54 protein-coding genes, 1 tRNA gene, 1 other RNA gene and 3 pseudogenes (2 of these 59 cut by a window edge) are annotated in these 57671 nt (G+C 36.6%); 21 read left to right on the top strand and 38 right to left on the bottom strand.

Translation table 11 applies throughout. The features are described 5' to 3' along the window. The 3 genes and pseudogenes from dnaQ to nudC all read left to right on the top strand — a co-directional run. Positions 1-517, top strand: a pseudogene (gene dnaQ / locus ACK1JC_RS06490) (DNA polymerase III subunit epsilon) (its annotated part extends 221 nt beyond the left edge of the window); the annotation flags it as partial. A 127-nt stretch (positions 518-644) separates the two neighbouring features. Then, positions 645-2288: a chemotaxis protein gene (locus ACK1JC_RS06485; RefSeq protein ID WP_409511044.1), complete on the top strand. Its 1644-nt coding sequence runs from the start codon at positions 645-647 to the stop codon at positions 2286-2288. Then, positions 2289-3044, top strand: coding sequence for an NAD(+) diphosphatase (gene nudC / locus ACK1JC_RS06480; RefSeq protein WP_409511043.1), 756 nt, complete (start codon positions 2289-2291; stop codon positions 3042-3044). It abuts the gene before it with no gap. 124 nt (positions 3045-3168) lie between these two features. On the opposite strand, the gene ACK1JC_RS06475 is transcribed toward nudC, so the two are convergent. Genes ACK1JC_RS06475 through ACK1JC_RS06465 form a run of 3 tightly spaced genes read right to left on the bottom strand, consistent with a single transcriptional unit; the run spans position 3169 to position 5226 of the window. Beyond that, positions 3169-4053: an alpha/beta hydrolase gene (locus ACK1JC_RS06475; RefSeq protein ID WP_409511042.1), complete on the bottom strand. Its 885-nt coding sequence runs from the start codon at positions 4051-4053 to the stop codon at positions 3169-3171. Between the two features lie 3 nt (positions 4054-4056). Next, positions 4057-4752, bottom strand: coding sequence for a BON domain-containing protein (locus ACK1JC_RS06470; RefSeq protein ID WP_409511041.1), 696 nt, complete (start codon positions 4750-4752; stop codon positions 4057-4059). Positions 4753-4812: 60 nt separating this feature from the next. Continuing rightward, on the bottom strand, positions 4813-5226 hold the full coding sequence (locus tag ACK1JC_RS06465; RefSeq protein WP_409511083.1) for a YraN family protein: 414 nt from the start codon (positions 5224-5226) through the stop codon (positions 4813-4815). Positions 5227-5444: 218 nt separating this feature from the next. On the opposite strand from ACK1JC_RS06465, the gene rsmI reads away from it, so the two are divergent. Then, a complete protein-coding gene (gene rsmI, locus ACK1JC_RS06460) occupies positions 5445-6284 on the top strand; it encodes a 16S rRNA (cytidine(1402)-2'-O)-methyltransferase (protein ID WP_409511040.1) in 840 nt (279 codons plus the stop codon). Positions 6285-6369: 85 nt separating this feature from the next. Here rsmI and ACK1JC_RS06455 read toward each other — a convergent pair whose 3' ends face one another. From ACK1JC_RS06455 to ACK1JC_RS06445, 3 genes are all read right to left on the bottom strand, one after another. Continuing rightward, positions 6370-6624 (bottom strand): hypothetical protein, encoded by a 255-nt coding sequence (locus tag ACK1JC_RS06455; RefSeq protein ID WP_409511039.1) that lies wholly within the window; start codon positions 6622-6624, stop codon positions 6370-6372. Positions 6625-6805: 181 nt separating this feature from the next. After that, the gene (locus tag ACK1JC_RS06450) at positions 6806-8047 is read right to left on the bottom strand and encodes an FAD-dependent monooxygenase (protein WP_409511038.1); all 1242 of its coding nucleotides are present in this window, start codon (positions 8045-8047) and stop codon (positions 6806-6808) included. Beyond that, positions 8044-9252: an FAD-dependent oxidoreductase gene (locus tag ACK1JC_RS06445; protein WP_409511037.1), complete on the bottom strand. Its 1209-nt coding sequence runs from the start codon at positions 9250-9252 to the stop codon at positions 8044-8046. The genes ACK1JC_RS06450 and ACK1JC_RS06445 overlap by 4 nt, the downstream gene beginning before the upstream one ends. Before the next feature lie 172 nt (positions 9253-9424). On the opposite strand from ACK1JC_RS06445, the pseudogene ACK1JC_RS06440 reads away from it, so the two are divergent. Beyond that, positions 9425-9831 (top strand): annotated as a pseudogene (locus tag ACK1JC_RS06440) (ASCH domain-containing protein). A gap of 32 nt (positions 9832-9863) precedes the next feature. Here ACK1JC_RS06440 and ACK1JC_RS06435 read toward each other — a convergent pair. From ACK1JC_RS06435 to ACK1JC_RS06420, 4 genes are all read right to left on the bottom strand, one after another. Beyond that, a complete protein-coding gene (locus tag ACK1JC_RS06435) occupies positions 9864-10154 on the bottom strand; it encodes a DsbA family protein (protein ID WP_409511036.1) in 291 nt (96 codons plus the stop codon). 133 nt (positions 10155-10287) lie between these two features. Next, entirely contained in the window at positions 10288-10410 is a 123-nt protein-coding gene (locus ACK1JC_RS06430) for a hypothetical protein (protein WP_409511035.1), read from the bottom strand. Positions 10411-10535: 125 nt separating this feature from the next. Beyond that, complete coding sequence (pepP, locus tag ACK1JC_RS06425) at positions 10536-11855, bottom strand: Xaa-Pro aminopeptidase (RefSeq protein WP_409511034.1); 1320 nt, start codon at positions 11853-11855, stop codon at positions 10536-10538. A gap of 104 nt (positions 11856-11959) precedes the next feature. Then, positions 11960-12592: a UPF0149 family protein gene (locus tag ACK1JC_RS06420; protein ID WP_409511033.1), complete on the bottom strand. Its 633-nt coding sequence runs from the start codon at positions 12590-12592 to the stop codon at positions 11960-11962. Between the two features lie 65 nt (positions 12593-12657). Here ACK1JC_RS06420 and ACK1JC_RS06415 point away from each other — a divergent pair, with 65 nt between their 5' ends. From ACK1JC_RS06415 to ACK1JC_RS06390, 6 genes are all read left to right on the top strand, one after another. After that, a complete protein-coding gene (locus ACK1JC_RS06415) occupies positions 12658-13209 on the top strand; it encodes a hypothetical protein (protein ID WP_409511032.1) in 552 nt (183 codons plus the stop codon). Between the two features lie 2 nt (positions 13210-13211). Beyond that, positions 13212-13496, top strand: a complete 285-nt coding sequence (locus tag ACK1JC_RS06410) for a cell division protein ZapA (RefSeq protein ID WP_409511031.1) — start codon at positions 13212-13214, stop codon at positions 13494-13496. A gap of 100 nt (positions 13497-13596) precedes the next feature. Then, positions 13597-13779: non-coding RNA, 6S RNA (gene ssrS, locus ACK1JC_RS06405), on the top strand. 663 nt (positions 13780-14442) lie between these two features. Continuing rightward, the gene (locus ACK1JC_RS06400) at positions 14443-14868 is read left to right on the top strand and encodes an organic hydroperoxide resistance protein (protein ID WP_409511030.1); all 426 of its coding nucleotides are present in this window, start codon (positions 14443-14445) and stop codon (positions 14866-14868) included. A 10-nt stretch (positions 14869-14878) separates the two neighbouring features. Then, positions 14879-15310 (top strand): MarR family winged helix-turn-helix transcriptional regulator, encoded by a 432-nt coding sequence (locus tag ACK1JC_RS06395; RefSeq protein ID WP_409511029.1) that lies wholly within the window; start codon positions 14879-14881, stop codon positions 15308-15310. 115 nt (positions 15311-15425) lie between these two features. Then, a complete protein-coding gene (locus tag ACK1JC_RS06390; RefSeq protein WP_409511028.1) occupies positions 15426-16058 on the top strand; it encodes a glutathione S-transferase family protein in 633 nt (210 codons plus the stop codon). 46 nt (positions 16059-16104) lie between these two features. On the opposite strand, the gene ACK1JC_RS06385 is transcribed toward ACK1JC_RS06390, so the two are convergent. From ACK1JC_RS06385 to ACK1JC_RS06360, 6 genes and pseudogenes are all read right to left on the bottom strand, one after another. After that, positions 16105-16824, bottom strand: coding sequence for an SDR family NAD(P)-dependent oxidoreductase (locus ACK1JC_RS06385; protein ID WP_409511027.1), 720 nt, complete (start codon positions 16822-16824; stop codon positions 16105-16107). A gap of 247 nt (positions 16825-17071) precedes the next feature. Further along, a pseudogene (locus ACK1JC_RS06380) lies at positions 17072-19134 on the bottom strand (TonB-dependent receptor domain-containing protein). 1048 nt (positions 19135-20182) lie between these two features. Continuing rightward, the gene (locus tag ACK1JC_RS06375; protein WP_409511026.1) at positions 20183-20815 is read right to left on the bottom strand and encodes a hypothetical protein; all 633 of its coding nucleotides are present in this window, start codon (positions 20813-20815) and stop codon (positions 20183-20185) included. A 12-nt stretch (positions 20816-20827) separates the two neighbouring features. After that, the gene (locus ACK1JC_RS06370; protein WP_409511025.1) at positions 20828-21553 is read right to left on the bottom strand and encodes an N-acetylmuramidase family protein; all 726 of its coding nucleotides are present in this window, start codon (positions 21551-21553) and stop codon (positions 20828-20830) included. A gap of 342 nt (positions 21554-21895) precedes the next feature. Then, positions 21896-22330: a hypothetical protein gene (locus ACK1JC_RS06365; protein WP_409511024.1), complete on the bottom strand. Its 435-nt coding sequence runs from the start codon at positions 22328-22330 to the stop codon at positions 21896-21898. A gap of 161 nt (positions 22331-22491) precedes the next feature. Beyond that, positions 22492-22809, bottom strand: a complete 318-nt coding sequence (locus ACK1JC_RS06360) for a hypothetical protein (protein ID WP_409511023.1) — start codon at positions 22807-22809, stop codon at positions 22492-22494. Between the two features lie 154 nt (positions 22810-22963). Here ACK1JC_RS06360 and ACK1JC_RS06355 point away from each other — a divergent pair, with 154 nt between their 5' ends. Continuing rightward, on the top strand, positions 22964-24109 hold the full coding sequence (locus tag ACK1JC_RS06355) for a DUF1624 domain-containing protein (RefSeq protein ID WP_409511022.1): 1146 nt from the start codon (positions 22964-22966) through the stop codon (positions 24107-24109). 366 nt (positions 24110-24475) lie between these two features. On the opposite strand, the gene ACK1JC_RS06350 is transcribed toward ACK1JC_RS06355, so the two are convergent. The 9 genes from ACK1JC_RS06350 to efp form a co-directional block, all read right to left on the bottom strand. Further along, on the bottom strand, positions 24476-24832 hold the full coding sequence (locus tag ACK1JC_RS06350) for a hypothetical protein (RefSeq protein ID WP_409511021.1): 357 nt from the start codon (positions 24830-24832) through the stop codon (positions 24476-24478). 40 nt (positions 24833-24872) lie between these two features. Continuing rightward, a complete protein-coding gene (locus ACK1JC_RS06345; protein WP_409511020.1) occupies positions 24873-25223 on the bottom strand; it encodes a hypothetical protein in 351 nt (116 codons plus the stop codon). Positions 25224-25365: 142 nt separating this feature from the next. Next, positions 25366-25442: transfer RNA gene (locus ACK1JC_RS06340), tRNA-Val, on the bottom strand. Positions 25443-25467: 25 nt separating this feature from the next. Further along, on the bottom strand, positions 25468-27525 hold the full coding sequence (locus ACK1JC_RS06335; protein ID WP_409511082.1) for a transglutaminaseTgpA domain-containing protein: 2058 nt from the start codon (positions 27523-27525) through the stop codon (positions 25468-25470). Between the two features lie 91 nt (positions 27526-27616). Continuing rightward, the gene (locus tag ACK1JC_RS06330) at positions 27617-28522 is read right to left on the bottom strand and encodes a DUF58 domain-containing protein (RefSeq protein WP_409511081.1); all 906 of its coding nucleotides are present in this window, start codon (positions 28520-28522) and stop codon (positions 27617-27619) included. Positions 28523-28532: 10 nt separating this feature from the next. Next, a complete protein-coding gene (locus tag ACK1JC_RS06325) occupies positions 28533-29492 on the bottom strand; it encodes an AAA family ATPase (protein WP_409511019.1) in 960 nt (319 codons plus the stop codon). Positions 29493-29664: 172 nt separating this feature from the next. Beyond that, the gene (locus ACK1JC_RS06320; RefSeq protein ID WP_409511018.1) at positions 29665-29967 is read right to left on the bottom strand and encodes a YbdD/YjiX family protein; all 303 of its coding nucleotides are present in this window, start codon (positions 29965-29967) and stop codon (positions 29665-29667) included. An 18-nt stretch (positions 29968-29985) separates the two neighbouring features. Continuing rightward, positions 29986-32088 (bottom strand): carbon starvation CstA family protein, encoded by a 2103-nt coding sequence (locus tag ACK1JC_RS06315; protein WP_409511017.1) that lies wholly within the window; start codon positions 32086-32088, stop codon positions 29986-29988. A 271-nt stretch (positions 32089-32359) separates the two neighbouring features. Beyond that, on the bottom strand, positions 32360-32929 hold the full coding sequence (gene efp / locus ACK1JC_RS06310) for an elongation factor P (protein WP_409511016.1): 570 nt from the start codon (positions 32927-32929) through the stop codon (positions 32360-32362). Positions 32930-33214: 285 nt separating this feature from the next. Here efp and epmB point away from each other — a divergent pair, with 285 nt between their 5' ends. From epmB to ACK1JC_RS06295, 3 genes are read left to right on the top strand one after another with little or no spacing between them, the layout of a single operon-like run. Next, positions 33215-34231, top strand: coding sequence for an EF-P beta-lysylation protein EpmB (gene epmB, locus ACK1JC_RS06305; RefSeq protein ID WP_409511015.1), 1017 nt, complete (start codon positions 33215-33217; stop codon positions 34229-34231). A 19-nt stretch (positions 34232-34250) separates the two neighbouring features. After that, the gene (locus ACK1JC_RS06300) at positions 34251-36002 is read left to right on the top strand and encodes a GTPase (RefSeq protein WP_409511014.1); all 1752 of its coding nucleotides are present in this window, start codon (positions 34251-34253) and stop codon (positions 36000-36002) included. Next, positions 35984-38152 (top strand): EAL domain-containing protein, encoded by a 2169-nt coding sequence (locus tag ACK1JC_RS06295; protein ID WP_409511013.1) that lies wholly within the window; start codon positions 35984-35986, stop codon positions 38150-38152. Before ACK1JC_RS06300 ends, ACK1JC_RS06295 begins: the two co-directional genes overlap by 19 nt. A gap of 129 nt (positions 38153-38281) precedes the next feature. Here ACK1JC_RS06295 and rpmE read toward each other — a convergent pair whose 3' ends face one another. From rpmE to ACK1JC_RS06275, 4 genes are all read right to left on the bottom strand, one after another. Continuing rightward, positions 38282-38509, bottom strand: a complete 228-nt coding sequence (gene rpmE, locus ACK1JC_RS06290; RefSeq protein ID WP_409511012.1) for a 50S ribosomal protein L31 — start codon at positions 38507-38509, stop codon at positions 38282-38284. Between the two features lie 218 nt (positions 38510-38727). Beyond that, complete coding sequence (locus ACK1JC_RS06285) at positions 38728-39729, bottom strand: bile acid:sodium symporter family protein (RefSeq protein WP_409511011.1); 1002 nt, start codon at positions 39727-39729, stop codon at positions 38728-38730. Positions 39730-39903: 174 nt separating this feature from the next. Beyond that, positions 39904-40305, bottom strand: coding sequence for a lactoylglutathione lyase (gloA, locus tag ACK1JC_RS06280; RefSeq protein WP_409511010.1), 402 nt, complete (start codon positions 40303-40305; stop codon positions 39904-39906). Then, entirely contained in the window at positions 40305-42503 is a 2199-nt protein-coding gene (locus tag ACK1JC_RS06275; protein WP_409511009.1) for an AmpG family muropeptide MFS transporter, read from the bottom strand. Before ACK1JC_RS06275 ends, gloA begins: the two co-directional genes overlap by 1 nt. Before the next feature lie 181 nt (positions 42504-42684). Here ACK1JC_RS06275 and ACK1JC_RS06270 point away from each other — a divergent pair, with 181 nt between their 5' ends. Beyond that, positions 42685-45309, top strand: coding sequence for an AAA family ATPase (locus ACK1JC_RS06270; protein ID WP_409511008.1), 2625 nt, complete (start codon positions 42685-42687; stop codon positions 45307-45309). 185 nt (positions 45310-45494) lie between these two features. On the opposite strand, the gene grxD is transcribed toward ACK1JC_RS06270, so the two are convergent. Next, positions 45495-45836, bottom strand: coding sequence for a Grx4 family monothiol glutaredoxin (gene grxD / locus ACK1JC_RS06265; RefSeq protein ID WP_409511007.1), 342 nt, complete (start codon positions 45834-45836; stop codon positions 45495-45497). Between the two features lie 165 nt (positions 45837-46001). Between grxD and ACK1JC_RS06260 the strand changes: the two genes are divergently transcribed. Continuing rightward, positions 46002-47213, top strand: a complete 1212-nt coding sequence (locus tag ACK1JC_RS06260; RefSeq protein ID WP_409511006.1) for an aspartate aminotransferase family protein — start codon at positions 46002-46004, stop codon at positions 47211-47213. 71 nt (positions 47214-47284) lie between these two features. Here the strand turns inward: ACK1JC_RS06260 and ACK1JC_RS06255 are convergent, their stop codons facing one another. The 3 genes from ACK1JC_RS06255 to surE all read right to left on the bottom strand — a co-directional run bounded on the left by ACK1JC_RS06255 (position 47285) and on the right by surE (position 50206). Next, complete coding sequence (locus ACK1JC_RS06255) at positions 47285-48217, bottom strand: LysR family transcriptional regulator (protein ID WP_409511005.1); 933 nt, start codon at positions 48215-48217, stop codon at positions 47285-47287. A 94-nt stretch (positions 48218-48311) separates the two neighbouring features. Further along, on the bottom strand, positions 48312-49169 hold the full coding sequence (locus ACK1JC_RS06250; protein WP_409511004.1) for a peptidoglycan DD-metalloendopeptidase family protein: 858 nt from the start codon (positions 49167-49169) through the stop codon (positions 48312-48314). A 269-nt stretch (positions 49170-49438) separates the two neighbouring features. Next, positions 49439-50206 carry a 5'/3'-nucleotidase SurE gene (surE, locus tag ACK1JC_RS06245; RefSeq protein ID WP_409511003.1) on the bottom strand — a complete coding sequence of 256 codons (768 nt, stop codon included), beginning with the start codon at positions 50204-50206 and terminating at the stop codon, positions 49439-49441. Positions 50207-50332: 126 nt separating this feature from the next. On the opposite strand from surE, the gene ACK1JC_RS06240 reads away from it, so the two are divergent. The 4 genes from ACK1JC_RS06240 to ACK1JC_RS06225 all read left to right on the top strand — a co-directional run bounded on the left by ACK1JC_RS06240 (position 50333) and on the right by ACK1JC_RS06225 (position 53225). Further along, the gene (locus tag ACK1JC_RS06240; protein WP_409511002.1) at positions 50333-50698 is read left to right on the top strand and encodes an MCR_0457 family protein; all 366 of its coding nucleotides are present in this window, start codon (positions 50333-50335) and stop codon (positions 50696-50698) included. A 222-nt stretch (positions 50699-50920) separates the two neighbouring features. Further along, positions 50921-51295, top strand: coding sequence for an MCR_0457 family protein (locus ACK1JC_RS06235; protein ID WP_409511001.1), 375 nt, complete (start codon positions 50921-50923; stop codon positions 51293-51295). Between the two features lie 127 nt (positions 51296-51422). Next, the gene (gene dacC, locus ACK1JC_RS06230; protein ID WP_409511000.1) at positions 51423-52571 is read left to right on the top strand and encodes a D-alanyl-D-alanine carboxypeptidase PBP5/6; all 1149 of its coding nucleotides are present in this window, start codon (positions 51423-51425) and stop codon (positions 52569-52571) included. 123 nt (positions 52572-52694) lie between these two features. Beyond that, entirely contained in the window at positions 52695-53225 is a 531-nt protein-coding gene (locus tag ACK1JC_RS06225) for a gamma carbonic anhydrase family protein (protein WP_409510999.1), read from the top strand. Between the two features lie 112 nt (positions 53226-53337). Here the strand turns inward: ACK1JC_RS06225 and ACK1JC_RS06220 are convergent, their stop codons facing one another. The 5 genes from ACK1JC_RS06220 to glnA all read right to left on the bottom strand — a co-directional run. Next, positions 53338-54648, bottom strand: coding sequence for an alpha/beta hydrolase family protein (locus ACK1JC_RS06220; RefSeq protein WP_409510998.1), 1311 nt, complete (start codon positions 54646-54648; stop codon positions 53338-53340). 373 nt (positions 54649-55021) lie between these two features. Then, complete coding sequence (gene ubiA, locus ACK1JC_RS06215; protein ID WP_409510997.1) at positions 55022-55900, bottom strand: 4-hydroxybenzoate octaprenyltransferase; 879 nt, start codon at positions 55898-55900, stop codon at positions 55022-55024. Between the two features lie 18 nt (positions 55901-55918). Next, a complete protein-coding gene (locus tag ACK1JC_RS06210) occupies positions 55919-56401 on the bottom strand; it encodes a chorismate--pyruvate lyase family protein (RefSeq protein ID WP_409510996.1) in 483 nt (160 codons plus the stop codon). Between the two features lie 111 nt (positions 56402-56512). Next, the gene (locus tag ACK1JC_RS06205) at positions 56513-56788 is read right to left on the bottom strand and encodes a hypothetical protein (protein WP_409510995.1); all 276 of its coding nucleotides are present in this window, start codon (positions 56786-56788) and stop codon (positions 56513-56515) included. Between the two features lie 86 nt (positions 56789-56874). Beyond that, a protein-coding gene (gene glnA, locus ACK1JC_RS06200) for a type I glutamate--ammonia ligase (RefSeq protein WP_409510994.1) crosses the window boundary here: on the bottom strand, positions 56875-57671 show its 3' portion. The gene runs 619 nt beyond the window's last position; the window shows 797 of its 1416 coding nt (coding positions 620-1416); its start codon lies beyond the right edge, outside the window — the gene reads right to left on this strand; it ends in the stop codon at positions 56875-56877.

Below are 57671 nucleotides of genomic sequence, written 5' to 3'. Positions count from 1 at the left end.
GGATGAGTTTTTAACAGATAAACCAAAATATGATGAAATTGCACAAGGTTTATTTGACTATTTAAAAGGTGCAGAAATCATTGCGCATAACGCAACCTTCGATATGAACTTCCTTGACATGGAGTTTAAACGTAGTGGTTTTCAGGCGTTATCGGAGGTTTGTGAAGTCACAGACACTCTTGCGATGGCGAAAAGTAAACATCCGGGACAGAAAAACTCATTAGATGCTTTAGTGCGTCGTTATGAGATTCCACAACGTGATCGTACGTTCCATGGTGCATTACTCGATGCTGAAATTTTAGCTGACGTTTATCTTGCAATGACAGGTGGACAGGTTTTATTAGACATTGATGCCCTCTCATCAAATCAAAATAACATGGAGCTTCAAGGTGAACGTAGAAATATTGATGTTTCTCTTTCTGTCATTACACCATCAACTGAAGAGCTTGAAGCACATGAGAACTGGATCAAAGAATTCCAAGAAAAACAGCATGAACCTTGCCTTTTTGCCAAATAAAATTTATTTTAACTGTGTATTTCTTCTGTAAAAGCTACAGACTTCAGTTATATTAAAACATAGAACAAATCCGTCTCATTTTGAGACTACAACAGAACATTTAAAGACTTAGGAAAGGTGCAGATCGATGTCTTACCAAACCTCAATACATTTTGACCCGACAGCATTATTAATAATTAAAAAGGAAGTCGACAATTCAATCCAATTGGTTGAATCTGCGGTCAGCAGTTTGGTCGAAGATCAAGCGTTGCCTTTTGGGATTGATGATGCATTAGCTCAATTTGAACAATGCGCTCAAGTACTCGTGTTAATTGATATGCCAAGCCTTGCGCAAATTACAGCATACTGCGCAGAGCTCATGCGTAAAATCATGAAAGACCCTCGTGATATTCAAACACAGGATGTGATTGCACTGAGCGAAGGTACGACCATGCTGAAGCGTTATATCGAATTCAGTAGTTTACGCGAAGTTAAAGTTCCACAATTTTTAATTGATACGCTGAACCGCTTAGAAGTCTGTTTAGGCAAACCGCTGACCCAAGAAGGTCAAGCCATTGTTCCGCTACTTGATTGTATCAACCCTGGATTTGACTTACCTCAAGCACCTGAACTCGAAAAATCAGACTATGTGCATAAACTCTACAAAATCAGCCTCAAGAACTTACTTAAGCAAACTGAAACAAAGCTTGATTTACAAGGCATTAAATTGGTCGGTGCATATTTAGCCAACCTTTCTACTTCAACCCCATCAGCGCAATATTGGAATTTGGTTTACGTTGCATTTAATCAAATTGATGAATTGTTTATAAATGAAGCACGTTTAAGAACATTTATTTCTATTGAAACGCAAATGGCGAATTTCTTCAAAGATACAGCACATTACACACCAGCATTAAATGATGTTGCTAACGTTCTCAGTCTTTGTATTAGCCAAGATGATGAAACCTCACAAAGTATTCGTGAACAACTTCATGTCGGTGAAGACATATTGTCAGATGCTCAACTTCAAGTGTTTAGCCGCCATTTGTATGGTCCTGATCAAAATACCATTCACAGTGTAAGTAGTTTAGTCACTGAAGAAATGGCGCAAATCAGAAATGATATTGAATATAATTATCAGAATATGACTGAAGAAAAAGCACAAGAATTGAAAACTAAACTGCTTGATCTTGCTCATGTATTTAAAGTTTTAAATCTCAATGAAGCCTATATTGAATTAAAACAACAAGCTGATTTGCTGACTCAGTCCAATATGATCCAAAATGAGAACTATGCTCAGCAGTTGATGAATAGCATTTTGTCGGCAATGAATTCTATTGGTATTTTAGAGCGTAATTACAGTTCTAGCCGTTTACAGCTCCGTGTCAACAATATGAATATTTCACTTGATCGTCTTGATGAAGCACATGATATGCTTTTAACAGAGTCAAAAGTCCTAATCGATTTAAGTAGTCAAGCTTTGGTGACACAAATCAAAGATACTGAAAATGCCAACTTAGAAACAATTCCATCGCAACTCAAAGAAGTGAGTGGTGCATTATTATTTTTAGGTCAAAAAGAAGGTCATAAAGCTCTAATGCAAAGTGCTGAATTTTTACAGCAACAGCTTCAAAGCGAGCAAGTACCTAATACTGCACAAATCAATATCATTTTAGATGTTCTTGCGAGCGCAGATATGATGATTGATAATTTACAAAATAAACAACCTGTTCTTCAGTCTATGTTTGATGTCGCTTTACGTGGCAGTGAACAACTCAAATTGGTGGCGTAAATGTCAGAACTTTCACTTGCCTATATTTTTCATCGCCAACAATTATTAGTCGATGTGAACTTTCAACTGCCTCAAGTTGAAAAAATAGCAAGTGATTTGATTTTCAATGCGGGTGATCAAGTGATTGCCCGTGACTTACGTGCCGATGAAAGCATTCCTGAAGGCTTTCAATTGGTTTCTATTCGACAACTCATCAGTCAATGGACGAAAAGCCAATTTGAATCTGCAAGTCGTGCTGTACAACTTTTAGAATGGCGTCGTAACCATAAATTTTGTAGTCACTGCGGACATACGACAGAAATCCATCCAACTGAATATGCAATGGTTTGTCCTGCTTGTAATTATCATCAATACCCACGTGTTCAACCGTGTATTATCACAGTAATTACGCGTGGCGGTGATGAAGTCCTACTCGCAAAAAATGCAAAAAATACGAGCAATATGTATGGTCTCATTGCAGGTTTTGTTGAAGTCGGTGAAACGCTAGAAGAAGCTGTACAGCGTGAAACTTTAGAAGAAGTCGGCATCAAAGTTAAAAATGTGCAGTATTTGGCAAGTCAACCTTGGCCATTTCCAAGCAATCTAATGCTTGCATTTAAAGCAGAATATGAAAGCGGTGAAATTGTATTACAGGAAGAAGAAATCAGTGATGCAGAGTTTTTCAAATTTGACCAACTTCCTGAAATTCCATTTGCAGGCAGTATTGCACATTCAATGATTCAGCATGTCATTCACGGTAATCAAATGCCTGATTAAGTATATGAATCTATGCAAATCAATATTGTAATAAAAAAAGATGCTAAGACATCTTTTTTATTTTAAGGCTCTAAGTTTAAATCATGTTTTTTTAAAGGCTGATGTCTTTTAAAAAACACGCTACTCAATCATTCTTCATTGCTGAATCAAGTGCCTTGATCACAGCAGAGCGTGTTTGAAAGAAACGACTAAAGATGCTCGAAACACTACCCATAATCGACACATGCCCTGTTTTTGGAATAATCCGGACAACGCAATGATTACCCTGCTCTAGCAGTTTCTGTTGAAAATCATAGCTATTCTTTGGCTTCACCAATTGGTCATTTTCCGCCAAAAATAAATAGTGCTGAATATCATTTTTTTCCACAAAATAATATGGCATCACTTGTTGATAAGGCACTTGCTGATCAAATGCAGGTTCAGCCAATGGGTCACCTTTATAGTCAAAATGGTATGGCCCTGCGATACCAATCACGGTTTTAATTTTTTGACGAACATGACTTCCAAAATTCTGTGGATTATAAAGTAAGGACGTAATATTAAACGCCCCTGCAGAGTGCCCCATCAAGGCAATTTTCGTAGTTGAAACAGCCAATTTTTGTTGTTGCTGATCGAGAAACTCAAGTGCCAAAGCCAAGTCATCAACATAACGTGGAAACTTATGCTGTGGTGCGAGATGGTAATTAATTACGGCAACATCATAACCAAAACGAGCAAATGCCTCACCAACAAACCGATAATCTCGTTTATCACCATGACACCATGCACCACCATGTACAAAAACAATCAGCGGTCTATTTTGTCCTTGCTCAGAAAGATACAAATCTAAGCGCTGACGTGCTTTTAATCCATAGGCAATGTTATGCTGAACCCGATAGCCTTTACTTGGAGTAAAACGATTAATTGCGGTACTACCGAAATCATAAATACGAAATCCCTCATAAGCATCTCGTAAATACGTATACTTTTGACCAAACTGTTGCTGTAAATACTGTATTGGATTAAACATAACTTATTGGACATTCGCTTCAGGTTCAACAGCATCAGGATCAATGGCTACAGGGGTCTGAATCATAGGTTGTGCAAGTACACCCCCTGTTGGCGATACAAATGATGATGCTTGGTTAGCATTATTCTCATCTACATTATCAATGAGCGTTACGATTTTTGTCACATTGCCAATTTTTTGTAGTACATCATTTAAATCATTCGATTCAGCCGTATTTAAGCGACCTAACACATACAACACGCCATCTTCCGTATGAATCATGACCTTATTGTCAGAAACAATAGGCGCTTTCATAATTAAACCACGTGTATTTGCAGTAACAGTCGTGTCTTGCATAATGGTGTTGTAGCTAATTTGATCACCAACTGTAATATAGTTATGTACAGTTTTTACATCACTCATTGAGCGTACATTGTCCTCGGCAAGTTGTTTTAAATGTGCATCAGGCACCTGACCTGTCAGTAAAACATTACTGTGAAAACTATTGATATTTACACGTGACTGTTTAAAGCGACTGTCTAATTTATATAAATTAATTTTTGCCGTACGATCAATTGAAGAATCAATAAATACTTGTCCTAGAGATCTCACACCACTGTCCGTACCCACAGGTGCTGAACCTGTACCACCCGCAATAAAGCTGGCACAACCTGATAAACTCACAACACAAAGCATGGTCATTACTATTTTATTCAACACTCAGCAAGACTCCTTCAATTCTATATCTCTTTGTTTTTTAGACAACTGCTCAATCGTTAATCACAGATTAATAAACTCTGTGTCCATTGTAAATGCATTTTCTATCCATTGCAGATCATACGTGTATTTGGAAAAGTCATACTGTACGTTTTTTGCAAATACTTGATGAAAATCAAAACAAAAAATATCAAAACGTAAATAAAACTCGTGAAATTGAGGGTTTTTCTCTAAAAAATACAAAACAGTCTTGATCATTTTTTGCTGTTTTGTCCATGTTACAGCTTCAACAGCAGTACCTCTTTGTGTTTTAGCTCGTGCTTTTACTTCAACAAATAGTAGCTCTTGCTGTTTGATTGCAATAATATCAATTTCACCATAACGACTATAAAAATTTTGCTCAATAATATCAAAACCGGCTTGTTTTAATTCAAATGCGGTCTGTTGCTCGCCCCATTGTCCCAATTGGTGTGAAATTGAGGCGATCTTTACAACAACTTCATTTTGATTTATTTGTTGCTCTTTGATATTTTTTGTCTTCGTCACTCTTATCATTAAAATACCTCTATATCCAACACCATTGAGAACCCATCTCACCATGATAATCAGGTAAAATACTCGGTCTACCATCTAAATTCGTGATATGCGAGTTTGATCTAATTTTTATCTTTCACTATTTCCCACGGAGAAATCTCATGAGTGCTCAATTATTTGTCGTTGCGACCCCCATTGGGCACATGGATGATATGACTTACCGTGCAATTGAAGTTTTAAAATCTGTTACGATTATTGCCGCAGAAGACACACGCCAATCTGCACATTTAATGAAGCATTATAATATCGCAACGCCATTGACTGCATGTCATGATCATAATGAAAGTAACAAAATTGATATACTGATTGAAACACTCAAAAGTGGCAAAAATATTGCGCTGATTAGTGATGCAGGAACACCATTGATTAGCGATCCTGGCTTTAAATTGGTTCGTGCAGCGCAAGAACATGGCATTCGTGTAACTCCTGTTCCAGGTGCATGTGCCGCGATTGCAGCGCTTAGTGCCGTTGGTTTGCCAAGTGATCGTTTTAGTTTTGAAGGCTTTTTATCATCAAAACAATCTCAGCGTTTGATTCAATTAGAAAAACTTAAACATGAAACGCAAACCATGATTATTTATGAAGCACCACATCGTATTTTAGACAGTGTCAAAGATATGGCGAATGTCTTTGGTGCAGATCGTCCTGTTGGTTTCGCTCGTGAAATTACCAAGACTTTTGAGACCATCAAGAAAATGACCTTAGGTGAATTAGTGAGCTTTATTGAAAGTGATCATCATCAACAAAAAGGTGAAATTGTTTTGGTGATTGGTGGTTCACCTGAAGAAAAAGATATGGATCAGGAAAAACTCGATAAATTATTATTACGTTTACTTGAAGATTTATCGGTTAAAGCGGCATCACAATTGGCGGCAGATTTAACTGGGATTAAGAAAAAAGTGGCGTATCAGCGAGCTTTGGAATTGACTGATAAAATTTAAAGCCAATACCAATCAATCTAAAATTTAAAAATAAAAAGCACCGAAATTTCGGTGCTTTTTGCAATCACTTGCATGTCATTAGCGATTAGTCTTTTGCAGACTCATCAGGTGGCACTTCTGTAATGCGTCCACCACGGGCTAAAAATGCAGCGACTTCATCTTCCAATGCAGCACGTTGCTTGAGCTTTGCTGTTACTGTTAGCGTTTCTGCTTCTGCCAAATCAGAATCGCTTACCGTAGAGTCACTTGCAGCAGCACCTTTTTCAGCAGCTTGTGCTTCGTCATCATCGACAGCGCCACCTGTAGCGTCATCATCATAATCGTCATTTGCATCAGTCATATCTATTTTGACTCCCCAATAAATGATTTAAATCCATTCACCAAAATATGATGATTATTTATAGAGAAATGTAGCAAGCTCTACAGATTTCGACTAGAGGTTAATATAAAAAAAACGTATCTTTTTTGATCAAATTAGTAATTTTATTTCAATGACTGTTTAAAAAATATCACCAACAACATTAAATGGCATATTGTGTCTGTTTAAGACTCGATAATCCATTGGCTTGTGCCAAAAATAGCGCCTTCAATGTTGCCTGATTTTCCACCTGTTTTAGTCCAAAATTACGTGCCCAAACGAATGGGAACAATTCAGATGTTTCTATAAAACCGAGTGCTGACATACTATGCATCATGGCATCATTTTGACCTTTACGTTGATGTTCGTAACGCTTTAAAGTCTGTTCATGTGCCCAAACACCACGTTGTTTATCTTTGAGCAAGACATCGCAGAGTACCGCAGCATCAAGACAACCAATATTTACGCCCTGTCCTGCAAGTGGATGAATCACGTGTGCAGCATCACCAATCAAAGCCAAACCTGCTTTCACATAACGCTGCGCCGCACGTGCTTTGAGTGGGAATTTAGCACGCGGTGTCACCTCTAACACTTCACCAAGCATATGATGGCTTTCACGTGTCAATAATTGCATAAATTGTGCATCATTCAATGCTGAATATTCATCGGCATAATCATCAGGCAGTGTCCACACAATCGAAATCCAATGTTCCGCTTGCTCGGCATTTAAACTTGCCATTGGTAAAAATGCCAATGGCCCTGTCGGTAGAAAAATTTGTCGTGCTACATATTGATGCGGCATTGTTGTACGAATCGCGCAACTTAAACCTGCTTGTTGATAGTCAAGTACGTCCAATTCAATCATTGCCTGTTCACGAACAAATGAGTTTGCACCATCTGCACCAATCACTAGCTTAGTTTTAAGTGTCGTACCATCGGCAAGTTGAACAATCCAACAATGAACACCTTGTTCAACCCGTACCACTTTTACTTGTGTACGATAATCTTGAACCTGTTGTAGCATTTGCTGTTGAATCGCAAGATTCAAAATACTTGGCTCAACCATTGATCCTAAACTTTGTTCATCACTCGGCATTTTTTGCGAAGCTTGACCAAAATTAATTTCACCATAGCCATTTTTATTCCACACTTGCATGCCTGTATAGGGCATTTGACGAGCAAGTTTATCCCATACATTCACCGTCTTTAACAGATGAATAGTCGCCTGACTCAAGGCAAGTACACGTGGATTGGCTACTGATAAGACTTTTTCCGCATCCAAAATAGGGGCAGCATCCAAAACAGTCGCTTGTATACCACCTTTGGCAAGCAGTAATGCCGTTAAGCCACCAACTAAACCACCGCCAATAATCACCACATCGAGCATATCTACAGGCTTGTTCATGCTTTCAACCCCATCGCATAGCTTGCAACCAATGGTTTAAAGCCTGGAATAGTTTCAAAAGCAATGAGTCCTGAATTACGAATGAATTTCAGCACCGGATTTTGATTACTGAAGCCACGAACAACGGAATCGCAGAATTTGATCACACGTTTTTGATCGGTCAGGCGAGATTTTTCATAGTCTTGCAATACTTTTGCATCACCGACATCTGCATTTTTCTCAATTTGCTCTTTTAAATAGCGTACAAGCACATAAGCATCACGCATACACAGATTAAAACCTTGCCCTGCAACGGGATGAATGGTGTGTGCAGCATTACCCATAAGTACCACACGCCCAACTGCCTGCTTTTCTGCGAGCACTTGTGAAAGTGGGAAACTAAAACGCTTTCCAGTTTTTTGGAATTTTCCTGCACGATCACCGTAAGTCTGCTGCAAGGCATCAAGGAAATGTTGATCGTTTTCATCGCCCAACCATTCACCTTCAGTGCCTTTTTTTACAGGCCAGACCACTGAACGACGATATTCACCCGGTAATGGTAACAATGCCAACGGCCCAAGTGGACTAAAACGTTCAAAACCGACGTGCTCATGTGGTTTTGAGGTTTGTACAGTCGTAACAATCGCCACTTGATCATAGTCATGCACGGATGCACCAATACCTAAGGCTTGACGGCAAAATGAATCTCGTCCATCTGCCGCAATGACCAATTTTGATTGTAACTTATGCGTATAGTCGCCACGTTTGGCTTCAATATATGCAAAATCGGTATCTTGTATCAGTGAGGTAACTTGTACGCCATCAATCAATTCAATTAAAGGTTGTTGTTTGACCTCAGTGAGTAAAACACGTCCTAACCATGCATTTTCAATGACTTGCCCAAAGCTTTCGACTTTTTCTTGGCCTGCTTTGAGTCGTGCTTTACCAAAGCCACCTTGTTCCGTAATATTGACTTCTAAAATGGGCGTTGCATGTTCTTGCAAGGCATTCCAAAGCCCTAATTCTTGGTAAATTTGTACACTACGGCGTGACAAAGCGCTATTTCTTGCATCAAAACTTGAATGGTACGGTGCAAGATTTGCATCATCATAATTGGGATACTTAATTGCTTCGAGCAATTTGACCGCAATATTGGTTTTTGCCAACATCAAAGCGAGACTCAATCCCACCATCCCACCACCAACAATGATGACTTCTTGTTGCATGTGTTAATCCTTTCTATTTTAGTATTGCATCACAATTTTTTTTGCGCCAATACGTATAATCTTGATTTATTTTATATTACATCAAGGTGGCTGGTTTTTATATTGAAATCGTTTTTTGTCGCCATTTTCGCACTCAATTCATACAAATTAAAATGTAAGACTGATATTTTAAATGCTCAATTTTCAACACAAATTTAAGGATGGAATTATTTTGATTTACAGTGCTTTATCAATTGTTGCTCCAAGTGGTGTGAAAATTATGAATGGTCTTAAAACTTTAGAAATTCGCTCCTGGCACCCCCTACACTTCCATTAAAAGATTTAGTAATTGTTGAAAACAACAACTTTTTAAACAAAGATTTTTTTGAGGAAGAAGGCTTAGCCATAGCACTTGTCGACATTGAATCTATACATAAATGGCAAGAAGATGAGATAGAAATAGCATGTGCTTCATATTGGGAGACAGGATATTATGCTTGGGTCATCACAAATATTCGCCCACTGCACAAACCAATAAAGACCATTGCTAAAAGAAAAATATATACAATCAACTTATCACTTGAATATCATTCAGAATAAAAATTATATTTACAAAAAAGCCAACTTAAAAATCAACTTAAGCGAAAATAATTAGACTTCAATGCCTGAATATACGCCAATATTTCTGTTATTTCGGTGTAATCGCCGCTATATTTCATACCATTAATATTAAATATATGCGTGCCATTGAAACCACTTTTTAATGCACCTCTCATGTCTTTTTTTATTTTTGTAATATATTTCGGATTACGAAGTAATTCTTCAAATTTTTCAGTATCTAAGCCCAATCGGCGTACATAACTGAGAAGATAAAAATCCTCTAACTTTGGTTTAGTTTGGTTTTCATACAAAATATCGTGCATTTCCCAAAACTAGCCCAAATCACCGACAACCTCAGCAGAAATTGCGCATGTAAAGCATGTGGATGGAAACTTAGCGGAAAATTTCTAAATATAAATTTTAATTGGTTGCCTAATGCTTACTGAACTTGCTTCATTACAGGATACGCTTTGCCGCTATAAGGACATTCATAATCGCCATACATAACAAGTTCAACAAGTGAGTTGTATCGCCTTGAATATGGTCTTCAGCAGTGACGGGAATAAATAAAGTGGTCATTATTATTCCCTGCCCTATCTTTAGGAAATCTAAAATATCACAAAAAATTTAAGCCATTCACATCCATTCTTTCTTGCTATGTAATTTTATTCACACAATATTCCGTCACCACTTCAAAAGCATTTTTAAGATTGAGCCATCAATGCTTCAATATCATCAATTGATTTAACAACATTTTTAGTCAAAACGAGTGGGCCACTTGCTGTTGCAACCACATCATCTTCAATCCGAATGCCAATGCCACGCCATTTTTCATCGACCGACTCATCATCAGGCGCAATATACAAACCAGGTTCAACAGTTACAACCATACCTTCTTCGTAAGTACGATATTCGCCATCCAGTTTATACGATCCAACATCATGCACATCCATACCGAGCCAATGCCCTGTACCATGCATGTAGAATTGACGATAGCTGTCATCGGCGATAATACTTTCAAGAGTGCCCTGCATAATACCTAAATCAAGTAAACCTTGAACCAAAATTTGCACTGCAACACGATGTGGTTCTTTATAGTTATTGCCAATACGTATAGCATCAATTGCGGCGATTTGTGCATCCAAAACCACTTGATATAAGGCTTTTTGTTCAGGACTAAACTTGCCATTTACAGGGAATGTACGGGTAATGTCTGAGGCGTAAAGTTGATATTCACATGCTGCATCTATCAGCACCAAATCACCATCTTTCAACGGTTGATTATTTTCTACATAATGCAAAATACAGCCATTTCTACCACCACCGACAATGCTGTTATACGATGGTACGCAGCCATTTTTACCGAAGACATAATTTAGTTCGGATTCAAGGGCATATTCCATCATGTTCGGTTGAACAGCTTGCATAGCGCGCGTATGTGCTTCCGCTGAAATATCAGAGGCAATTTGCATGAGCTGAATTTCTTTGGTGGATTTATGCAAACGCATTTCATCAAGTATACGATCTAACTGCTGAATTTCTGAGGGTACATCACCGCCACCACGGCTTTGCTGTTCTGCTTTTTGAATCCAACCAGTAATACGCGCATCAAAATCTGTACGTTGCCCTAATCGAGCATAAAGCTTTTGCTTATTTTTAAGTTTTTCTAGAATTTCTTCATCGAGCAAATCGATTGCACACGCTTCGTCTGCTTCATAGTCATCGACTGCACCATCAATACCTGCTCGATAACCATTCCAAATTTCCATTTCACGGTCGCGTTCACGACAAAAGAGTGTATAGACATATTCTTCACCACTTTCATCTGTTTCAATGGTTGCAACAGCTTCAGGCTCTGCAAATCCTGTCAGATAGAAGAAGCTACTGTCTGCACGGAATTTATAATCGGCATCTCGATTACGCATTACTTCAGGACTTGTTGCAATAATTGCAATACTGTTGGGACCCATTTGTTCAGCCAGGCGGTCACGACGTTCCTGAAAATCGGCTTGCGTTAATTTCATGCACTATTCAGCTTATTTTTAATGATTAATAAAATTTAAGGAGAAAATGGATGCACTCGAAAGCACATCCATTTTAATAATACTAATTTGATATTTAGCTCAATTTAGCTTGGGCGATGAGGCGTAAACATTTCAACAACTGTTTGTGCTTCTGTTTCTGAAACAGTTTTAGCCGCTTTATTGTGAAAGTGTTGTAACAATGAACTTTCTAAAACAGGAATTTTTTTACGTCCCATTGACAATGAAACAGGAATCAAGCGAACAAATTCATACAATTCTTGATAGCTTTCTTCGCCTTCTTCATCATTGTCATCTTCATCAAATTCAACTGAAGCAACATCTTGTAAACTTTCGATCAACTCTTCTTCTTCCGCACGAATACGACCTGAAGCTAAACCAAAACCTAACACCACGCCCGCACACCAATCGGCTAGTGCTTGCACACGCTCTGAAAGTGTATGACTATCATCAGGAAGCATCGGCAAATAATCGAGTTCATCTTCAGATAATGAATGTGCAATGTCTTCTGCTTCTTCTGCAAGCATATTCACCGCATTTTCATCTAATGTAGGTACATCAAGCGTCGATAATATTTGTAACCATTCTTCACGGTTCGGCGATTCTGTCACACAAACTATACCTGTAAGTAAGCCATGTAACTCACTCGGGCTTGAAATTTCTTCAATCTCATCAAAATTTTGGTTCCAATCCGACCAACCTGAAATATCGTCTTGCATTCGCTTATCCAATCTCTATACTTCTCTATATATTACCTTTGATTGCAGATCTGTGCGACCTCGTTATGTTAGAACAATTACAGCGTCTACAGACGCAAATTGGCGTTTTAAGAACACGCCTTGAAAAATCTGAAAGTGACAATGCCGCATTATTGAAAGATAAAACACATAATGCTGAGCAAACTCATACCCAAATTAATCATAAAAACAATCTGATAACACAAAAGCAGGATGAAATTGACAATCTGACTGAACAATTGAATAGCTTAAAAGGCACACACTCTCAGCTCAATACCGATGCAACTGCACTGGCTGAGCGTTATAGCCGTCTTGAAAAAAGTTGTACTGATCTTAAAAATCGTTTCCAAGAAATTTTGGCTGAACGTAATGAATTGCGTCTTTTGAAAGAAAAATTGCAAGCTGAACAGCAGCGGACTCAACAAGACATTAAAAATTTGCAGTCTGAACGTGAAAATCTCATTCAAAAAAATGAACATGCAAAAGGCAAAGTTGAAGCGATTATTCAACGACTGTCTATTTTAGGTACAGAGCAAGATCAGCATGCGCAAGAAATCCAACAGCTTGCTCACCCATCTGATTCAAGTGAGGAAGTTTAATCATGTCTGAAAATGTCACTGTCGAATTACGCCTGATTGAACAAACATTCCGTCTTTCAACCACCAATAATCAAAAAGCCGATTTGGAACGTGCGGGTCAATTACTGAATGAAAAATTTCAAGAGTTCCGCCGTAAAGCACCGAATATGGAACACAATAAGTTAATGATCATGGTGGCTTTAGAATTAATGCAAGAAGTTCTCAGCATGAATAAATCGTTACAAGAATATGCACAGTGTGAACGATTACTTAACACTATTATCGAAGATGTTGAAAAAGCAGTATAAAACTGCTTTTTCTTTGTGCGGTTGTTAAGACAAAGTCGTTGTTTTATGCTTTTTTAAGCACTGATGATTTGCCTGATTTGCAAGATTTGGTATACTAAGTACAACTCTGAGATGTTTGCCAGTGAGTCTATATCCCTGCCGATACTTATATCTCCGGATGCGTTCTGCATATTTAGAGTGTATGCCCACCTTCGAGTGGGAAACCCAGCAAGTATGCGTCGTGTCCACCTTGAACTCATCGGGTTCAGGGTAATGACTGTGCAGCGGCATCTTCGGAGTATTTTATTTTTAACAACAACAATTTATACAAACTCTTAATTACTTTTTCGTATATTTTTCCATTAAAACTGTATAGAAGTAGGTATATGGTAGACAGTAGAAATATTGTGCTATATTTCCATATATCGCTTCATATCACCTAACATAAAATGACTCAAAGATTTAAGCTCACAAAACCATTTATCGATAGTCTGCCCTTAGTGTAATCAGATAAAAAATATCATGATTCTTTAGCTATTGTTTTGGACTAATCGTAAATCAGACAAAAATATACTTTATTAAAACCAGAATGCCCAATAGTTAGAATAAAAGAGAACTAATGGTAAATATGGTGTTTATACATTAAAGTGCCTTTGTTGAACAAACCTACTATAAAAAGCATTTTCAACAATATAATTTCAAAAGGCTTTATCAATTAATTAAAATGCCAGATAGCCTTTAAAAAATGGGCTTTATATTTGATTTCTGCATGTATCAAAAACAAGACATTTAGTAAGTGGTCCATTAGGAGTAGAGACTGCGTTTGGCTTAACGCGAAAAATCATTAATATAGTATATTGATCTTAAAGGAAATTTTTCAGACATAATTTTTAAAATTTGACATATCTACAATACTAAGCAATTATATTGCTATCAATTTAATTGCCATCCAAATAAAGGCGCAATAATGAGCACTCTATATTCAACACAAGTTAAAGCAGTTGGCGGTCGTAACGGAAATATTCATAGCGAAGATGACTTATTAAATCTTAGTCTTGCTTTACCAAAAGCATTAGGTGGTAAAGGTGATGCAACAAACCCTGAACAATTATTTGCGGCAGGTTATGCATCTTGTTTTGGTAATGCTGTTATTCATGTATCACGAAATAAAAACAATAAAGTTCGAGATAATGATATTGAAGTAATTGGCACAGTTGGATTGAAATCAAATGATCATGGTGGTTTTGCTCTAACAGTAGCATTAGAAGTAACGATTACAGATCTAGATCAAGAAACTGCTGAATTAATTGTCAGTGAAGCAGATAAGGTTTGTCCTTATTCCAATGCGATTCGAGGTAATATAGACGTATCGCTCACTGTAAAAACTCGATAAAGATTTCTATATGTCTAATGATCATCTGAAACTAGATAAGCAGTTATGTTTTCCTCTATATGCTGCATCAAACTTGCTAGTAAAAGTATACAGACCTTTACTGGAACCTTTAGGTCTTACGTATTCTCAATATTTAGTAATGCTTGTGTTATGGGAACGTGATTATGTGAGTGTAGGTGATCTTGGACATTGTTTGTATTTAGATAGTGGAACTTTGACACCATTACTTAAACGGATGGAAAACTCAGGTTTTATTAACCGTCGTAGAGACTCTAATGATGAACGAAGAGTTCTAGTCTCGCTTACGACTAAGGGATCAGAGATAAAAGAATTGGCTGTAAATATTCCAAAAAAACTTTCCGATCAGTTAAACATATCTAATATTGGAGAATTGCGAAGTGAAATACAGTCTTTAGTTCAAGCCTTATCCAAAGCTATTTAAATATTCAATTTATTTAACAACCCAATGATTTAAAATACTTTTATAAATAAGGGATCAACTTATAAAAGTAATCTAGCTCATTAACCTGTTTCAGTTTTAAAAGGTAGAAATTGTTTTGATTACATTACACCATTTAGACCAATCACGCTCTTTTCGTATACTTTGGTTATTGGAAGAAATTAAACAGCCGTATGAATTAAAAAAATATTATCGAGACCCAACCACACATTTAGCCCCAGAAGCATTGAAAACGATTCACCCATTGGGTAAATCTCCAGTGATTGAATGGAATGGAAAAGCAATTATTGAATCTGGTGCAATAATTGAATTATTAATTCAAAAATTAGCGCCTCAATTAGCACCCGATCTTAATGACTCAGATTATGCTGATTATTTACAGTGGATTCATTTTTCCGAAAGTTCGGCAATGGTGCCCTACTTATTAAAAATATTTAATTCTATTGAGAGTCAGCATGGCACTAGATTAGTATTTTTAGAAAATTATGCCCAAGTAGAATTTGACAAAGTGTTTAGTTTTTTAAATGACTATTTAGAAAATAAAAAGTACTTTGTTGCAAATCGTTTAACGGGTGCCGATTTTATGATGGGCTTCGCATTAAATAGTCTAATTTATAAATTAAATCAGGCAGAAAATTACCCACATATTAAAAGTTATGTCGATGGTTTAACAATGCTGGCGAGTTGGAGAAATGCTATTGAAATTGAAAATTCTTTAAACTTAAAGTAAAAATATGGAAAAAGCCCAGCATCATGTTGGGCTTTTATTATTCTAGTTAAACATTTATGTCTTTCATTGCTGGCATTAAAATTTCTTTAACACAAGTTCCCTTAGAAGTAGACATAATAAATTTAATAGCGTGTATTACATCTGCTAATGGAATTAAAGAGTAATCTGTTTCTTTTAATACCTTATCTATAGCGGTATCTATTTCATATTCTGTAGCTAAGTACCCTAAGTTTAAAATACTTACACCGATCAAATCATTACGTAATATCTCTTTTAGGGATTCAGCAACCCCTCTTAAAGCAAATTTAGTTGCAGAGAAAATTAATTCTTTTCCATTATGATTTTCTACCCCCCAAGTTGACCCAATTAAAATGACTTTCGCATTATTAGAGGCTCTTAAATTTTTAAGTAATGCTTGGAGAGATTGAATACAAGTCGTGATATTGGTACTTATCATTTGATTAATTTCAAGTGGTGATATTTTTTCAAAATCATATTCATCTGTAAAAGCATTCGTTTCCCAAATACCCACGTTGTAAATTAAAACATCTATTTTATTATCATTTATGATTTCTTTTATTTGATAAACTGAAGTCTCACTAGATGATAGGTCAGCTTCAATCCAATTTAGATTAGCCATGCTAATAGGAATGGAACGAGAAATCCCATAAATAACATCATGTGACTCAGGTATTGATTGAATAATTGCCTTACCTAGCCCTTTACTAACACCATAGATTAAAAAGTTCTTACTCAAATTACTCATAAATTATCATCAATGTTTATAATGCTTTAACTATAAAACCTAATCTTAACTTGAGGTCAAGTTTCTATTTAACCTAACTACCATAGATAGCAAATTTAAAAAAATAGTGAAAATGGGAGCCTAAGCCCCCATTTTTGAGTTTACATTTTGCTTAAAACTTCCTCTATGTGAAGTAGCTTTTTAATTACCTTATCCACGATAAGTAGAAATGAAGTATTCACATAGAATTTCAAACTATTTTAGTGACTTAGAATTTATAAGTTGCACCTACAAATACTTTTTGACGTTCAACTAAATAACTATCTGATCCATTTGATAGTTTTTTGTCAAATAAGTTAATGAAACCGCCACGGACTATCAACTTATCGTTTACCTTATAGTTACTTGCCAAATTCACAATCGTATGGGGTTTTTGCATAGATGAAGTTGTTGTCGTTTCTGTTAAATATTGCTTACCTAAATATTGAGCAGACAAATCAATATTTAGTGGATCTGTAGGTTGCCAATTTAGTGAAGAGTTTATGATTAACTTTGAAGTTGTTAATAGAGTATTTCCTGTATCTTCATTTTTTGCTTTTAAAAAATAAGTTGCATTATTGTTCAATTTTAGATTTTCTAAAATTGGAAGGTTTACAACCATTTCAAAACCACGAGTTACAGCGCTTTGAATATTTTCATTACGTGTAAACCAAACACCGTTTCTAACACCTAAAGGAGAATAGTCAATTTTGTTTTTAAAATCTGTATTAAAAAATGTCAAACCGATATCTGTCCCTAAACCTGTATAATTAATACCAATTTCATAATTCGTACTTTCTTCAGGTTGAAGATTAGGGTTACCTGTCATATAGCAACCACCGCTTACGTAAGTCAGGTCTTTACCAGTTTCCATATCTTTCCAAACTTGACCTTTTAAACCATTACATCCTCGTCCGCCAGATTGAGTTGCCGCACCTGCTGTAGACTCTTTTACGGTGGGTGCACGGAACCCTTTTGAAACTCCACCTTTAACAACTAGATCATCTGTAGCGCTAAAAACTAAGTAACCACGTGGACTATGATGTGTTCCATATTTTTCATCATGATCTAAACGATCACCTACAGTTAATTTCAAATTATCTAGAAGATTAATATTGTTTTCGAGGAAAAATGCCCAACTTTTATTATCTACTTTAGGATTTGTATAACTTTGACCATCCCAACTACCACCAGGAAGAGTTCCTATTGTGTCGGAGTTGGTTAATTCTTGTTTCTTCCACTGACCACCAACCGTTAATTCTTGTTCAAACATTGCCTGAAATGGCATGCTTAAACTACCTTCTATGATTAATTCATTGGACTTTGTTTTTGAGTCTGAAATACTTGAGTCATAATCATTGTAATATGCACTTAATTTAGATTTCCCAATACTCCATTCACCATCATGTGAAATGCTCATTGAATTGTGCTCTAATTTACTTGCTCCCCAACTTGTTGTGTATTGATCACCTGTTTCTAGATCAATAGATGAACCTTCTTCATTTTTTTGAATACTATGACCAACTTCAAAACTTAAAGCGTGTTTATCTGTTGGCTTATAATGCAACATTGCATTGTAATTTTGGTCTTGAGAACCCGTTGTACCACTACCATCAATATATTTTTTATCTGCTTCACGCTCAGTTAATCCAGCAGTTAGTCGTATACCAAGTGTATCTGTTAGTGGGCCTGCAACGACTACACCTGTTTGTAAAGAATTACCTAAATTTGAAGATGTTGTAGGTTGGGTATAATTCAAAGTGACATTCCCCCCCCCCAATTATTTGGGATTTTTTTAGTAATAATATTAATAACCCCTCCCATTGCATCTGAGCCATAAAGAGATGACATAGGTCCACGAACAACTTCAATTCTTTCAATCATATCGGGTGTGATCCAATTTAAATCCTGACGACCTAAATCTGGACGATAGTTAGTATCTCTAGAAGATCCAATACGTTTACCATCAACTAAAATAAGCGTGTAATTGTCTGGTAAACCCCGTAACTTAATTTTTGATCCGTCACCTGATGGACTAATACCACCAGTAACACCAGGAACTTTACTTAAGAGTTCTGCGAGACTTCCTACTGGTTGTTTTTCAATATCTTCGCTTGTGATAACACTAATACTTGCAGGTGCTTCTTTAATATCTACTGCTTGACTACTTGCTGAAATTACAATTGTCGGTAACTTCTCCATTTCATCATTTGTATTGTTGGCATAAGTTGAGACAGACATTACTGAGAGTACTGAAAAAGAAAGTACTTTTAGCACTAATTGTTTATTCATGTTAAATACGCCTAATATGTTGTGAATTATGAAAAAAATTTCCATACTATATCTTAATAAGAAATTAATTGCTAATGATAATCATTAACAATTACATGATTCACAGATAAAAGTTCTCTTTGATAAAACCAATAAAAATTTTAATTTGATAATCTAAACAATTTGATCAGGTAAACCTAGCCAAAATATTGGAGGAAAATTCCCCTTAAAAGCAGTAAAAATGGGAGCCTAAGGCTCCCATTTTTTATTTCACATGAAGTGTTTAAGTTAATTTAATTCTGACATTTTTATCTTTACAGCATCTAATACCTTTTCAGCATATATCATAATAATTTATACCATTAGAAATATTTTGAGTTAAAACATAATTAGAAACATGCAGAACAAGACTATTTCCTGTTTCACAGGGCTGAATATATAAATCAAATGATGTTGTAATACTTGGATCAATAGTTAAATGTTGAGCAAAAATATATTTTAGGTTCTCAATATAGTAATCAATAAATTCTTCTGGGTTCTTGAAATACGCCATCGGTTTTAAGTTTCGCTGAAATTATTGCAAATTGCTCATATCTGGTGGGATATTAAAGCAGAATACATCTACTCCCCATTCTTTAATTTCATAAATATATTTTTCAATAACATTTTTTTTCATATGATTGAAAAATGGTTTTATTGGGATGGAGTACAGCAATGTTTAAATACCATCAAACACAGAAAATATAACAACATTATTAATCACTATCTTTAGAAGAATACCCTCTAAAATTCATTTTTTCAATTTCATTATGAATGATATCTATTTGATTTTGATTCAACTGAATAGCATCTTCTTTAATACTTATAAAACATTGAAAAATACGATCAAAGAATATTGTTTCACCTGACCCAGCAACAGCACCTCACACCATAATTTAATTTTTTGCTCGTTATCTGTCGCAAGTCGCATATTTCCTGTTTCAATATCGCAATGCATAGAACGTTTGTCGTATAAAATCTTCTAAATGGGCAGAGATGATCATGGTGGATCACCAAACTTTTAGCGATTTTATAAATCTATAGAATTACTAGGAATCCATTTTTTCACAGAGTCGTTGTAGTTAATATATAGCCATAAGCTTTTATTTTTGAAAAAATAATCTATTACCTTAATTTTATCACTCTTTATTAAATAGGATTTTTGAATTTTAAAGTTATTTCCAACTTTATCATATAAGAATATTTTTTTGTTAATGGATATTAAGCCATCATCGGTACTACATATTTTTTCTAAATTATTTTTATCAACAATATAATTAACCAAATCTCTATTGTTAGTTTTTTTTAATTGGATACACGATGACAGTAAATAAGATAATTGAGTATCATCATATGACTTGTTACCTTCATCTTTAATGATCCTAATATATCTTTGGTTTTCTTGAGGTGATGTTGCTAATAATAGTTCAGATATTAAATAAAACTCTTTTGACTTTTGAGTTTCATAAGTTGTTATGATTTTACTACAAGGAAAATAAAAGTATGTTTTTTCATTAGCACCTGCTAATAAAATTTTTTGATTATTTTTCTGAAGGAAACATTGTCTTTCATTTTCATTGTATACATATTTTGTGTTAGCAAAACTATATTTCACAGGATACAAACTAGATAAAACAATGATACATACATATAATTTTTTCATTTAATGGGAATCCTAAGGCATTTTATTTGAGTTTGCTTTAAATACATCATATGCTTTTTGCATTTTCGTATCATAAGCATTTTCTTTATATCCTGTCCCATTGTATCCTTCTGCAAATCTAGCCCATTTCTTAGCTCTAATTGCATTTAATAAATTAGGGTCATATTTAATAAAATTAACAAATTGGATTAACTGAATTTTTTCATTTTTAACCAATTCTTTAATCATTTCTTTTACATTAGAATACCCACAGTTTTTATAATTTGCCCCCATAATCTGAAACTTTCCCCATGAACAACTTTTTAAGGCAGCCTCTTCATCTAAAGACATTGCTTCTAATAACTTTTTGTATTGTGCTGAATATAATCCATAGTTTCCTCGCGGGCCAGATAGAATAGGATGACTCTTATTATATTTACCACCAGTTAATCTTTTAAAATAATGGCGTTCATATAAAATAGATGGCATTTTTTTTCCAAGAAAATCTTGAAAAGCTTCTCTAGGGCTCTCGGTTTGAGCAACAGCTTTAATTGCAGCTACTTCACAATTTAGCTGAGAGGCGGCAATTATATAGTCATCTGCTGTAATTTTCTCTCCAGTATACAATGGAATACAAGAGGTCAAAAAATCATTTACCCCAGATGGAGCTTGCTGTCTGATATTTGGTTTATCTGTATTAGTTGTTCCGCTAGTTAAGTTTACGGGAACTCGTATTTCAAAGCCGGAGGATGGCTTCATTTGAGATGCTACATATATTTTTGTTTGTAATGGAGTGTTGTCAGGTTTATATATAGTAAATTCAATCGGATATCCAATGAAAGTAGCTATATTTAATGATCCATTTGTTATAGTTTTTATTCCTGAACTACCATTATATGTAATTTTAATTTTTGCCTTTAGATAGATATGGCTCCCATCAATGTCAACTATTTTTGCTGTTGTTTTTGATAAAAATTGGCTTATTTTAAACTTATGCTGAACACTGATAATATCAGTTTCATTTGAACAAAAAGATTCAATAGGAATAAAGTTATCACTTAAATCTATAGATTTAATTTCAATTATTTTATCTGGTGATGCTTAAAACTCTAAAAAACCTTTATCATCAGTTGTTCTGTTAGAAAATCGTGAAGAATCTTTATATCCTGTTCTTACTGGAAAATTCATTAAAACAGAACCATCTGAATCTATTAATTTTATTTTTAAATTTCGTAAATTACTATTATTCTTTTTCGAATAGGCACTAATAGGTCTTTTTATTTTTATAGGTTGTACTTGAGTGCTTGCTGAAGTGGAGTTTAATGTTTTATTAAACTCCATTTCCCCATTTGGATCTTCAACATAGATCTCAATTTTTTTATTACTGGAAGCAGAAACTATTCTATGACCAAAATTATTAGTTTTTTCATCTTTTAAAGATGTTCCATTAGTATACTTGGTTCTAACATTAATATTTTTTATAGCTATGCCATTAGAATCTAAGATTAAAAGATCTATTTCTATTAAATTTGACATGTTATACCTTATTCTTTGTCTGCTTCACTAATGTGAGATTCATCATCAAAACCGTATTGTTCATTATTATTTTCTAAGTCTTGACTAAAAAATAAATATGGTACCTCACTTATAAATAGCATTGCGCTGATGTCTTCAGATTTTTGTGTATAAAACCTCCCTTAGTTTGAAAGTTGCTTATCTTGATTATTCTGATTTAAGATAAATTTTTGAACTAAACTATGATCTTTTTTAGAAACTATAAACAACTCTTTGCCTAGAGATAAATTGGTATCTTCACTACCTACTTGATTTGGTAAGTTAGATGTATATTTAAATTTTAGACTATAGTCTGTTGGAGCATCAGGTAATTTATATATTTCGGATACAACTTGTTGGCCTCCTTCAAATTTATGTTGCCCTGCTTGGTATACAATCTTTCCCTCAGTAGAAATTGTAATTCCTTGATCATTTATTAAAATTCTAGAATCACCAGCCATTATTATTACTCCTAGAATTATTCTTTAGATAAAACCATCATAATTGATCAAAAAAATTCAATACTTCTAATTAAATAAGAATAATTCCTATTATAGCTTCACCTTATTTATGTAATGGTATAACATTACATTTTTGTTTTAATGATTTATTCTTATGACTCGTACATTTGATCGTTTACAAGCAATAGATGCATTAAGAGGCCTCGTGATTCTGATTATGATGCTAGATCATGTTAGAGAGACATTCTACTTACATCATCAAGTTACAGATCCAATGGTTATAGCTGACACAGAAGGATTCTTATTTTTCAGTAGGACATTAGCTCATTTATGCGCACCTGTTTTTGTCATACTTACTGGGTTATCAGCCTATTTATATCAAGCAAAATACAATAGCTTAACAAAGACACGAGAGTTTTTACTTAAACGTGGTTTCTTCCTCATTTTTCTAGAATTAGTCGTTATTAATTTTGCTTGGACAGGTCAATTTCCACCAGATGTCATTTACTTACAAGTCATTTGGGCTATTGGTCTAAGTATGGTGGCTTTATCATTATTGATTGGTTTTTCCAAAAAATGGCTTTGGATAATCAGTCTATTCATTATCTTTGGTCACAACTTGTTAGAAAAAATTTCATTTGTAGATATGCCACTTCTTCAGAATTTTTGGTTTATTTTCTATGAACGAGGGTGGATAGAGCTAGGCGGAATTCGCCTAAGAACATCTTATCCAGTCTTGCCTTGGATTGGTATTATTACTTTAGGTTACTGTATAGGTAGCCGCTTATTTGATTCTAAACAAGAGAGTCATAATCGTAATATTGCATTACTTGGCATTGGTGTCATAAGCATTAGTTTATTTTTTATTTTACGATTTATTAATCTTTACGGTGATCAAGCATGGTCAACGATGCCTAGCTTACTCGAAACAATTATGAGTTTTTTTAACTTAACAAAATATCCACCATCATTGTTATTTACGCTTTTTAATGTAGGTGTTGGCTTTATTCTCTTAGCACTGTTAGATAAAGTTCAAAATAAAAACTGGGTAAAACCTTTGATAGTTTTTGGCTCAGTACCAATGTTTTTCTACATCGTTCATTTATTTGTACTTAAAGCACTCTATGCCATTTCAGTCGCGATATGGGGAACAACTCATGGGCAATATTTCGGAGTCAATCATGTAATAACATTATGGTTAATCACTATTATTTTAAGTGTATTACTATATCCATTAATACTAAAATTTTCTGAATTTAAACATAAAAATAAGCAAATTCCTTTTCTTAAATATTTATAGTTAAATCGAAATTTAGTACGCTAATGCTTATGTATGGTAACTTGAGCATAGAATATTGTGCGCTTAGGCTCACAATATTTTAAGAATTTTGCCAATATGTGGTTAAAAAAAAGCTTTCTATACTATGAAACATCAGGAACATGATGTTCTGACAAAGATAATAAGATAAAGTACACGGAGTGTCAGGTATTAGTACGGAAAAGCCCAACAGGATGTTGGGCTTTTTTTATTTCCAAAAATTTCTACATATAAATAATTTGACTACACACCTCGTGATAAAAGTTCATAATTTTTGAATTTTATGCCCTCAATCCTTAACCTTTCATTGATCTGTTTCAGTGGATTTTAGTAATACACAATTTCATTCTAATAAAAAACTTTAGCTACTTTTTCGACATTACTAAAACCACCTGCATTTTGTGGTACCACGCCAATCAATTGTGGTGGTATGCGATGCCCTGCAAGTTGATCATCACGACTGGCAATTTTTATATTGTAAAATTCATCTTTAGCTGCAACTTCTGCCAGTGGAATAACTTTAACACCATCTTTCATCCCACCAGCTGTGTAAATTAATAGATTCTTAAAGTTCTCTGTCCCTTTTGAATTTTCAAGAGAGTCTTCTAAATTCTGAACATCTTCCTGAGTTTGTAGTGCATCAGTCATATGTAAAATAAAACCTGCATGTGCCCCATTTTTATAATCACTACGACGGAACAGCATTGTAACTTCGTTTAGTAAAATGGTATTAATACTTAGATAATTAGGTACACCATAAACTTCTTAACAAACTTGAAAAGTCGTGAACCGAGCACTCAACTAAATCGCCATAATAACGATCAAGCCATTTAATATGGTTTTTAATATAAGTTTTGGATTTGGTATATTGCCCGACTTTTTCGTAATATAAATTAAAAAGTTCACGCAGACTACATTTGGGCTTATCTAAGTCTTTTAATTCTTTTTCATATTTAAGTTGCAGTTCCATGAGGCGTTTATAAGCCCATTGAGTGCATTCTTTTATCGTGTCACGAGTTGCAGATGAGCGTTTCCCATTAATCATAATCTCAATGTAATAAGCTTCACCGCGTTTTCTAGGTTTTGGTATTTTCATGACGTAAATTAGTTTCGATAATTACTCAATTTCGCATGTTTCCGAAACTACCGAAACTATAGCACATATTATTATAGGCATAAAAAAGGGCTCTAAGCCATTGTTTTTGCTTAGAACCCTTGCTATTTCTAGCTTTGAATTTTGGTAGGTATAAGCAGACTCGAACTGCTGACCTCTACGATGTCAACGTAGCGCTCTAACCAACTGAGCTATACACCTGAAGTGCTGAGAATAGTATTCATTTTCATAGCACATGACAAGCCTTTTTATTATTTTTTAATTCAGATGCACATTGTTTAAGCAAAACATCCAACTGTTTTAAAAGCATTTTATCTTCCTGCTTCATATATACAATTTTTTGATAAATCTGATTTGCCTCTAAGAATGATGTTTGAATATCAGCATACTCAGATAAGCGAAACATCCATTGCTCAAATGTTTCAGATGTTTGTTTATAAAATGGCTCATCTAAATGCTTCGAAAAACGATACAGAATTCGATCTACTGCTGAAATGGCTAAATATTGTCGAATTTGAACAACTATAAAATAGAGTCCTCCTAGCCCCAACAAACCAAGCATTAACACTAAAGCAAATGAATAACTTGATATTAAACCTAGTTTTGCCATCCAACTAGTCTGCTTTTCAGCGTCATAACCAACTACTTTACTTTGCCACTGATAACTAGCGTAATCACTCCATACACGTAGCGTTTTTAAAGCATTAAATTGCTGATATTTCCATATACTCGTTGAATTGTCACCAAATACAGATTGATCATTTTGCATAAAATCTTGCATACCCTGATCAATTCGGTTCGGTGCAATGATAAAAGTCGGATCTATTCTTTGCCATTTTCCATCCAACTGAACTTCCGTCCATGCATGTGCATCCATTTGTCGAATTTCCCAACTCTGACCATCAGGGGCAAATTGCCCCCCTTGATAACCCACTACTACACGTGCAGGAATACCAACATAGCGCATCAACATGGTAAAACTCGAAGCATAATGCTCACAAAAACCCTGACGACTTTGAAATAAAAACCCATCCACTCTGTTCTGCGCCAATGTTCCAGGCGTGAGCGTATAAGAGAAATGATTCTGTTTATACCAAGCCAAAACATGCTGAACATACTGCTTTGGTTGATGTTGTGCCGTATTCCAAAGATGCATAGCAAGCTGCTGTGACTTTGGATCATAGTGTTGTTGAAAGCGTGTACTTCTTTGATTTAAAAATGTATTTGAGGATACATCACTCTCGACAGGAAGTTGCTTGCCAACCCACTGTAGTTGAATCGGTTGTGTACGTTGCACAGCACGTGTTGGAATAATTGCACCATCTAGATTGACCTGAAAACCACGTTGACTGGGAATAGACGCCTCAAGCCCCATCACCCAATGCGTTTGGTTATCTGCCGCAAGATATTGATAATTAAAAGTCTGTTTAATGGTAGATGTCGTTTCAGGCGTAATATTGAATACACTTTGATTACTTGGATGACTTGTCCAAGTCTGACCATCATATTGATCAAGCACCATTGCCCGCCAATATAAATCTTGTCGGGGCGGTAATTTCTTTAAATCACCCATCACTCGAAACGCAAGCGCAGAAGATTGCGAAAGCTCCGCAATATCGCCCGGTGACATACGATCACTGATTCCTGTTACACCTTGCTGACTACTCACAGGAATTTGCCATAATGGCGGCAAGCGTGGAAAAAACATGAAAAGTAGAACAAAAAAAGGAACCGCAAGTCCTATCACTTTTAGTACATGCACTGTATCTGTTTTTAAGGAGGCCTGCGTTTGACCGCTCTGAACATAATGCCCCGTTTGCAGTTGATATAAACCAACCAAACTTCCTAATAAACTACACAGTACCATCATCGCCATCAACACCGATTGGCTGTGCAAGAAAAGACTAGCACTAACAAATAATGCAAAATTAAACAACACGATATAGTCCCGTGATTGTTTTGTTTCGAGCGCTTTGCCATATAAAAATGTTGCGAGTGCTGCTGTGCCTGCTTCAACACCAACAAAAGTACCATAATTCAGCCAAATCACCATTAAAGCGAATAGCGTCAAAATGACTTTAATCCCCTGCTGGATTCTATTTTTAGTTTGATTTGATAATCTTTTTTGAATGTGAAATGGCTGAATTGAATTTTTATAGTTCCATAGCAAATTGATCCACATACATGCAAAAATCACACTCAATGCTATGGAGAAATACGCTAATTCAGCAATCCAAATAATCGCAAGTGTTAACAATACACTTAGACGTGTAAGTCTTGTAATTGTTGTACTTGCAGGCTTTTGCTGCACATAATTTTGTTGTTTCTGATCTTGTTGACTAGGCTGTACTGAGCGCCATTTAAAAATATTCATATCACGCCTTTGCCAACATTAATTGTGCATTGAAAAATTGTATTTCCCCATGCCCAACAACTAACTGTTGTGTTGGTAATTTCATGCTATACAACATATTTTCAGCTTCACAACGATCCACCATACCCATCATTAAACTTAAACGCTCTTCGTGTGATGTCGATGGCATCTGTGCATAATCAATTTCTACTATTTTTGCATCAAATTGATCTTCAAATTGTTTAATATATAAGCCCTGCCCTCGTGCAGCCTGCTTCCAAGACACCGCTTGTAAAGAATCACCTTCTCTGAATGCTCTTAATTCCCGAAATTCATCAAGATCAGGTTCACCACTACTCGAAGCTTGTGAATTTTCCTTCTGAGAATCCATAGCTTTTGGTGCAATCCAAATCTCTCCTTGAAAATAACAATACGTCCACGCACGAACTAACCCCAAAGGATAAGTCGAAAATATTTGGATTTCAGGAACAACAAACCACCCTCGTTCAGTTGGCTGAAAAATTAGTTCTACTTGTTGATTAAGTTGTTGTAATAAAACAGGCTCCACCTGATGTGCATAGCGAATTTGTAAATATTTAGGGCTCAACGTTGCCTGCTTAAAAGATAGTCGTAGCGTTAAAGCGTCACCTGATCGTCCAATTTTAGGTGCAATCACCTCAATACTTAAAGCATGCAGTTGTTTAAATGTCACGTAAAAACTGATACATAAAATTGCACTCATCAAAAAGCAAAAACCTAAAATCAAGTTATTTGCATAGTTAATTCCTGCAATGAATGTAATGAGAATCAAGACTAAATAAAGGAAACCTTGTTTATAAATAAATACTAAAACATCATTTTGGCGTAAAGTTTTTACGCCATGGTATTGAAAACGCTGACTGAGCCATTGTCGAAACTTCATCCGCATTGACATGACACTATCCTTTCGCTTCAACCTGCTGCATCAATAAACGTGTTTCCGCTTCGCCTAGTCCAATCCGATGGGATGCCACCGCAACAAAAACAGCTTGGACATCATCAAGAGTCACAAAACTACGTTTACTAATCAGAGCATGTGCTTGAGCTGCCAATTTCAGTGCTAGCACACCACGCGTAGACAAACCATGTCGTCCTTTCCGTGTTTCTTCTGTTAAATCAAGTAAATACTCAAGTACAGCATCACTTAAATAAATCTGACGCACCCATTGTTGTAATTGTAAAATATCTTCACTCTTAAACACTGCTTGCAACGTATTGATCATTTTTTGACGAGCATCTTGTTGTAAGAGTTGTTTTTCTGCCGAGCGAGATGGATAACCTAAAGACAAGCGCATCAAAAAGCGATCAAGTTGCGATTCAGGCAAGGCATATGTACCACTTTGAAACAGTGGATTTTGTGTCGCAATCACCCAAAATGGTTTGGGTAATTCATAACGTGTACCATCGACGGTGACATTGCCTTCTTCCATCGCTTCAAGCAAAGCACTTTGGGTTTTTGGACTACTGCGGTTGATTTCATCAGCCAATAAAATTTGAGTAAAAATAGGACCTTGTTTAAAATCAAATTGATGTTCTTTTTGATTAAACATATTGATTCCAATCACATCACTTGCAAGCATGTCATTGGTAAATTGAATCCGCTGAAACTGCAAGCCTGCGAGGTGTGACAAACTGCTTGCCAACGTGGTTTTCCCTAAACCAGGTAAATCTTCAAAAAGTAAATGTCCACCTGCGAGCAAGCTACATAAAGCAAGTTGCGTCTGCTCAGGCTTATCTAAAATGATTTGATTGATCTGGCTTAAGAAGGCATCAATTTGAGGATAAAATGGTGTCAGTCCATCATCAGCAAGTAATGTGACTTCTTCATTTTGTTGTTGTTTTTTCAATCCCCAAATCATAATCTATTTTTCCTAATCTAATTGATGATGCTCGGTTCAACATACACGGTTTTAACAAATACTCAAAGATTAATCATTCGTCTAATTTTATGCCTAACTAATGCATCAAATTCAGAATATAAAAAAACGGCACCGAAGAGCCGTTTTTACTTTTTAATATCTTATCTACACATCAACACGGACACTTCTTCAAAGTTCCACCTGCTGTTGGATAACGAGCATCGACACAATAACGATGAAAGGTTTTTTCGTCCATTGGCTCTAAGTCAGGATGATTTTTTTGCATATGTTCCACATAAGTTTGATAATCAGGAACCCCAACCATCAATCTGAAACTTTGCTGTAAACGTGTCCATAAAGTCGCAATTCGTGACCAATTTTTTGGAGAAAAGATTAAATCCTTCTGCGCCATCACGGTCATTTTAATGATTTTATAAATCACTGTTTTACCATTTTTTGCAAATTTTAGATTCATACCACTCACCTTCTCATCTTAATGTTTCGCTGACGTCACGATGGTTTCTGAAGGATCAACATATATCGCTTCGCTTTCATTTACGCTTGGTTCAGGATTTGCCAATGCACGGCGAATCACTCCAATTGCAGCAATAATCATAATAATCGCAACGATCATAAAAAATGCACACAGCGCAGCGTTGATCTGATTTGAGAATACAATCGTTTGCATTTCTTCAAGCGTTTTGGCAGGTTTTAAAATTTCACCCTTCGCAATTGCAGCCTTGAACTTATCTGCTTGTGCCAAGAAACCAATTTTAGGATTGGAATGGAAAATCTTTTGCCAACCTGCTGTCATACAGGTAATGATTAAGAATACTGTTGGGACAATGGTAACCCAAACATATTTTTCTTTCTTCATCTTAAACAAAATTACTGTACCGAGTGTCAATGCCATTGCTGCCAACATTTGGTTACCAATACCAAATAACGGCCATAAGCTGTTAATACCACCGAGTGGATCGACCACACCTTGATAAACGAAGAAGCCCCAACCTGCAACTGCGACACCTGTACCAATTAAATTCCCCACAAAGTTATGTGAGTTTTTTAGAGCAGGAACTACTATACCCACTGTGTCTTGAACCATAAAACGACAAGCACGTGTGCCAGCATCAACAGCAGTTAAAATAAACAGTGCTTCAAACAGAATAGCAAAGTGATACCAAAATGCCATCATTGAACGGTTGTTGAAAATCTCGGTAATGATATGTGCCATACCAATTGCAAATGTAGGTGCACCACCTGTACGAGATAAAATGGTATTTTCACCCACTTCCTTTGCTAACAAACTCAGTGCTTCAGGTGTAACGACAAAACCTAAAGTACGTACCGCTTCAGCAGCTGACTCAACGGTTGTACCTAAAACTGCCGCAGGTGAGTTAATCGCGAAATAAATACCCGGCTCAAGAACTGTTGCGCAAATCATTGCCATAATTGCAACGAATGATTCCATCAACATACCACCATAACCAATCACACGAATATTAACTTCGTTATCGATCAGTTTTGGTGTTGTACCTGATGAAACAAGTGCGTGGAATCCTGAAATTGCACCACAAGCAATCGTAATAAATAGGAATGGAAACATAGAACCTGCAAACACAGGACCCGTACCATCAATAAAATGTGTTGTAGCAGGCATTTTCAACATCGGCATTGCTACCAAAATGCCAATTGCTAGACCAACAATCACACCAATTTTTAAGAATGTTGATAAATAATCACGCGGTGCAAGCAATAACCATACAGGTAAAACTGAAGCAACAAAGCCATAAATGATCAGTGCCCAAGTCAGTTGCGTACCTGTTAGAGTAAAGAATGGTCCCCAATAGGCATGTTGAGCAACATCACCACCATATATAATGGCAGCCATCATCAAGACAAAACCAATAATGGAAACTTCAGCAATTTTACCGGGACGGATATAACGCATATATACGCCCATGAACAGTGCAATTGGAATAGTCGCCGCAATTGTGAACACACCCCATGGACTATTGGTCAATGCTTTTACGACCACTAACGCAAGTACGGCAAGGATAATAATCATTACCCCTAATGCACCGAGCATTACGATCACACCTGCAAATGAACCCAATTCTTGTTTTGCCATTTCACCGAGCGAACGTCCATCACGGCGAGTCGAAATAAACAGAACCAAGAAATCTTGAACAGCACCTGCTAATACCACACCGACGAGAAGCCAAATCGTACCGGGCAAATAACCCATTTGTGCAGCTAGAATAGGACCCACCAATGGACCCGCTCCTGCAATGGCTGCAAAATGATGTCCAAAAAGAACATGCTTATTGGTGGGCACATAATCCAAACCGTCAGCAAGTCGATGCGCAGGCGTTAAACGTCGTGCATCAAGTTCAAAAACTTTTGTCGCAATAAATAAGCTGTAAAAACGGTAGGCTATGCTATACACACACACAGCAGCAAGCACGAGCCAAACAGCATTGACATGCTCACCACGACTGACAGCTAGTATCCCAAAAGATACGGCTCCGATAATAGCAACAATCACCCAAATCAATTTTGATAAGGGTGATGATTTTTTTTCTGTATTTTCCATGCAGACCTCACATCCTGATTACAAAAGCAGTTCCATTGTTTTTATAAAGCGCAATGCATTTTCGTGTGACACTTTTCTGTTGACTCTACTCCTCATCTTTTTATTTTCATCTACGACTTTGGCATAACATTATTTTAAACTTATATGACGAATATGACATAAATTTAGCATTAGTCATACTCATCATTTTTTGATTCTTATACTTTTCTATCATTCAATAAAAAAGGGATGATTTTCATCATCCCTTCAATCATAGATCATTTATACGTAATTATGCACGTTCTAAATAATCACCTGTACGTGTATCCACACGCACACTTTCTTCTTGCTGTACAAACAATGGAACACGTACAACTGCACCTGTTTCAAGTTTAGCTGGCTTACCGCCACCGCCTGAAGTATCCCCGCGTACGCCTGGATCAGTTTCAACAATCTTCAATACCACGAAGTTTGGCGGGCTCACTGACAATGGAACACCATTGAACAGCATAATTGTACATTTTTCATTTGAATCGTCTTTTAACCATTTTGCAGCATCGCCCATTGCAACTTTGTCTGCAGTGATTTGTTCAAATGTTACAGGATCCATAAAGTTCCACAATTCACCATCGTTATAAAGATATTCCATCTCTACATCTACGATGTCTGCGCTTTCTAGTGTTTCATTTGATTTAAACGTTTTTTCTAAAACTTTACCTGACTTTAGGTTACGTAATTTTACACGGTTAAAGGCTTGACCTTTCCCTGGCTTAACGTATTCATTTTCCATGATTGAACATGGGTTACCATCAAGCATTACTTTAAGACCTTGCTTAAAGTCATTCGTAGAATAATTGGCCATTCAGGCACACTCCAAACTTACTATATTAATCAACACATGCAAAATAGGTATTGGCAAAGTATTCAGACAACGAACATTTGCAATGTCACCTAAACATGCATTTTACATATTTTGGATGTATTCTAAATGAGCAACCTATGTCAGGGCAACGAAAAAATATTCCTGTCCAAGCAGTTTGGGGGTAAAATCTTCAATTCCCTTTCATTTCAATTGGTGTTGCACATCTATAGTGCAAAGTTGAAACAACTCCAAACCGATTAATTAATTATTTTATTCAAACGTGGCATGACAAACTTTATATACCAAGAGCAAAATTGGCAATCGCAAATGAGCGATTTAATCACCTCTCCGACTGAACTGCTCGAACTCTTAAATCTTTCTGAACAAGATTTACTTTCGGGAGCATTGCTCGCTTCTGAACAATTCAAATTACGTGTCCCTCGTGCTTTTGTCAGTAAAATGCAAATTGGTAATCCTCTCGATCCCTTATTATTGCAAGTTTTACCACACCATCTCGAATTAGAAGAACATATCGAATTTATCACAGACCCTCTAGGTGAGGAACAAGCTAATCAACTTCCTGGCGTACTACACAAATATCAATCTCGCTTTTTACTCACCTTAACAGGTGCCTGTGCCATTCATTGCCGATACTGTTTCCGTCGTCACTTTCCTTATCAAGAAAATCTTCCTAAAAATGATGATTGGCTTAATATTCGTGATTACCTTCTAAGCAAACCACATATTAATGAAGTGATATTGAGTGGTGGTGATCCACTGACATTATCCAACCGAAAGCTCGCTTTATGGCTTGAACGCCTAGAATCTCTCAATCAAATTCAAATTTTGCGTATTCATTCACGAGTTCCTGTGACTATCTCAGAACGTCTCGATGAAGCGCTTGTTTCCTTATTGAAAAACAGTAGGCTACGGATTATTCTAGTGGTACACTCAAATCATCCTGCTGAATTGGATGATTTGACTTGTCGCAGATTAGCTAATCTTGTTCAACAGGATATTTTGGTTTTAAATCAATCTGTTTTGCTCAAAGGCGTCAATGACTCTGCCGAGATCTTAGCTGAATTGAGCCATAGATTATTTCAAGCGAGAGTCATGCCGTACTATTTACATGTTTTAGACAAAGTAAAAGGTGCTCACCATTTTGATTTGGAAGCAAATAAAATTGATCAAATTTACACTGAGGTTTTAGCGACTTTACCAGGCTATTTGGTTCCTAAGCTTGTCCGAGAAATTGCGGGAGAACAAAATAAAACCCCGTTGTATGGAGTAACAATCTTTTAAATTTAAGAGTTAAAACATAATGATAAATAAAGAAACTTCTGAAATTTTCCAATCTAATACGGTTCTCAGTCGTGATCAGTTGAGCTTTGCTGAGCCAACTGTACAAGCACTGAGTCAATGGGTTTCAAAACTCTCAATTATGCAGTTGGGCGATACCTCAGAAGCCATTATGACTGCGGTTCATGAAATATCTACATTACGCTGTGATGAAACCCTGCGCTTTGATCTCATTCAGGTCTTACACCCATTTATTGAAAATGTTTTGCTTAGCTTAGAAAAACATTTTAATAATCAAGGACTTTTTCACTCAGATCGCAATGAACATATTATTGAATTGACCATTCGCTTGCGCATTTACTTCACCAATATCTATGTTGATATTGTACATCGTAGCCATCATCAGCTCTTAAACCAAAAATTTTCGCTGTTCAAGTTTAATGAGCGAAAAAATCTAAAAACAGCACGTACGCTTGCCACCTATTATGCTCTTGAGCAAATTTGTTTACTGCTCGTTCAGCAACAAATGTTATATAGCTCTGCATTATCAAATCAATGGTATACAACACACAACCTGTATGAAATGGCGATTAAAAATGAAGAATACCTAATTAATATTAATCAATTACAAGGTACGCATCATGTTGTTCAAAATATACAACAAGCCTATGCGCAAGTCTTATTACTCGATATTTTTAATACCCATCAAATTCGTCCAAGTGAAATTCAAGCGTTATATGAATGTAGTTTTGATTGGTCAAAAATGATCCAAGTACTCCCAAGAGAATCATCTATCTCTCGTTATATTGTCGATACCACTAAAGACCATCCACCAGTATATAACCGCAGACAACACGAAAGTTTTCAACCTAATTTATATATTTCGACACAAAGCCTACTCGAACATATCAACATCACTATTCAAAGAGACAATGAATATTTGTCCAAAAATGAGCAGATGTATTTATCGACTGCACTCAAATTTCATGTACAAAATGTTTTAGGCAGTACGCCTGAGCGTCAACATGAACGTTATGAGTATTCTGCTCAGTTACGTGTATGTTTTGGTTTACAAACGGCGCATTTTTATTTATCTAAAGCGAAAAATTTTGCTGAAACATTACAACTTAAAAATAATTACGCATTTCAATCAGAGTCCAATGTGCAATCAAGCATTGCCAATAATAATGATTCTAGTGCACCTAAATTGATTAAAACCCTAGACCGTGAAGCCAAGCAGATCCATCAAATTCCTGTCTTAGACATCAGTATTCATGGCTATCGTATTCGTTGGGCAAATGAAGCACCAAAAAGCTTACGTACAGGTGAGTTTTTATTAGTCAATGAAAATTCACAAAATAAATGGAAGGGCGCAACTGTCCGTTGGATCAAACAATCCATCAATAAAACATATGAAGTTGGTATTGAAATATTGGCACAGGATATTTTCCCATGTGCTGTCAAAGTCTCTACTGACCACTCAAATGTCAATTATCACCCTGCATTGTTGATTCAGACACAAGAACTCGATCAGGTAGTCAATTCTATACTTCTACCCAATCTTCCCTTCTTTAAAGAACAGCAAGCCATTCATCTTCGTTTAAATGATCAGGAAATTAAACTTTATCTAATCAAAACTTTACTGATTACTCAAAGTGTTGTTCAATTTGATTTTGAACTTTTGAATGATGAACAAAAAATCCTAATTGATGAATATATTCACCAGCAATCCAATGACCTAAATAATCAAGATGTATGGGAAGCCTTGAAATGAGAAATTTATTATTATCTAAGAAACTCAAACTGTCTGAAACTAGACTGTTAATCATTGATGATAACCAAATCAGATATAATGAAATTCTTAATATATTTCAAAATAAAAATCATCCCGTCCATGCCATTTTGCTTGATGACCTCAGTAGCTTTGAAAAACAATTGCATACCCGTTGGGATTTGGTCATTTTTGGTCAGGCTTATGATTTAAAACTTGAACAAGCGATTACCCTCATTCATGCATCGTCACAAATTGATATTCCAGTACTATTACTCAAACCACAAGACTATAAGCCTGAGCATTATCAAACCCTAATTCATAAAGGTGTTTACGACATTGTCAATATTGCTCACCCTGAACGCGTTTATATCAGTACTATACGTGCACTATCATATAGCCGAACATTACAAGCACAAAAAAACTTACTTTGCGATTTAGATACAGCAAAGACGCAAGCACAAGCATTGGTTCAAGAGCAAAAGAAAGCTGTAGCTACTCTTGAAGAAGGTATGCATTCACAAGCCAATGAGGAATATTTAAAATTATTTGGTATCGGCTCCGAAGATGACATTCTCGGCTTACCGATTCTTGATGTATTAAAACCCAAAAATCTCAATGATTTCAAAACTCGATTCAAAAAATTTACGCAAGGGCAAACAGAACTTAGTCGTTTTGAAATTACTACACAAAATGAACAAGCACTGTCTGAAAATCCACTCAAAATAGAGTTTTTACCAGGTGAAGATGGTACGGTACAACTTGCAATAGAAACTGCAAATACTGCACCAATCGCTCAACCAAGTGTAGCATCAGCGCCAACAAATAATGCAGACGATACCTTCCATTTGATTCAACGTCATTTGATTCAACAACCTGCTACAGCCAATGCACTAATTATTTTTAGTTTTTCTAAATGTGATGACGAAATATTACATTTAAATTGGGCTGATACCAAAGCATATTTGTCTCAACTCAAAGCATTTATTAAAGAGCAAACTGGACAACGTGTTTTTAAAATTAATACCGTTCTTCACGCAATTATCATGCAAGCAGAATCTGCCACAGCACTTGAGTCTAAAGTTTCCGCACTCAACTCTTTAGAAAAACAGCAATTACTCAATATTAATAATCGTACATTCCCCTTACAACTCAAACTTGGTTTTAGCCCTATTCAACTAGAAACATTTAGCGAAGCAAATTTTGAAGGCTTATTGGCGAAGGCTTATGATACGTCTTTACCAAAACGTGAATCTGCATCAGACTTACAACTGGAAGCGACACTACAAGAAACCACAATTGAGCTGATTTCAAACGAAGAACTATCAGTACCTAATGTACAACCGCTCAATACACCAATCATTCAACCTACGCTCAATATTGAACCTGTACAACGTGAGTCACCAATCTTAAAAGAAATTCAACAGAAGTTAGAAAAAGGTGAAATTCATCTGAAGTATCAGCAACTGTATGATAAACAAGATACAAACTTATATACTTATGAAGTCACTAGTGGTTTCATTTATGAAAACAATTGGAAAAAAACCTGTAGTTTAGTCGAATTAGATGATGATGTTGAATTATCAATTAAACTTGATCGTTGGATTATGGTCGAAGCATGTAAACAATTACATAATTTTATTACGCAATATCCTGATGCTAAACTCATCATCAACTTGAATCGACATATTTTATTTCAAGATAAGCAATTTCCTGAATTAGTAGCAAAACTCATCACCATTGTGGGTAGTAAATTATCACATCCTCTCATTCTACAGTTTGATGAAGAAGATATTGCCAAAAGTCCGATTGAAGCACAAAAGCAATTTAATATATTACGTGAACATGGTGCAGAAATTGCTATACGTAACTTCGGCTCAACAATTTCAACTGAAGCTATTGTAAAACAAACAGATTTAGCACTACTGTCATTAGATGAAAAATATACGGACATGTTGGCTGATGAAAAATCATTAGCAGAACTACAAAATATGATTCAACATTACACAATGATAAAACCATTGGTATTTTTACTCAAAAATCTGAATGATATGAATGCTTTTGCTAATGCTTGGAATGTCGATGTACGCTTTATTCAAGGTGATTATTTCCAAAAGAGAATGGATCATTTAACCGATGTACAAGATCAGTAATTAAAGTATTTTCCACATTAAAAAACCAAGTTTCGACTTGGTTTTTTACACATGATAATCGTAAATTGTTTCTGCACTTATTTTAGGCATAAAAAAACGGGCAGATGCCCGTTTTTTTGCTTTCGCAGATTAGTCGCGTTTGATAGAACGTGACATACCAGCAAAACGTTGTTTGAACTTGTCGATACGACCGCCAGTGTCAACATTCTTCTGTTTACCAGTATAGAATGGGTGACAAGCTGAACATACGTCAAGATAAAGCGTTTCTTTACCAAGAGCAGAACGAGTTTCGATTACGTTACCACATGAACAAGTCGCAACTAAAGTTTCGTATTTTGGGTGAATATCGGCGCGCATGGACGATTCTCCTAAGTTAAGAAAGGTTTCGCTGTCATCGCAATTGATCACTCTCAAAATGAGGAAATAAGCAGTTTATTTTAAAATAAATTTTTTCAATAAACCCGCAGATCAACACCACAACAGACCATTTCTTTTGAGCCCACCGAGACTATAAGTGTCAGAGCTAAGCACAACAAGTGGGCAATATTATACTGCAAAATAATACAATAAGCGAATTATTCGGCTTTCAATTCTTCCACAACGTCAACCGACTTTTGATTCGCCCAATAATTGGCGATGATCCCGCAGACCATCAGTTGAATTTGGTGAAAAATCATAATCGGCAAAACAATCATGCCAAGAGGTTGCCCTGCAAATAAAATCTGCGCCATCGGTACGCCACTCGCTAAAGTCTTTTTAGAACCGCAAAAAAATACCGCTTTTTGATCAGGTACACTAAAGCCTAACCAACGTGGAATATACCAAGCCAAAAGCATAACAATAGTTAAGAACACTGAACAAACGACTGTAAGAATAAACAAAGTCATCCCACTCACTTGATTCCACAAGCCTGCTACGACAGCACCACTAAATGCTCCATAAACCACCATCAAAATGGTGCCTTGATCAAAGGCTTTCACAATGCTGGGAACTTTTTGCATATATGGAAAAACATAAGGACGTAACACCTGCCCTGCAACAAAAGGCAAAAGCAAGAGTAATGCAATTTGTACGATCGATGAGGTCGCATCATAGTTATGCTGCGTTTGTCCAAAAATAAATAGACTCACCATAATGGGAGTAATAAACATACCGACCAAATTAGAAAATGATGCACTGATCACCGCCGCAGCAACATTACCTTTTGCAACTGAAGTAAAGGCAATGGAGGATTGTACTGTTGATGGCAAGAAGCACATAAACAGAAAGCCCCAATACAACTGTTGTCCAAGTAAAGGTAGCAAAAATGGTTTTGCAAGTAGACCTAAGATTGGAAAAATTAAAAAAGTAAAAGCAAAGACAACGCCATGTAAACGCCAATGCATAATGCCTTGCACAATCGCTTCACGTGAAAGTTTAGCACCATGCAAAAAGAATAAAATCGCAATCGCAATGGTGGTGATCTGACCAAATATGCTTGCACTTTGCCCTTGCACAGGAAAAAATGAAGCTAAAGCAACCATGACGATAAGTAGTATCGTAAAACGATCCAATGCTAATATTTTTAATATATTCATATTCAACATCCTGTCAGTGATAAAAAATCTATGCTGAACTTTTCAAATACATATAAAAAAGCTCAGTAAAATGATTTTTACCTAAAGATAAATAACCATCTTACCGAGCTTACTTGATTAAGTCATATTATGAGGAAAATGTTCATTATTTATTTTAAACATTCCACGTTTAACTTAATTGTTTCTCGCATCTTGATCTTGCTGAATCAACTCGATTTTATAACCATCTGGGTCTTCAACAAATGCAATAACCGTCACACCACCTTTCATTGGTCCTGCTTCACGAACAACATTACCACCACGTGCTTTTATGTCTTCACACGCTTTGTAAGCATCATCAACAGCTATCGCGATATGACCATAGGCATTACCCAACTCATAACTACTTGTGTCCCAATTATGCGTTAACTCAAGTACCGTATTATTTTCTTCATCACCATAGCCAACAAAAGCAAGGGTAAAACGTCCTTCTTCATAGTCACGTTTACGTAATAAAGTCATACCGAGAACTTCAGTATAGAACGCCAAAGACTGTTCTAAATTGCCTACACGTAGCATGGTATGTAACATGCGCATTATGATTCACCTTTTTCATTTTGAATGGTTTTTTGATGTTCACCTAATAGTTTTCCAACCCAGACCACAAGAATTAAAATTGGAATACCAATTAAAGTCGTCATCAAAAAGAATTTTGGATATCCAATATTGCTGACAATTGTACCTGAATATCCACCTAAAATTTTAGGAGTTAAAGTCATGAGTGAACTAAAAATGGCGTACTGAACTGCAGTAAATGACACGCTTGTCAAGCTTGAAAGGAAAGCAATAAATGCGGCTCCCGCCAAACCTGAAGCCAAATTATCGACAATAATTGCAAAGTATAGCCAAGCGGAACTATATTTCTCAATAACCTTACCTTTCAGTTCAACCATATCAACTGATGCTGTATTTGAGTTTATATTAACCACCGCAATAGGTTCAATATTAACATTTAACTGTGGTTCAACATCACTTATCAGATAACCATGTGTAACAGCAACCAAGGGCTCTGACTGAACAAAATTCAAACGTGCTTCAATACTTTTACTTTCTGATTTTTGCAAAGCATCCGCATCAACAATCGCAGTAAACATCCCTGTTTTATCAAGTTTGGTATTAAATGTTTGACCATCAAGGCTGACAAGTACAGGTTGATCTACATTTAAATCGGTATCTTTCACACCTAGAATTTGCCCTTTGACTACCACACTTTGCTTCAGCTCTTGTGTAGTTAATTTGCTATCACCTGTTATAGGTAAAAGTTGAATCTGTGCATGACCGTTTTCAACCAAATAGGGTGCTTGAACTTCAATCTGCTCTGACTGATCGGCAAATTGTGCTTTGACTGAAATGTGCTGATTTTCTGAAAGAAGCTGAGCAGGTACAGCAACTTTCCACGCACCTACTTCATCAGGCTGTGCTGTAAACTGTTGTGAACCGACTTGAATATCGACAGGTGCTAAAGGCTGTCCCGATTTGACCAAACCAATAAAAATCAGATTGGTTGAGCTTGCCAACACTGCGCCAATAAACATCAATTTCATAATGTTCATGCGTTGTGCAAGTAAGCCTCCTAAAAATCCACCAACAAGACTGAAAATTACACCGTAAATTTTAACGGCTTCAGCAATTTGTTCTTTGGTAAAATTTAAATCTTGATAAAACACATTGGAAATTACCCCAGCAATAATGTCTGAAATACGATAGAAACCTATCAATAGTAATAAAACTAGAGCAAGTTTCACTCCATAGCGTTTAAAGAAATCTGCAATTGGGCTGACCCAAGTGTCATAGGCCATCTGCTTATTTACGGCACCTGCCTGCACCAATCCATAGCCTGCAAAAAATGCTATTGCACCTGAGCCAATAAAACGCACAGCCTCTAAAGCAAAGAGTAAAAAGCTATCTTTGATTTCAAATTGTTTTGCCAAAGCTTCCGTTAAACTACCTGAAAAAATATAACTTGTAACAAAACTCACCACTGCAACAAAAAAGACAGCAACCAAGCGATAATAATCAGTATTTTTATAATGCTTATCGACACGATTAATTTGTGCTTCACGAATGCTCAGTGTGGTTATAATACCTACTACCATGACACCTGCCATCGCTAAGTAAGTATATTTCCATGCATCATAAATATAATTGCCTTTTGATGTTCCAAGCGATGCGGCAAGAAAAAGTGCGCCCGCACCTGCAACAATCATCCCGATACGATAGCCTGCGTTGTAGGTCGAAGCCAATACGGTTTGCATTTCCGTTTCAGCCAATTCAATACGATAAGCATCAATCACGATATCTTGCGTTGCCGCTGAAAAACCAAGTAATACAGCACCGACTGCCATTTGATACAAATAGCTCTGCCCAAGTGACGGATCTGAAAAAGCCATAATCGAAATTGCACAAATAATCAAAATTTGTGCAATGAGAAGCCAAGCTCTACGCCGTCCCAATTTTTTGGTTAGATAAGGCACAGGAATTTCATCAATCAATGGTGCCCAAACAAATTTAAAGGAATATCCCAAAGCTGCCCAACTGAAAAAAGTTACTGCACTTTTTTCAATACCGGCTTCACCAAGCCATAAAGATAGGCTTGAAAAGATCAATAAAATGGGTATCCCGGCTGAAAAACCAAGAAATAACATAATGAGAGCACGGCGATCCATAAATGCCATAAATGCGGACTTCCACCCCGATGGTGGTGACGCATTTTGTGCTGAGTTTTGCGTAGACATACGTTTATTGTTTTCTGCAAAAAGAAATATCGCTATTCAACCGCTTAATCACATTAGTTTCAATGGTTTTTATGCTACTGCATTGCTGAAATCCAGATATTTGATTTGAATCTGCTTGATATTTACGCCCAATACTGTATACCTTTAAACTTTCAACCTTTAGCAGTTTTGGATTTCACCTGTGACCCAGAAACATGATCAAATGAGCTCAACCCCTGTTTCAAATACGACCATTACAACGACAGCACTCCAAAGTCCAAATTTACTTCCAACTGCTTTTGACCAGACGGATATACAACAAACCTTAATGCAGACTGCACTAAAACCAGAACAACTGACGCACCTGTTAAATTTACCTCGTGTTCCAAGTTCAACTAAACGAATTAAACCACTGAATAATTTTTTAGGTCAAGATCGTGCTAAAGCTTCAGTAGAAGCTGGTATTGCCTTGCCTTATTCAGGCTACAATATTTTTGCTGTCGGAACAGCCGGACTTGGTAAACGCACCATGATCAAGCGTTTACTTCAACAAAATGCCAAGTCTATGCCGACGCCTGACGATTGGGTATATGTCAATAATTTTAAAAATGCTCGCCAACCCATTACTCTACGCTTTCCCGCAGGTCAAGGTAGTAAATTTGCAACATTACTACATCAAACATGGCAAACCATTTTAAAACAGCTTGAACGACGCTTTAGTGCGGAAACCTATCACAATCAAATTGAACGTATTCGCCAAATCACTGGTAATGAACAACAACATGCTTTGGCTGAATTGACTCGTGAAGGCGAAGAGTTTGATCTTAAACTGATCAATCGCCATGATGAGCATGTGTTTATTCCCACGCATTATAAAGATGACAAAATGCAGGAAATGTCGCAAGAAGACATGAATGCATTGACCAGTAAAGAGCGCACCGAAATTGCAGCCAATATCCGCTATATGGATAAAAAGCTCGAACGTCTAGGTTTACAATTAGGCGATTTAGAGGATGATGCACGAGATCAAGTTTCGGAACTGAATCGAGATATTGGTAAACAAGTCATTATTCCTCGTATGGAAGCCATTTTAAATAAATTTGATACTGATGGCTTAGAGCTATATCTCAAACAGTATGCACAAGATATTATTGATAATGTTGAAAATGTGATTGATAGTGAAAGTGATGAATTTGCACCTGCATTATTCAACAGCGTACCTTCACGCTATCAAGCCAATGTCGTCATTAGCAATAAACCTAATGCTGGTGCACCTGTTATTTTTGAAGATTTCCCGACACATTACAACTTGTTGGGTCATGTTGAACAATTGACGCAAAATGGTACGATTACCACCGATTTCACCCTAATTCGTCCGGGTGTATTGCATCAAGCCAATGGTGGTTTTTTAATGCTTGAAGCAGAACAACTGCTTGAGCAACCGTATGCTTGGCAAGGGTTAAAACGTGCGCTTAAATCGGGGCAATTAAAATTATCATCTCTTGAGCACATGATCACGCTCACAGGCAGCATTTCAATTGAGCCTGCGTCTATTCCACTGAATGTAAAAGTGGTTTTATTGGCTGAACCTGAAGTTTATTATGAAATTTTAGAGGTTGAACCTGAACTCGGTAGCGTGTTTAAAATCCGTGCTGATTTTACAGATACCTTACAACGCAATGAAGAAAATGAACAAGCTTATATGCAGCTCATTGCCGATTATGTTCAACAAGACAAACTGTTGCCTTTTGACCGTTCTGCCCTGTCTGCACTACTTACCGATTCTAGTCGTCAAGCTGAAGATCAAAGTTCATTGTCATTACATGCTTTGACTTTGGGTGATCTGATTCGTGAATCACATCACCATGCACTGCAATCTGATGAAAAAATGGTGACAGCGCAGCATATCAATACTGCATTGAAACATCGTCAATATCGTCTAGGTTATTTACGTGAATTGTATTGGCAAGATTTATCTCGTGGCACACAACTTATTGAAACACGTGGGCATCGTTTAGGTCAGATCAACGCACTTTCGGTTATTCAATATGCCGATGTCGAGTTTGGTCTACCTTCACGCTTAACCGCTTCAGTTTATCAAGGTGGTGGCGATATTCTCGATATTGAGCGCAGCGTTGAACTTGGTGGTTCTTTACATGCCAAAGGCGTGTTGCTCATGTCGAGCTTTCTCAAAGCACATTTTGGTCGTGAGCAAATTCTGCACTTCTCAGCCGCGCTTGCTTTCGAGCAAAGCTATGGTCAGGTTGATGGTGATAGTGCAACGGTCGCAGAACTATCTGCGCTTATTTCGGCAATCAGCCAACTACCGATTGATCAATCTTGGGCGATTACAGGTTCAATGAACCAACTTGGTCAAGTTCAACCCATTGGTGGAGTGAATGCTAAAATTGAAGGCTTCTTTGATGCATGTAAATTGCAAGGTTTGACTGGTAAACAAGGCGTTATTATTCCTCGTCAAAACATGCAACATTTGATGCTCCGCCAAGATGTCATTGAAGCTGTGGCTGATGGTCAATTCCACATTCATGCGATTGATACCATTGATCAAGCTCTTGAAATTTTAATGGCACGCCCTGTTGGTAAGCTCGACAAGAAAGGTCGTTATACCAAAGGTTCTATCTATTCAGTGGTTATGGCACAACTCGAATATTGGCAAGCGCTTGAAGATGGTTTAGACATCAGCATAAAATCGAAGAAGAAAAAGAAAAAAAAGAAACAGAAAAAAAATAAAAAGATTGAAAAAATAGAAGTACCGATCATCTGTGAAACACCTCAAGATGCGGTGGCTGAAGCTTTGGTAGATTAAAGTAGTCGATTCATGATGTTACCTTGAACCATTTTAAAAACAGCGTTGAATTTTTCAGCGCTGTTTTTATATGTCGTATTGGGCTTATTTTTGATCTTCATTTTGAATTTTTTAAGCTATTTCTACATTTTTATTACACATAAAAAAAGCACCATAAGGTGCTTTTTGAACATCAGAAGGTTAAATTAAGCTTCTGGTGCTGCGCTGTATTGCTCAACCAATGGCTTTAATTCACCATTTTGGAACATTTCAAGCATGATATCGCTACCACCGATTAATTCACCATTGATCCACAATTGTGGAAATGTTGGCCAATTTGCAATTTGTGGCAAAAGTGCACGAATATCTTGATTTTCCAAAATATTTACATAAGCAAAAGGACGACCAATTTGGCTAAGTGCTTCGACTGCACGTGCAGAGAAACCACATTGTGGAAATTGTGGTGTGCCTTTCATATAAAGAAGTACAGCATGTTTAGCAATCTGATCGCGAATTAACGCTTCTGTATCACGTGCTTGTTCAGTCATTGATAAATCCTCAACTCATTCTGCGTGCATTATACCTAAATCCACCATAAAGAGTACGCCAAGATGATTATTTCCAATTTAATTTACATTTGGGCTTTAAATCTGTTCCGTATTTTGCTTATATAAACTTCCCCCTATTTCCTTCCTAACAGATAAGAGTTAGTCATGAATAACATTACCCTCGCTCCGGTACAACCTGATCAACCATCGCATTTAATGCCGGTATTTAGCCGCCAACCGATCAGCTTTGTCCGAGGCAGCGGTTCTTATCTTTACACTGAAGATGACACTGAATATTTAGATGCACTTACAGGAATTGCTGTATGTGGTCTAGGGCATGCACATCCTGTGATCGCTCAAGCCATTGCAGAACAAGCGGCAACCCTCATTCATACAAGCAATATTTACGAAGTAAATTGGCAAACAGCTGCAGCACAAAAACTTGCTGAAGTTTCAGGTATGGAAGAAATTTTCTTCTCAAACAGTGGTGCAGAATCAAATGAAGGTGCAATTAAAATTGCCCGTAAATTTGGTCATTTACAAGGTGTAGCAAGTCCTAAAATTATTGTTGCTGACCGTTCTTTCCATGGTCGTACAATGGCAACATTGTCTGCAACAGGAAATAAAAAAGTTCAAGAAGGTTTTGGTCCATTGGTCGAAGGCTTTATTCGTGTACCTTTTGGTGACATCGAAGCGATTGAAGAAGCAGCCATCAACCATCCTGACATCGTGGCAATTTTAGTTGAACCAATCCAAGGTGAAGGTGGTGTGAATACCGCACCTCAAGGATTTAGCTACTTAGAAGAAATTCGTCATATTTGTAATCAACATAATTGGTTAATGATGCTTGATGAAGTTCAAACTGGTAATGGTCGTACAGGAAAATATTTTGCTTATCAGCACACCAATATTATTCCTGATGTGATGACCACTGCTAAAGGTTTAGGTAATGGCTTTCCTATTGGTGCAGTAATGACTCAAGGTCGTGGTGTTGGTGTATTAACCGCAGGTAATCATGGCTCAACATATAGCGGTACTCACCTAGGTTCACGCGTTGTTTACACTGTGCTTGATCTGATTCAAAAAGAAAATATTGTTGAAAATGCTGCCGAAATTGGTACATATTTAGTCGATCAATTCCGCGTGCAACTTACTGATCTCAATGTGATTGTCCGTGGCTTCGGTATGATGATTGGTATCGAATTACCGAAAGATTGTGGCGACTTAGTCAATATTGCACGTGATGAACATAAACTGATTATTAATGTTACTTCTGGGAATGTCGTGCGTTTGCTTCCTGCACTCAATATGACACATGAACAAGCAGATGATTTGTTACAACGTCTTGTTCCTGCAATTAAAAACTACTTGGCTTAATCAATTATAACGTTTTTCCTCAGATGTAAAAAAGCCGCTTAACAAGCGGCTTTTTTATTCAATCGATCTTTTTAAGATGCTTCTTGGTATATTCTGCCACCAGGTAATTGGCAAAAATATTGTTTTAATGCATCAAGGCAACGATGAATTTTCATCGGTTGCTGTTCACGTTTTAGCATCATAGCATTGAGTGTAAATGTCGGGAGTTTCCATTCCGGTAACACTTCAACCAATGTTCCATTGATGAGTTCTTTTTGTACATCCAAATAAAGAATGCGTGCAATGCCATGACCGTTTTGACACAGTGATTTTGCAACAAAGACATTATTGGTTTGTACACGATTCTTCATTTCAAGATAAACAACTTCACCCGTTGCACCATGCTGAAATGAAAAATGTTGATAGTTCTTCATAATATTGATTGGAATCAAATCATGATTTTGCAAATCTTCTGGGCGCGAAATTGGCGATGTTTGGTTTAAATAACTTGGTGATGCAACCAAAACCTGATCAACACGGGCTAATGGTACACTGCTAACATTATTTGACTCATCGACTTTCGAACACATACGAATTGCTATATCAATTCGTTCTTGAATCAGATCAATAAAATGATTGTCTGCTTCAAAGTGAACCATCAGGCCACGGTGTGCAGACATCCAATGGGATAGTGCAGGAACAACATGAGTTGCTCCTAGCTCTGGCGTTGTGGCAATACGTAAATCACCGACTAAATCGTCTCTCAACTCATTTAAACGGATTTTTCCACGTTCTGCTGCGGCTAACATTTCCTGACAACTGTGAAAAAAGGCTTGTCCTGCTTCAGTCAAACTGAGTTTTCGTGTAGAACGGTGCAGAAGTGTAACTTCCATCTCATTTTCCAACGAACGAACTTGCTGACTGACAGCACTCGTAGTAATACCCAAATCACGGGCTGCACCACTAAAAGAACTTTTTTCAACAACGCAGGCAAATACGCCCATTGCTCGAAGTTGATCTAACATAAATTTCCCTCTGAAATCATGCGCTGCTTCACATTTTTTTATCTAGCAACTCATTGTATTATACGAAGAAATCTACACATTGCATTAAATATCTTTAATTAATCGGTAAAATATTTGCAGGGTTAATTGGCTTGCCATCTAAACGAACTTGAAACTCCAACATCGTTTGTGTTGTACCACTCGAACCCATCTCTGCGATCTTCTGACCAGCAATAACATTGTCACCACTTTTCACCAACATCTTACTGTTATGCGCATAGGCAGTAATATAACCATCTATGTGTTTAATGAGTACTAAATTGCCATATTCTTTCAAACCATCTGCGGCGTACACCACTTGTCCATTGGCGGCTGCTACAATCGGATCACCGACATTGCCACCGAAGCGAATACCCTTAACATTTTTTGTTAAATTAAAGTTTTCAAGCACTCGCCCAGTTGAAGGTTTAACCCAACGTAAATTGGTTACACTCACGACAGGCGCAGGTTGAGTTACCGAATTATTTTTAATGGTATTATTTGGTGTAGTCTGTACTGTTTGCTGTTGTGGCGTAGGTGTTTTATTTGGTGCAGGAATACTAATGGTCTGACGTTGAATTTGAGGTTCATTGCTGCTCAATGCCTGCGTCGTAGAACGATTATCACGATAATTGCCTGATTTTTTCAAACGCAGCGATTGATTGACATAAATACGATAAGGCTCAGCAATATCATTCATATTGGCAATACTTAAATAATCTAAACCATAACGGGCAGCAATCGCACTCAAGGTATCTCCCGAACGAACGGTATAATATTCGGGTGCATTGGCATAACGGACAGGATTATTGATTTGTGGCTTTGAAGCACAGCCTGTAATCAATACAGTTGAAGTCAAAGCAGCCGATAAAAAAATGGTCTTAACCCATACCTGTGGTTTAGATAAAAACTGCTGTGATCCTGCCATAAACATCGACGTCCCTCTCCTAGTTTAAGTTTTAAAATTTAAATACAGCTATAAATGCAATTAAGAGTAGCAAAAAATGCTCAAAATACGGCGTACAACCCCGTATTTTCACAAACTTATAACATAAGGTAGCATCAATCATTCAGTGCTTTTGTGACTGATCGTATCTTTCAGGTGACGCATTGTTCAAATGTGAAAAATCCGTGTAGATCTTGCACGATGATGATGCAACAACATTGTAATATGATGAATTATGTCTTCTTAATACGTTAAAGCTATATAAATTGGGCTTGTAAATCAGTCAAAATGCTGTAATTGGTCGCATCCATCTGAATTGGGGTAATACTGACAAAGCCATTTGCTACAGCAAAAAAGTCAGATTGTATGCCAAGATTACTTTTTGCTGGATCTGTCACTGCTTCACCTGCAAGCCCAATCCAATAGACTTGACGTCCTCTAGGATCAACATGACTACTGATCGGTTTAGATTGAATTCGACGACCTTGGTAAGTAATTTGTTGACCTTGTATTTCGGCAACATCAGGAATATTAATATTCAAAATATGTCGAGCAGGTAACTGTGGTAAACCACGTGCAATGAAATCATGTACCCACTTTGCTGCTTGTGCATAATCATCTGGGCTTTCATAACTTCGAACATTACTACCCGCCAATGAAACAGCAATCGCAGCTTGCTTCATGAGACGACCCTCAAATGCTGCACCCACTGTTCCTGAGTACAATACATCATCGCCCAAGTTTGCCCCACTGTTAATTCCACTAACGACAAGATCGAATTCAAAATCAAAGAGTCCATTCATTGATAAATAAACGCAATCTGCAGGTGTGCCATTGACTGCCCACATATCAGGTGCAACCTGAATAGGACGCAAAGGACGATCAAGTGTCAATGCACTTGAAAAGCCACTACGCTCACTTTCTGGCGCAACCACAATCACTCGACCAAGTGGTTTTAATGCTCGTGCAAGGGCTTGGATTCCAGGGGCAAAAACACCATCGTCATTAGCTATTAAAATATTCACATTTCATCCTATTGTATTACAGAGCGAGTCTTTTTCACGTGACTGCTCAGGTGATTTTGTTTCAACTTGTTAGTAAATTATATATATTGAACACGCTGAATTTACAGAAATTTTTTGGAAAAAATCATGCCAATACGTTCACTTAAATTTATACTTTTATCAACGCTTTTCACAATTTTCGCTCAATCATCTTTTGCAGATTCAGGACTTACAGCTGAAGAATCAGATAGCATTATAAAAGAAGATATTGCCGCAACTCAGGTTCTCATTGAGGTTTGCCCTGCTTTAACCGCAAATAATCCTAAAATTTTATCTTCGCTTAATAGCATGACACACACTTTTCTAAAAGAGTTACATAATCCATCAATCACTCTTGAACAACTCAAACAAGATGCTGAATACCAAACTATTTTCAAAGAAGCTAAAGCAGATGCGATAGCAGTAGATACAGCAGAACAAAAATCTGCATGTGAAGACTTATTGAATATGTAAGATTACACTGATTACTGTTAGAACTGTGAGCAAGGATGCTCAAAATAAATCCTCAATAAAAAGTCAATTTTCCATCAAATAGATAGTGCTTAACCCCAAAAGGCTTCACGCCTACATCTTCAATACATTTTCTCTATGTTTTTTCTATGCTTTTCTATTAGGCTATATAAAACATCACGTTAAACTACTCAAATACGTTCAACTGCAAAAATTGAGATATTCATGAATTCGAAGTTAATTAAACGCTGTTCTCTTACTATTCTTTTGCTGGGTTCTGTGCTGAGTCAAACCCATGCTGCTGATGAAAATATTGATGTCACACAAGCCAACGTGACCAATGAAGAATTGGCTGCTATTTTTGTTTTATCTGAAGTTTGCCCAACATTAGACCAAGCTGGTGATCAGTTTGATCAAGGTTATGCAAAACTAGTCAAAGCGTATTTACCAAATGAAAAAAAACCAGTTGCTGCTTTAAATACCATCGTACAGCAAGATAAATTTAAAGCTGCGCTTGATGAAGCACGCAATGATGCTAAAAAAGCAAGCGATGCCGATAACATCCAAATCTGTCAGGATGTAACCAATTTTAATTCATAAGTGCTTTAGCCAATGAATTAGTTACAATTCATAGAAAATAAGCCGATTTACCCCATAGAAGTCGGCTTTGCTTTGTCCTAGAATACCAAGCTCGTTTGTGCTCTTATAATGATTGGAACTGACCAGAATGACCCGTAAAAGCGCCTTTGCTGCATTACTACTATTACCCTCTTTTACTTACGCAGCAACAGTTCTGTCCACACCACCAGAATTAAATAACAAATCTTATGTTTTAATGGATTATGAAACTGGACAGATACTGGCATCTAAAAATGAAAATGAGAAGTTAGCCCCTGCATCCATGACAAAAATGATGACCAGTTTCATCATTGAACAAAAACTATTGAAAGGTGAACTGACTGAAAATGAAAAAGTTCGCATGAATGAGTCAGCATGGTGTAAAGGTAGCAGTACAGAATCATGTATGTATGTTCCTTTAAACGGCAATGCCACTGTTTTGGAAATGTTACGTGGCATTATCATTCAGTCTGGTAATGATGCATCTAAAGCCATGGCTGAACATATTTCGGGTAACGAAGGTTCTTTCGCTTATGCAATGAACCAAGAAGCCAAAAAAATTGGCATGACTAATACCAATTTTATTAACTCAACAGGCATGCCTGCTGAGGGACATTATTCAACTGCAAAAGATATGGCAACACTTGCAAAACATATCATTCATGACAGCTCAAAATATTATCCGATCTATTCTGAAAAAGAGTTTACTTTCAACGGTATTAAACAAGGTAACCGTAATGCCTTGCTTTATACTGATCCAAGTGTTGATGGTTTAAAAACAGGTCATACCGATGAAGCAGGTTTCTGCTTAACCACTTCTGCTAAACGTGGTCCACTACGCTTAATCTCGGTAATTTTTGGTGCACCATCTATGAATGAACGTGCAAACCAAACACGATCATTATTGGCTTGGGGTTACTCAAATTTTGAAACCATCAGTGTTCAACCAGCAAACCAAGTTTTAGCAAAAGCTAAAGTTTACTTTGGAAAAGAAAATACGGTACAAATTGGTTTAGCTGAAAACTTTAATGTCACGATGCCTAAAGGTCAGGCAAATGCCATTAAAACGCAAATTACAGTACAACCAAACCTCAAAGCACCATTAAAACAAGGTCAAGTGGTTGGTAAATTAACAGCGACTTTAGATGGTAAAGTGATTGCTGAAAAACCATTAGTTGCATTAAAAGCAGTTGAAGAAGCAGGCTTTTTCTCTCGTATGTTTGATCATATCAAGCAATTTTTTAGCAACTTATTCTAAGTATTGATCATTGAAGTATATCAATTACTTCAAAAACTTAACGAATAAAAAGAAGCGTTCATATATCTAATATGGACGTTTTTTTATGATAATTTACTTTTATTTAGAACACGGATGCTACGCATGAAAAAGAATATTCGCCCCTACTTAGACACTCACCCTAAAATTGACTCAACCTGCTATATCGATGAATTATCTGTAGTGATTGGTGATGTTATTTTGGCTGAAAATGTGTCGGTTTGGCCTTTTGCCGTGATTCGTGGTGATGTCAATTTTATTCGCATTGGTCGAAATTCAAATGTACAAGATCATGCCATGTTACATGTCAGTCATAAAAATGACAGTAAACCTGAAGGTTCTCCGTTAATTATTGGCGAAGATGTCACCATTGGACATCATGTTACGTTACATGGTTGCACAATTGGCAATCGTGTTCTCGTTGGAATTAATACCATTGTTTTGGATGATGTGATTATTGAAGACGATGTGATGATAGGTGCTGGCTCTTTAGTACCCCCACGCAAACATCTTGAAAGTGGTTTCCTATATGTGGGTAGCCCTGTTCAAAAAGTTCGCCCATTAACCGACAAAGAAAAAGCCTTTTTACTGTACTCAGCACAAAATTACGTTAAAGTATCCAGTCATTATTTATAGCAAAAATAGATTTTAAGTCCGCTAAATATTCCCATCTGCCAATCAATGATATGAATTTTGATACATCATATATGGCAAGATAGGAATATCTTTACTTAACCGAAGTTAAAGTTTATTTCGCTGGCATATGCTTTTGAATAAAGGCAAGCAATTCAGGATTTTTCTGAACAATTGCTGCTGTATGTGACGCGTCTTTTACAGGAAGGAAAGTAATATCAGGAGACTTTAAATCATCCTTCAATTTTTTCACAAGTGCTTCTGTCACAGGATATGGAACGCTCATATCTGCTGTTCCCTGAATAATTAAAACTGGCTTATCCAATTTTTTTGTTCCAGGCTGACTATTCTTAATAAATTGAGCAATTTGAGGAAGTTGATAGAACTTAACTTCATCCAATCCTGGGTAATCTAATACTGATTTACCAGGGTTTTCAGTCAAAAATTTAACAATATCCATTGTAAATAAGTAGCGAATGCTTTGTTCAGGCAAATTTTTAGCATCTGGACTATCTAAACATAAACCATTTTCACCTGTCGAGCCTTCTGCTTTTTCAGCAATTAACTTAGATCGCTGATCAAGGAAAATATCACGATACTCAAATGAAGGATCTACCGCTTTAATACCCACTCCAGCAAATGCAGCATAACTTAATAGAGTTGCATAAGCACCAATAGAACCTGCGGTTGCTCTCTCTGCTAAGGTTTTCCCTGCTGCAATTTCTAACGCTTCAGCTTGTTTTAATGCAGCTGGTGCGACCTTAAAGATAATTGTATCTAAACTTGAAGCAGGTGCCCCAGCAACTGCGCCTTTATAATTTACATCTGAATTTGCAAATTCAGCAGTTCCAAGAGATGCTTGCCCGCCCTGTGATTGTCCTGCAGACATCCACTGTTTGTTTAATTTACTGCCGTAACGCTCCTGAGCCGCTTTAACTGCATAAATCGCAGATTTAGCTTCACTTTCTAAATGTAAATACGGATGAATCCCTTTAGTCCCCATGCCTTCATAGTCAGGTGCAACAATTACATAGCCTGCTTCTAGCAAACTTTTTGCTAAAGGATCTTTAAAGCGTGCACCCTGAATATTATTGGTTGGTGCACAATTGTCAGCATTTCCTAAAGTACCGTGCTCCCATACAACAACACGGTAACCATCCTGTGGCTGTGCTGTCTGAGGGAAAATAACCATGGCAGTTGCTGTGGCTTTTTTACCTTGAACATTGGTCATATTATAGGTCATGACCTGAATTGGATCTGCAGAAGCACCGTCTGGCTTATCAAACTTATAAGGTAATTCAGAAACGAAGAATTTTTCTGGTGCTACAAAATTATCGTGGTCATTGTCACTATCATTACAAGCCGTTATGAATAATGCAGAGCTACAGCACAAAACAAGCAATGTTTTTTTAAATAATTGATTCACAATATCATCCTAATCATTCTATCTATGCCTCCTCATGAGGCACATGACAATAAAAACACAATTAGAATAATAACTCTACTTTTACATCATTAACTCAAATTAAAATACAATTGTATTTTCACAAAATTACATCATTACTCAATAAAAATCACATTTTATTTTAATTATTTAAAAAGCATCACATTGCATTTCAATCATTTTGATATCGATTAGATTACGGCTATAAAAAGCTCAATCATATTCATCATCATTTGAACGATCATACATCTTATATATTCAAACTATACATAAAGCGTGGTTGAAAGCTGACTCATAAAATAGACAGCTTAATTAGATCAATTCATCTCTCTTTTCTATTTTAAACATTTATGTCTTAATACAGCGCCACAAAAATGCCTAAAAAGATGATCAAACCCACCCAACGGTTATGTCGAAATGCCCAGAAGCATTGTTCTGGATTACGTTCTTTCGTGCGTGTCCATTGATAAATGAAATCAGCACTAACGACTAATAATGCAATCAAGCCAAAAGGTATTAATATATTTTCTAAATAGAGTGCACCACCTATCAGCACCATACTTAGTAACTGTAAAATTGAAATAATTTGAATATCGTAACGACCAAACAAAATCGCTGTCGATTTCACCCCAATTTTTAAATCATACTCGCGGTCAGTGATAGCATATTGAGTATCATAAGCCACTGTCCAAGCCAGATTTCCAAAATATAATAACCAACACGTTAAATCAGGTGTGACCCCCATCGCTGTGTATCCCATGGGAATTGACCATGAAAATGCAGCCCCCAAAAACACCTGAGGAAGATGAGTATAACGTTTCATAAACGGATAAATAAATGCTAAAAACAGTGCACCAAACGACCAATAGAATGTTTCAATTGGCAGAAAAAGCAACATCACAGCACTGGCAGCTACTAACGTTAAAAAAACAAAAATTGCTTCTTTCGCACTAATAATTCCTGTTGCAAGCGGACGATTTTTAGTACGTTCCACTGCGCCATCCACTTTACGATCCGCAAAATCATTAATCGCACATCCAGCCGCGCGCATGAAAATAGTGCCCAAAATCATTGGAATCAAAATTGCAATAGGTGGTATTCCCTTCGCTGCAATCCACAGTGCCCACATGGTCGGCCAAAAAACCAATTCTGTACCAATCGGCTTATCAAAACGGCATAAGTAATAATAAGCCTCTAGTCGTTGTTGCCAAGTGGGATGTTGCGCTATTGCCATGACCAATCCTTCAATACGCTATTTTGAAATATTCTGTTGCTGTAAATATTGTTCAAATGCAGGTAAAAATGTTTCTTGCACAATAAATTTACAACCATGCCAAGTATAGCAACTTTGACGCGTCCAACCGTCTTGAAGTTTTAAAACTCGTCTTTCACAGACAGGATTGGTACGTTGAAATAGATATCGACCGATGGGCTTTTTACCAATATGTTTAAATAATCGAGCTTTGCCATGAATACTTAAAATAGGGAAAATACTTTTGGCTTTAACCCAAGGCTGATCATCACACCCGTACAGAAAACTCTCTCGAACCCAAGAGGTATGCTGTGACGGCATGGACATCCATTGACTGTCGATTTTGGACATTCTTTGATAATGTTCTTGAATGGGTTGTACTTTAAATACACCACCTGCAATATCAGTTAACTGTTGTGTTAAAGAACCTGAAGCATACAACCATGGTTTCAAGGCTATAGGAATAGATTTAGCCTGGATCATACTTGCCCGCTTGTTCCGCATACGCTCAATGCTCATTTTTTAAAATTGTGAGAAGTTTAACTTAAATTTAAGTCATATATCGTTAAAAAAGTTCAGATCAAATCTCATGATTCAAGCATTATCTGTTTTAGCAATCACTTCAAATTTACCTTGAGGCGTTTTCACCAAGATTAAACCTTCAGCACTTAAATAAAATATTTCAGGATACGGGTAATCCAATGCCAATTCAGGATTTTTTAATGCAACAAATTGCGCTTGCTTATAACCTTCAAGCGTTCTTGCTACTTCAATATAGGTCACTTCAGAAAAATTGAGTTTAAACCCTTTTTCTTGATCTTTCGGATCAATCCAAGGGAAAAATCCAATATGCTTTTTACGTTGTGCCATATCAACATTCACAAATGATCTAAAAATAGATCATACAAAAAAACCCGCACTTGGCGGGTTTTTTCTCACTTAAATTCTAAAAAGAATTACAAGCTGTAGTACATATCAAATTCAACTGGGTGAGTAGTCGTATTTAAGCGACGAACTTCTTCAGTTTTCACTTCGATATAAGCATCAAGCATATCTTTAGTGAATACGCCACCTTTAAGTAGGTAGTCGTGATCCGCTTGAAGTGCTTCAAGCGCCATATCTAGGCTATGCGCAACTGTAGGGATTTTCGCTTCTTCTTCAGGAGGAAGATCATACAAGTTTTTGTCAGCAGCTTCACCTGGATGGATCTTGTTCTGGATACCATCAAGGCCAGCCATCAACAATGCTGCAAAACCTAAGTACGGGTTCATCATTGGATCTGGGAAACGCGCTTCAATACGTTTGCCTTTCGGGCTAGAAACGTAAGGAATACGAATAGATGCAGAGCGGTTACGTGCTGAGTAAGCAAGCATAATCGGTGCTTCATAATGTGGCACTAAACGCTTATATGAGTTCGTAGAAGGATTTGTGATCGCATTCAATGAGCGTGCATGTTTAATTACACCACCAATGAAATATAAAGCCATTTCTGATAAGCCAGCATATTCATCACCAGCAAATAAGTTTTTGCCATCTTTTGCAATTGAAATATGAACATGCATACCTGAACCGTTATCGCCAACCATTGGTTTAGGCATAAACGTTGCAGTTTTAGCGTACTGGTGCGCCACGTTCCAAACAGCATATTTGAACTGTTGTACTTCGTCAGCTTTACGAACCATTGTGTTGAAGCTCACACCAATTTCTAACTGGCAAGATGCAACTTCATGGTGATGCACTTCTACACGACCTG

Origin of the sequence: Acinetobacter sp. TY2 (assembly GCF_046269225.1) — a bacterium.
GTDB lineage: Bacteria > Pseudomonadota > Gammaproteobacteria > Pseudomonadales > Moraxellaceae > Acinetobacter.
This window is presented reverse-complemented; position numbering and strand designations above follow the sequence as displayed.

Excerpts from the sequence above, each read along its gene's own strand:
- ACK1JC_RS06485 (WP_409511044.1), top strand. The coding sequence starts at position 645 with ATGTCTTACCAAACCTCAATACATTTTGACCCGACAGCATTATTAATA.
- nudC (WP_409511043.1), top strand. The coding sequence starts at position 2,289 with ATGTCAGAACTTTCACTTGCCTATATTTTTCATCGCCAACAATTATTA.
- ACK1JC_RS06475 (WP_409511042.1), bottom strand. The coding sequence starts at position 4,053 with ATGTTTAATCCAATACAGTATTTACAGCAACAGTTTGGTCAAAAGTAT.
- rsmI (WP_409511040.1), top strand. The coding sequence starts at position 5,445 with ATGAGTGCTCAATTATTTGTCGTTGCGACCCCCATTGGGCACATGGAT.
- ACK1JC_RS06455 (WP_409511039.1), bottom strand. The coding sequence starts at position 6,624 with ATGACTGATGCAAATGACGATTATGATGATGACGCTACAGGTGGCGCT.
- ACK1JC_RS06450 (WP_409511038.1), bottom strand. The coding sequence starts at position 8,047 with ATGAACAAGCCTGTAGATATGCTCGATGTGGTGATTATTGGCGGTGGT.
- ACK1JC_RS06445 (WP_409511037.1), bottom strand. The coding sequence starts at position 9,252 with ATGCAACAAGAAGTCATCATTGTTGGTGGTGGGATGGTGGGATTGAGT.
- ACK1JC_RS06435 (WP_409511036.1), bottom strand. The coding sequence starts at position 10,154 with ATGCACGATATTTTGTATGAAAACCAAACTAAACCAAAGTTAGAGGAT.
- ACK1JC_RS06430 (WP_409511035.1), bottom strand. The coding sequence starts at position 10,410 with ATGACCACTTTATTTATTCCCGTCACTGCTGAAGACCATATTCAAGGC.
- pepP (WP_409511034.1), bottom strand. The coding sequence starts at position 11,855 with ATGAAATTAACGCAAGCCGATTTTCAGGAACGTCGTGACCGCCTGGCT.
- ACK1JC_RS06420 (WP_409511033.1), bottom strand. The coding sequence starts at position 12,592 with ATGCAAGACGATATTTCAGGTTGGTCGGATTGGAACCAAAATTTTGAT.
- ACK1JC_RS06415 (WP_409511032.1), top strand. The coding sequence starts at position 12,658 with ATGTTAGAACAATTACAGCGTCTACAGACGCAAATTGGCGTTTTAAGA.
- ACK1JC_RS06410 (WP_409511031.1), top strand. The coding sequence starts at position 13,212 with ATGTCTGAAAATGTCACTGTCGAATTACGCCTGATTGAACAAACATTC.
- ACK1JC_RS06400 (WP_409511030.1), top strand. The coding sequence starts at position 14,443 with ATGAGCACTCTATATTCAACACAAGTTAAAGCAGTTGGCGGTCGTAAC.
- ACK1JC_RS06395 (WP_409511029.1), top strand. The coding sequence starts at position 14,879 with ATGTCTAATGATCATCTGAAACTAGATAAGCAGTTATGTTTTCCTCTA.
- ACK1JC_RS06385 (WP_409511027.1), bottom strand. The coding sequence starts at position 16,824 with ATGAGTAATTTGAGTAAGAACTTTTTAATCTATGGTGTTAGTAAAGGG.
- ACK1JC_RS06375 (WP_409511026.1), bottom strand. The coding sequence starts at position 20,815 with ATGAAAAAATTATATGTATGTATCATTGTTTTATCTAGTTTGTATCCT.
- ACK1JC_RS06370 (WP_409511025.1), bottom strand. The coding sequence starts at position 21,553 with ATGAAGCCATCCTCCGGCTTTGAAATACGAGTTCCCGTAAACTTAACT.
- ACK1JC_RS06365 (WP_409511024.1), bottom strand. The coding sequence starts at position 22,330 with ATGTCAAATTTAATAGAAATAGATCTTTTAATCTTAGATTCTAATGGC.
- ACK1JC_RS06360 (WP_409511023.1), bottom strand. The coding sequence starts at position 22,809 with ATGGCTGGTGATTCTAGAATTTTAATAAATGATCAAGGAATTACAATT.
- ACK1JC_RS06355 (WP_409511022.1), top strand. The coding sequence starts at position 22,964 with ATGACTCGTACATTTGATCGTTTACAAGCAATAGATGCATTAAGAGGC.
- ACK1JC_RS06350 (WP_409511021.1), bottom strand. The coding sequence starts at position 24,832 with ATGCTGTTCCGTCGTAGTGATTATAAAAATGGGGCACATGCAGGTTTT.
- ACK1JC_RS06345 (WP_409511020.1), bottom strand. The coding sequence starts at position 25,223 with ATGAAAATACCAAAACCTAGAAAACGCGGTGAAGCTTATTACATTGAG.
- ACK1JC_RS06330 (WP_409511081.1), bottom strand. The coding sequence starts at position 28,522 with ATGCGGATGAAGTTTCGACAATGGCTCAGTCAGCGTTTTCAATACCAT.
- ACK1JC_RS06325 (WP_409511019.1), bottom strand. The coding sequence starts at position 29,492 with ATGATTTGGGGATTGAAAAAACAACAACAAAATGAAGAAGTCACATTA.
- ACK1JC_RS06320 (WP_409511018.1), bottom strand. The coding sequence starts at position 29,967 with ATGAATCTAAAATTTGCAAAAAATGGTAAAACAGTGATTTATAAAATC.
- ACK1JC_RS06315 (WP_409511017.1), bottom strand. The coding sequence starts at position 32,088 with ATGGAAAATACAGAAAAAAAATCATCACCCTTATCAAAATTGATTTGG.
- efp (WP_409511016.1), bottom strand. The coding sequence starts at position 32,929 with ATGGCCAATTATTCTACGAATGACTTTAAGCAAGGTCTTAAAGTAATG.
- epmB (WP_409511015.1), top strand. The coding sequence starts at position 33,215 with ATGACAAACTTTATATACCAAGAGCAAAATTGGCAATCGCAAATGAGC.
- ACK1JC_RS06300 (WP_409511014.1), top strand. The coding sequence starts at position 34,251 with ATGATAAATAAAGAAACTTCTGAAATTTTCCAATCTAATACGGTTCTC.
- ACK1JC_RS06295 (WP_409511013.1), top strand. The coding sequence starts at position 35,984 with ATGGGAAGCCTTGAAATGAGAAATTTATTATTATCTAAGAAACTCAAA.
- rpmE (WP_409511012.1), bottom strand. The coding sequence starts at position 38,509 with ATGCGCGCCGATATTCACCCAAAATACGAAACTTTAGTTGCGACTTGT.
- ACK1JC_RS06285 (WP_409511011.1), bottom strand. The coding sequence starts at position 39,729 with ATGAATATATTAAAAATATTAGCATTGGATCGTTTTACGATACTACTT.
- gloA (WP_409511010.1), bottom strand. The coding sequence starts at position 40,305 with ATGCGCATGTTACATACCATGCTACGTGTAGGCAATTTAGAACAGTCT.
- ACK1JC_RS06275 (WP_409511009.1), bottom strand. The coding sequence starts at position 42,503 with ATGTCTACGCAAAACTCAGCACAAAATGCGTCACCACCATCGGGGTGG.
- grxD (WP_409511007.1), bottom strand. The coding sequence starts at position 45,836 with ATGACTGAACAAGCACGTGATACAGAAGCGTTAATTCGCGATCAGATT.
- ACK1JC_RS06260 (WP_409511006.1), top strand. The coding sequence starts at position 46,002 with ATGAATAACATTACCCTCGCTCCGGTACAACCTGATCAACCATCGCAT.
- ACK1JC_RS06255 (WP_409511005.1), bottom strand. The coding sequence starts at position 48,217 with ATGTTAGATCAACTTCGAGCAATGGGCGTATTTGCCTGCGTTGTTGAA.
- ACK1JC_RS06250 (WP_409511004.1), bottom strand. The coding sequence starts at position 49,169 with ATGTTTATGGCAGGATCACAGCAGTTTTTATCTAAACCACAGGTATGG.
- ACK1JC_RS06240 (WP_409511002.1), top strand. The coding sequence starts at position 50,333 with ATGCCAATACGTTCACTTAAATTTATACTTTTATCAACGCTTTTCACA.
- ACK1JC_RS06235 (WP_409511001.1), top strand. The coding sequence starts at position 50,921 with ATGAATTCGAAGTTAATTAAACGCTGTTCTCTTACTATTCTTTTGCTG.
- dacC (WP_409511000.1), top strand. The coding sequence starts at position 51,423 with ATGACCCGTAAAAGCGCCTTTGCTGCATTACTACTATTACCCTCTTTT.
- ACK1JC_RS06225 (WP_409510999.1), top strand. The coding sequence starts at position 52,695 with ATGAAAAAGAATATTCGCCCCTACTTAGACACTCACCCTAAAATTGAC.
- ubiA (WP_409510997.1), bottom strand. The coding sequence starts at position 55,900 with ATGGCAATAGCGCAACATCCCACTTGGCAACAACGACTAGAGGCTTAT.
- ACK1JC_RS06210 (WP_409510996.1), bottom strand. The coding sequence starts at position 56,401 with ATGATCCAGGCTAAATCTATTCCTATAGCCTTGAAACCATGGTTGTAT.
- ACK1JC_RS06205 (WP_409510995.1), bottom strand. The coding sequence starts at position 56,788 with ATGGCACAACGTAAAAAGCATATTGGATTTTTCCCTTGGATTGATCCG.